This window comes from Qipengyuania qiaonensis (assembly GCF_019711515.1).
Lineage (GTDB): Bacteria > Pseudomonadota > Alphaproteobacteria > Sphingomonadales > Sphingomonadaceae > Qipengyuania > Qipengyuania qiaonensis.
The window spans coordinates 336,576-393,277 of the sequence record NZ_JAIGNO010000002.1; the positions used below are offsets into that span (position 1 = coordinate 336,576).

Genomic DNA, 56,702 nt, shown 5'->3' on the forward strand with positions numbered 1-56,702 from the left:
GGACGATCGAACAGCCGCCGTCGACCGGTCGCAGAACAACGGGGCCGGTCGTTAGCGCGGCAGCTCGGTCGCACCCATCAGCGCCAGATCCACCGCGCGCGCGCATTGGCGGCCTTCGCGGATCGCCCAGACGACGAGGCTCTGCCCGCGCCGCATATCGCCGCAGGCGAAGACGTTCGCCTCGCTGGTAAGGTACCATTCGGTATCCGCCGCGACATTTCCGCGCCCATCGAGATCGACGCCCGCGCGGTCGAGCAGGCCGCGCCGCTTCGGGCCGGTAAAGCCCATGGCCAGCAGGATGAGATCGGCCTTGAGTGTGAACTCGCTGCCTTCGACCTCTTGCATGCGGCCGTCCTGCCATTCGACGCGGACGCATTCCAGCCCGGCCACATCGCCGTTGTCCTCGGTCACGCGCTTGGTCAGCACCGCCCAGTCGCGGTCCACACCCTCTTCGTGGCTGGACGAAGTGCGCAGCTTCAGCGGCCAGTCGGGCCAGGTCAGCGCCTTGTCTTCCTTTTCGGGCGGCTTGGGCATGATCTCTAGCTGCGTGACGCTGGCCGCGCCCTGGCGGTTGCTGGTGCCGACGCAGTCGCTGCCCGTGTCGCCGCCACCGATCACGATCACATGCTTGCCGGTCGCGGTCAGGCTGCCGCGCGGGGCGGCCCGGACCTCGTCGTCGCCCGCATTGCGCTTGTTCTGCTGCGTCAGGAACTCCATCGCCAGCCGGACGCCGTTGAGTTCGGAGCCGGGGATGTCGAGCTGGCGCGCTTCTTCCGCCCCGCCGGCCAGAACTACCGCATCGAAATTCTCCTGCAGCGCCTGGAAGCTGACCTCCACGCCAACCTCGCTGCTGGTGCGGAACTGGACGCCCTCGGCCTCCATCTGCACGGCGCGGCGATTGATCAGGTGCTTTTCCATCTTGAAGTCGGGAATGCCGTAGCGCAGCAGACCGCCGATACGGTCGCTCCTCTCGAACACGGTCACGGCATGGCCCGCGCGGGCCAGTTGCTGGGCGCAGGCGAGGCCCGCCGGGCCGCTGCCGACCACTGCGACCGATTTGCCGGTGCGCTTGTCGGGCACCTGCGGCTTGACCCACCCTTCGTCGAACCCGCGGTCGATGATCGCGCATTCGATGCTTTTGATGGTGACGGGCGAATCCATGATGTTGAGCGTGCAGGCGGCCTCGCACGGAGCGGGACAGATGCGGCCGGTGAATTCCGGGAAATTGTTGGTCGAATGCAGCACTTCGAGCGCATTCTTCCAGTCGTCTTCATAGACGAGGTGGTTCCAGTCCGGGATGATATTGTTCACCGGGCATCCGTTGTGGCAATACGGAATGCCGCAATTCATGCAGCGCGCGGCCTGTTTGCGCAGCTGGCCCTCGCTCAGCGGGACCACGAATTCCTTGTAATGCGTCAGCCGCTCGTCGGGATCGCGATAGGTCCGATCCTCGCGCTCGTATTCGAGAAAGCCGGTTTCCTTGCCCATCAGTCGATATCCAAACAAAAGTCGTCATTGCGAGCGCAGCGAAGCAATCCATGGTCGGACGGTTCTGCTGGTTTCATCCTGAGCAGCTTAACGAATAGGGCGCCATGGATTGCAGCGTCGCCTGCGTTTCCTCGCAATGACTGGCGGAGGGAAATCATTCCGCAGCCTCCATTGCCGCTTCCTCGCGTTCGGTTTCAAGAGCTTTCAGCGCCCGCTGGTAGTCGCGCGGCATCACCTTGCGGAAATTCTTCAACTCGTTCGCCCAATCGTCGAGCAGCGCCTTCGCCTTGCCCGATCCCGTGTGCAGCAGATGCCGCTCGACCAGCACCTTCAGCCGTTCCGCGTCGTGGTAGAGCGGATCGCCCATGCCGAAATTCTCGACCGAGATCGGCCGTTGCTGTGGCTTGCCCCAGCTCTTTTCGGCTCCTTCGCCATCGCCCGGCTGGACGTCCAGCACATCGACCTGCGCTTGGTTGCACAGCTTTTCGAAGCGCCCGTCGGGATCGTAGACATAGGCGATGCCACCGCTCATCCCGGCGGCGAAATTACGCCCCGTAGGGCCGAGTACGCAGACGACGCCGCCGGTCATGTATTCGCAGCCATGGTCGCCCGTACCTTCGACGACTGCGACGGCACCCGAATTGCGCACGGCGAAGCGCTCACCGGCGACGCCCTGGAAATAGGCTTCGCCCGCGATGGCTCCGTACAGGACAGTGTTGCCGACGATAATGTTGTCGCCGGGCAGGCGCGGGGCTTCTTCGGGCTGACGCACGATGATGCGCCCTCCCGAGAGGCCCTTGCCGACATAGTCGTTGGCATCGCCGGTCAGGCTGATGGTGACGCCATGGGCGAGCCAGGCACCGAAGCTTTGCCCGGCAACGCCGGTGAAGTCGATGCGGATGGTATCGGGCTGCAGGCCCGAATGCCCATAGGCCTCGGCGATCCGGCCCGACAGCATCGCGCCGACGGTCCGGTTCACATTGCGGATCGTGCGGGTGAGCTGGACCGCCTGCCTGCTTTCGATCGCGGGTTGGCAGGCCTTGATCAGCTCGACATCCATCGCCGCGGCGAGGCCGTGATCCTGCGTTTCGGTGTGGTAGAGCGCCTGCCCCGGGTCCAGCGGGACGGCGTGGAGGATGCGCTTGAGGTCCACCCCATGCGCTTTCCAGTGGCGTTCCACCCTGCGCATGTCGAGCCGGTCAACGCGGCCGACCATTTCCTCGACCGTGCGGAAGCCCATTTCGGCCATGATCGCCCGCAATTCCTCGGCGACGAAGAAGAAGTAATTGATCACGTGCTCTGGCGTACCGGTGAAGCGTTTGCGCAGCACGGGATCCTGCGTGGCGACGCCGACCGGGCAGGTGTTGAGATGGCATTTGCGCATCATGATGCAGCCCGCCGCGATCAGCGGTGCGGTGGCGAAGCCAAATTCGTCCGCCCCCAGCAGAGCACCGATAGCAACGTCGCGCCCGGTGCGCAGGCCGCCGTCGACCTGTACGGCGATGCGGCTGCGCAGATCGTTGAGCAGCAGCGTCTGCTGCGTTTCGGCAAGGCCGATCTCCCACGGACTGCCGGCATGGGTCAGGCTGGTCAGCGGACTCGCACCCGTGCCGCCTTCATAGCCGGAGATGGTGACATGATCCGCCTTGCACTTGGATACGCCTGCAGCGACCGTGCCGACGCCGACCTCGGACACCAGCTTGACCGATATGCGCGCCTCGGGCTGGACGTTCTTCAGATCGTGGATCAGCTGGGCGAGATCCTCGATCGAATAGATGTCGTGATGCGGCGGGGGCGAGATCAGGCCCACGCCGGGCGTGGCATGGCGCACCGCGCCGATGCGCTTGTCGACCTTATGGCCCGGCAGTTGGCCACCTTCGCCGGGCTTGGCGCCTTGCGCCATCTTGATCTGGATATCGTCCGAATTGACAAGGTATTCGGTGGTCACGCCGAAGCGGCCGCTGGCGACCTGCTTGATCCGGCTGCGCATCGAATCGCCATTGTCGAGCGGGCGGAAGCGCTCTGGCTCCTCGCCGCCTTCGCCCGTATTCGACCGGCCGCCGAGACGGTTCATGGCGATCGCCAGCGTCGAATGCGCCTCGTGGCTGATCGAACCGAAGCTCATCGCGCCGGTGCTGAAGCGCTTGACGATCTCGACCGCCGGTTCGACCTCGTCGATATCGATCGGCTGTTCGGCCGGCTTCAATTCCATCAGGCCGCGAATCGTCAGCAGGCGCTCGGACTGTTCGTTAATGGAGCGGGCGAATTCATCGTAATTCTTCGGATCGTTGCCGCGCACCGCGTGCTGCAATTGCGCAACCGATTGCGGCGTCCAGGCATGCGCTTCGCCGCGCAGGCGGTACTGGTAGATGCCGCCGACATCGAGCATCCCGGCGTAAAGCGGGTTGTCGCCATAGGCTTGCGCGTGGCGCAGCACCGCCTCTTCGGCCACTTCCTTCAGGCCGATGCCCTCGATGGTGGTTGCGGTGCCGGCGAAATAGGCGTCGACGAACTCGGAATTGAGCCCGACCGCGTCGAAGATCTGCGCGCCGCAATAGGACTGGTAGGTCGAGATGCCCATCTTGGACATGACCTTGAGAATGCCCTTGCCCACGGCCTTGACGTAGTTCTTGGCGACGTCGCCCGGTTCCATTTCCGGGAAGCGCGTGGCGCGCAGGGTCTCGATCGTCTCGAGGGCTACATAGGGATTGATGCCTTCGGCGCCATAGCCCGCCAGCGCGCAGAAATGATGGACTTCGCGCGCCTCGCCCGTCTCGATGACGAGGCCGGTCTGCATGCGCAGGCCCTGCCGCACCAGCTGATGGTGGACGGCGCTGGTCGCCAGCAATGCGGGCATGGGGATGCGATCCGGTCCCTGATTGCGGTCCGACAGGATCAGGATGTTGGCATCGCCCAGCACCGCTTCGGTCGCGGCCCAGCACATTTCCTTCAGCGCCATGGCGAGGCCCTCGGCCCCGGTGCTGGCGTCCCAGGTGATGTCGATGGTCGCGGTGCGGAAAGCACCGTCCAGCGCCACTTCGACGGAGCGGATTTTCGCCAGATCCTCATTGGTGAGGATCGGCTGCGATACCTCCAACCGCTTGTGCGTACCGCCATCGCGGCCCAGCAGGTTGGGGCGTGGGCCGATCATCGACAGCAGGCTCATCACCAGTTCTTCGCGTATCGGGTCGATCGGAGGGTTGGTGACCTGCGCGAAATTCTGCTTGAAATAGTCGTAGAGCAACCGGCTGCGATCGCTCAGCACGGCGATGGGAGTGTCGGTCCCCATCGACCCGATCGGATCTTCGCCGCCCGCCGCCATCGGCTCGAGGAAACGCGAAATGTCTTCCTGCGTGTAACCGAAGGCCTGCTGGCGTTCGAGCAGGCTGGTGATCGGCTCCGGCGTGGCAGAAAGATCGGGCTCGATATGGTCGAGATCGGCGAGCTTGTATTGCGCCTTCTCGAGCCATGCCTCGTAAGGCTCGGCCGCAGCGAGGTTGGCCTTGAGCTCCTCGTCCTCGACGATGCGGCCTTCATCGAGGTCGATGAGCAGCATACGCCCTGGCTGGAGCCGCCATTTGCGGGTGATGTCTTCGTCGCTGAAGGGCAGCACGCCGCTTTCCGACGCCAGCACCACGAGATCGTCCTTGGTGGTGCACCACCGGGCCGGGCGCAGGCCGTTGCGATCGAGGCAGGCGCCGATCTGGCGGCCATCGGTGAAGCACACGGCGGCCGGCCCGTCCCACGGTTCCATCAGCGCGGCGTGATATTCGTAGAAAGCGCGGCGCGCGGGATCCATCAGCGGATTCTTCGCCCAGGCTTCCGGCATCAGCATCATCATCGCATGGGCGAGGCTGTAACCGCCGGTCAGCAGCAGTTCGAGCGCATTATCGAGGCAAGCCGTATCCGACTGGCCATGCGGGATCAGCGGCCACATCTTGTCGAGATCGGCGCCCAGCAACTCGCTTTCCATAGTCCGGCGCCGCGCTTCCATCCAGTTCACATTGCCGCGAACCGTGTTGATTTCCCCGTTATGCGCCATGAAGCGATAGGGGTGGGCGAGCCGCCAGCTGGGGAAGGTGTTGGTGCTGAAACGCTGGTGGACGAGGCCGAGCGCGGACACGCAATCGGGATCGCGCAAGTCGTCGTAAAAGCTGCCGACCTGATGGGCCAGCAGCAGGCCCTTATACACCACGGTGCGGCTGGAGAAGCTCGGGATATAGGCCTGGCTCAGGCCTTCGATACCGTGCTTGGCCTCGAGCGCCTTCAGCGGGTTGAGCGTCTGCTTGCGGATGACGACCAGCTTGCGCTCGAAGGCGTTCTGGTCGGCGCAATTGGTACCGCGGGCAATGACACATTGTCTGATGACAGGCATGGAGTCGACCACTGCCTTGCCGAGGCCATCGAGCGTTGTCGGCACATTGCGCCAGCCGATCACCCGCTGACCTTCCTTTTCGGCGAACCGTTCAAGCTGTTTGGTGACGAAATCAAGCGCCTCATCCGCACGCGGCAGGAAGCACATGGCGACCCCATAATCGCCCGGCGGCGGCAGGTCGTGCCCTTCCGCATCGGCCCATTTGCCGATCAGCGGGTCGGGGATCTGCAGCAGGATGCCCGCACCGTCGCCCAGCAGCGGGTCGGCGCCGACTGCACCGCGATGATCGAGATTGGCAAGAATCTCAAGTGCTTGCGTGACGATGGCATGGCTCTTCGCGCCCTTGATATGCGCGACCATGCCGACGCCGCAGGCATCGTGCTCGTTACGCGGATCGTAGAGACCCGTGGCGTGGGGCGGCATGCGTCCCATTGGCGAAGCGTCCTCCTTCGTGCCCGCCGACCGGCCTCGCTGGAAAAGCGGGGCGGCCGGGAACAGGATCAGTCGACACCGCGAGCGGTGTCTGCAAAATTGCGCGAATGGTCGTCATGCCGACAGGAACGGTATTTTGCAACTGCGAGGGGCGTAGCAAAATTTCGCGTTCGTCAAGATTTACGCTTTGCGGCGCGATTCCGTAGAGGAAATTCGTATGCTCGAACGCCGACCTATTTGGGCTTGCCGACGCGGTTGAGCTTGTCGAGCGCCTTGCGCAGTTCGGTTTGCGGATCGTCCGCGCCCGGGTTGTGCCGTTGCGCGTCATGGTCGGTTTCACGACGCAGGAAAGCGATGACCGGGTCGTTATCGTCGGATATCGCCGGTTGGGCCTTGAAGGCTTGGAGCGCCGATTCGAGCCGCTCGGTCAGCGCATCCAGCGACATGTCGCCAAGCGCTGACGTTGGCACGTCGGGGCGCGATTCCGTCGCATCTTTGGAGATTACTGCCTGGTCGGGGCTCGCAGGCAACATCTCGGCCTCCTCGAAAGGCTCGATCCGGAGCATCTCGCGCATTTGGGTCGAGCCCGAGGTCGTCTCGGGCCCCGCCCCATCCCGATCGCCTTCCGGCGTGGCTACGGCCTCTTCGCTCTCAATCTCCTCGAAAGCGGCATCTTCCGTTTCTACGCGATCCGCCTGCTGCCGCATGGGCTCTTCGAGAGGCTTGTCCGCGACCGCATGCTTGCCGATCGCCGCGATGCCTTCCTCTTCCAAATCCTCGCGCGGGTTGAAGGGGCGACGCGGTCCGTCTTCCGCCGCGCCGGATGGTTGGCCATTCTCCCTGTCGTCGAGCCAAAGCTCGCCCCCGGTTTCGGGTTCGTCATCGCTTACCGCTTCGTTTATCGCCGCCACGCGGGCAGCGACGACGAGGCCAATCAACAGGCCGAGCAGTGCCGCTACACCGGACAGGAGCGCGCGCCGGATCGCCGTATCCGGCAGAATTCCGTCGACTCCAAGCCGTTCCACTAGCGACTGGTGCACGGTCGCCGGCATCACGAACAGACCGACCCCCAGCAGCAATGCGAACCATACGCCCACCCCCCATTTGAAGGCTGGGTGATTGCTGATCGGTGCTATGCGCGTCGTGTCGCTCATCGGTTGATCGGATACTCTACACGGGCGACTCAGGCGGCCGCGGAAGATGCGCGCTCTAGCAGCTTTTGGTAAACGTCTCGATAACGATCGACATTCCGCGCCCAGTCATGCTTGGCCGCAACATGCCGGCGCCCCGCCTCGCGCATGGCAGGCCAAAGGTTCTGCGTATCGATGAAATCCGCCAGCGCCACGGCGATTGCGCGCGGGTCGTCCGGAGGGAAGAGAAGGCCCGTAACGCCATCCGCGATCAATTCCCGGTGGCCGCCAACATTGCTTGCGGCGACGATGCGCTTTTGCGCCATCGCTTCGAGCGGTTTCAAGGGCGTCACCAGATCGGTGAGGCGCGACTTCTTGCGCGGATAGGCCAGCACATCGACAAGCGAGTAGTATCGCTCGACCTCGGAATGCGGCACCCGGCCGGTAAAGACGATTGCCTCTTTCGCCGCCGAGGCGGCAGCCTGCGCGCGCAGGGCATTTTCCATCGGACCACCCCCCACGAGCAGCAATTGTGCGTCAGGGTGCCGCTCGCGCAACGGAGGCATGGCCGCAATCAGATCGTCGAGCCCCTCGTAATCGTAGAAGCTGCCGATAAAGCCGATCACCGGACCGTTCCCGATACCGATCGCGGTCGCGAGCGCATCGTCGCGCGCAGGAGGTTCGCCGAAGAGGGTGAGATCGACGCCATTGGGCGACAGACCGATCTTGCCGCCGTCATGGCCGCGCCCGATGAGATCGTCGCGCAGGCCTTCGCAGATGGTGAACACCGCATCTGCGCCGGCCACCACGCGGTTCTCCAGCGCACGGGTAAGGCGGTATTTCATCGAGCCTGCTGTGCCCGCGCCGTTGCCGACCGCCGCGTCTTCCCAGAAGGCGCGGATTTCGTAGACGAACGGGAGGCGAAGTCGGCGTGCAGCGCGCAGGCCGGCCATGCCGCACAGCGCGGGCGAATGAGCATGGAGGACATCCGGCTCCCACTCTGCAGCGACCTTCTCGACGACGCCGCGCAAGCTGTCGATTGCGCGCCATTCGCGCAGGCCCGATGGGCCGGAGACGGGGCCGGGGGTGCGGTGGAAAATCAGTCCGTCATGTTCGACCACGCCGCTTTCGCCCTCGTGATAGAGCGGTCCCGTCACGCCGCGCACTTCGACCCCTCCGGCCTGCAGGCTCTTGAGAATGGCACGTGTGCGAAATGCATAGCCGCTATGCAGCGGCAGGGAATGATCGAGTATGTGCAGGACACGGGTCATCGGCTCTGCCCTTTGACACATTACGCTTAACGGCGCGTCAACTGCCTTGCATTAGAGGAAGAATTGGAAAGAATCGCGCCGTGATCGACTACTTCGCCCTCGCGCTGACCCATGCGCTCATCGTCCTTGCGTTGGTGCGCATCGTTGCGCGCGACGAACTCGATCGCGAGAACCCTCTGGTCGACAACATTGCCGAACCCGACCAGCCCGCGAAACGCGAGGGCGCCCGACCAAAAAATCGACGCAAGGGTGCCGGCAATGCTTGATGCTGCGCTGTTCCTGACCGTGATGGGCATGTTTCTGCTCGGCCTCAGGCGCCCGTTCATATGGGTTCTGGCCTACCTTTATATCGACATACTCGCACCGCAGAAAATCGGCTGGACACTCACGCCGATGCTGCCGATCTCGTTGATCGCATTCCTGCTCGCCTTTGCCGGATGGGCGATCTCCGACCCCAAGGCAGAGACGAAGTTCACCCTTCGGCAGGGCATTTTGTGTGCGTTGCTGGTGTACTGTTTCATGACACTGCAATGGGCCGATTTCCCGGAAGACGCCGCGCGGAAGTGGGAATGGGTGTGGAAGGCGCTGGTCTTTGCGATCTTTCTGCCGGTAACGCTGATTACCCGCCTTCGCATCGAAGCGGCGGCTCTGATACTGGTGCTGACCGCGGGCGCCATCATCATCTCGGCGGGGATGAAAACCGCGCTTGGCGGTGGCGGTTACGAGAACCTCTATCTCTTCGTGAACGACAATTCCAACATCTACGAAAGTTCGACCCTGGCCACGGTATCGATCGCGCTCATCCCGATAATTCTGTGGTTTACCCGGCACGGCACGATCTTCCGGCCGGACTGGCGCGTAAAGACCTTTGCCGGGCTGCTGATCTTTTCCTGTTTGTTGATTCCGATCGGGACCGAGGCACGCACCGGACTGTTGTGCATTGGCGTCCTCGGCGTCCTGATGCTGCGCGATGTCAAGAACCGGCTCATGTATTTGCTGGCTGCCGGCGCCCTCGGCCTGATGGCCCTGCCGTTCCTCCCGGCCAGTTACTACGAGCGCATGGCGACGCTGGGGGCAGTGGATTCCGACCAGTCTGCTTCCACCCGCATGCAGGTCTGGATGTGGACGCTGGATTATGCCGCGGAAAATCCGCTTGGCGGCGGGTTCGACGCCTATCGGTCGAATAGCTTCACCTATCAGATGCCAGTGACGCGTGAAGAAGGCGGAGCGCTGGTCACCGAGATTCAGGAGGTGACCGATTCGGGCCGCGCCTTCCACTCGTCCTTCTTCGAGATGCTGGGCGAGCAGGGTTGGCCGGGGCTGATCCTCTGGCTCAGCCTGCATGCGCTCGGTCTGGTGCAAATGGAAGCCATCCGCAGACGATGGCGCGACCGAGAGAATCTTGCCGAGCAATGGCAGGCCCCTCTGGCGAGTGCGTTGCAGTTTTCGAATATCATCTATCTGGTCGGTGCAGCCTTTCAGGGTATCGCTTACCAGCCGGTATTTCTGATGCTGATCGGGTTTCAGATCGGGCTGTCGACCTATTGCCGCAAGCGTGATTCGGCGAGGGTCGAAGCCGAGCGGAAGGCATTGCGCGAGGCCCGCCGCATGGCAGCCTCGGCCAAGCCCGCCATGCCGTAACGGGACAACTCGCGCGGTTGCGCACCGTTTCTCCATGCGCCATGACTCGCGCCGCTAGCGCGGCCGGAGTCGCGCGAATCCGCAAGTTTTCAAGAGAGGAGAGGCGCGCATGAGCCCGCAGGAACTGGCAGAGAAGGTCGGCGAGAACATCGGCACGAGCGAATGGGTCGAGATGAGCCAGGAACGCATCAACCAGTTCGCCGATGCTACCGGCGACCACCAGTTCATCCATATCAATGAAGAAGCCGCAAAGATGACGCCGTTCGGCGGAACCATCGCACACGGCTTCCTCACGCTGTCGATGATCCCTTATCTGGGCGCCAATTCGGATACGCCCAAACTCGACGGCGTGAAGATGGGCGTGAACTACGGCGGCAACAAGACGCGCTTCATTTCGCCGGTCCGTAGCGGCAAGCGTATCCGCGGCCATTGGAAGCTGCTCGAAATGATCGAGAAGCGCCCCGGCCAGTGGCAACAGACCTGCGAGATTACCATGGAGATCGAAGACGAGGAAAAGCCCGCCCTGATCTGCGAATGGATCACCCAGATTTTCGTCTGATTTCCCCCTCCTCCCCGGCGAGGATCAGGCATTCTAGCAACCAAGGAAATACCCATGCGTGACGCAGTCATCGTCTCCACCGCCCGCACCGCCATCGGTCGCGCCTACAAGGGCGGGTTCAACGACACCAAGGGCCCGACGCTCGGCGCCTATTCGCTCAAGCCCGCGATCGAGCGCGCCGGCATCGACGCCGGCGAGATCGACGATGTTCTGTGGGGGAGCGCACTCCAGCAGGGCACGCAGGCCGGCAATCTCGCCCGCCAGGTCGCGCTGCGCGCCGGTTGCCCCGTCTCGGTAAGCGGCATGACCATCGACCGGCAGTGCTCGTCGGGCCTGATGAGCATCGCTACAGCTGCCAAGCAGATCACAACCGACCGCATGGATGTTGTAGCGGCAGGGGGTCAGGAATCGATCAGCCTTGTGCAAACCAAGGACATGCGTGTGATGCCCGATCCCGAGCTGATCGCCATGCACGGCGCGATCTACATGCCGATGCTGCAGACCGCGGAAACGGTCGCGCAGCGCTACGGCATCAGCCGCGAGGCGCAGGACGAATACGCCTTGTCGAGCCAGCAGCGCACCGCCGCTGCGCAGGAAGCGGGCAAGTTCGATGACGAGATCGTCCCTGTGAGCACCACGCACAAGGTGCAGAACAAGGAAACCGGCGAGATCTCCGACGTCGAGATCACCATCGCCAAGGACGAAGGAAATCGTCCCTCGACCACGCTCGAAGGCCTGACCGCGCTCCAGCCGGTGATGGGCCCGGGCACCACGATCACCGCGGGCAATGCCTCGCAGCTTTCGGACGGCTCTTCTGCCGCGGTCCTGATGGAAGCCAAAGTCGCCGAAAAGAAGGGCCTCGAGCCGCTCGGCCGTTATGTCGGCATGGCGGTCGCCGGCACCGAACCCGACGAAATGGGCATCGGTCCCGTCTTCGCCATCCCCAAGCTGCTCGAACGCTTCGATCTCAAGATCGACGACATCGGCCTGTGGGAGCTGAACGAGGCTTTTGCCGTGCAGGTGCTCTACTGCCGCGACAAGCTTGGCATTCCGGGCGATCTGCTCAACGTCAATGGCGGCTCGATCTCGATCGGCCATCCCTACGGCATGACCGGCGCTCGCTGCGTCGGCCATGCGCTGATCGAAGGCAAGCGTCGCGGCGCGAAATACGGCGTCGTGACCATGTGCGTCGGCGGCGGCATGGGCGCAGCGGGACTGTTCGAGATTTTCTAGGCACAGGAGTTTTTGCGATGACCGAGCGATGGCCCGAACTCGATTACGAGGCCGATCGCCCGGTCATCGAAAGCCTGCATGCCTATCTTCAGGTCGTGGGCAAGCTGCCGACGCGTCGCTTGCCCTGGTGCAATCACAGTTGGCACCTCGCCCTGCGCGTGGTGCCGCGCGGTTTTCGCAGCTATCCCGTGTTCGTCCGCGGCGGCGAGGCGGAGATCATGGTCGATTGCCTCAGTTCGGCGGTCGCGGTCGAAACCTCCACCGGATTTGCCGACGGGTTCGAGATCGCCGGCCAGACCGTCGCGCGTTTTCACGAGCAGCTCGCCGAACTGCTGCAGCTCGCGGGCGTGGAAACCGATGTTTCCGGGGCGCCGAACGAGGTGGAAGATGCCGTTCCGTTCGCGCAGGACATGCGTGAACGGGCCTGGGACGAGGCAGTGCTATCTCGAACGCACCGGGCCTTTTCGGACGCCAATCGCGTGTTCGAGAAGTTCAGGACCGGCTTTGTCGGCAAATCCAGCCCGAGCCATTTGTTCTGGGGCAGCTTCGATCTTGCCGTCACCCGGTTTTCCGGACGGGAAGCGCCCCTGCACCCCGGCGGTTTCCCCAACCTTCCGGACGACGTGACCAGGGAAGCATATAGTCACGCCGTGGCGAGTGCCGGCTTTTGGCCGGGCGGAGGCGGTGTCGATGAAGCGGCATTCTATGCCTATGGCTATCCATCGCCCGACGGTTTGGGCGCAGCGCAGGTCGGCCCGACAGCGGCTTACTGGCATGACCGGCTTGGCGAATGGGTCCTGCCCTATGCGAACGTGCGCGATGCCGACGATCCGGATGCCGTGCTGATGCAGTTTCTCGAAACGAGCTATGCTGCCGTGGCCGATCTGTCCGGATGGGATCGCAAGGCCCTGGAGATTCCGTTCGGTGTCCATGGCAAGCCCTACGATGTGGAAGGTCTTCGCGACGGCTGACTTGCCTGCCGGGGCATCCCCGAACTAATCTCCCGTCCATGGGTGTCATGGAGATCATCGGGATAGCCGGAAGCGTGAGCCTGCTGGCAGGCTGGCGGCTCTATCTGTGCATTTTCGCCACCGGTCTGGCGATGCGGATGAACGTACTTCCGCTGCCCGAACATCTCGCCGCGCTGGACGTGCTCGCCAATCCGTGGGTGATGGGCATCGCTGCGCTGGCCGCAGTGATCGAGTTCTTCGCCGACAAGGTGATGTGGCTCGATTCGATCTGGGACGCGGTGCATACTCTGGTACGCCCGGTGGGTGGGGCATTGCTGGCGCTGGCAATCGTCGATCCCTCCGATCCGGCGACGCAGGTCGTCGCGTTTCTCCTGGGTGGCGGCGCGAGCCTTGCGGCGCATGCCGGCAAGGCGGGTGCACGCGGGGTCGTCAATGCGAGCCCCGAGCCGGTGAGCAATGTCGCGGTGTCGACTGCGGAGGACGTTGCGACCATCGGCCTGCTCTATCTGGCTTACGAGTTTCCGTTCATTGCAGCCGGAATCGCGCTGGTGCTGCTTGCCCTGACGATCTGGCTGCTGGTGCTGGCGCGCAAGGCAATCCGCGGGCTTCTCGGCAAGAGAAAGGCGCCACCGGCCTAAAACATGCCGTTATCGTGCAGGGCCGTGTCGGGCACCACCTGCAGAACGTCCCAGTGCTCCACGATTTTGCCGTCTGCATCGAAGCGGAAGATATCGATCCCGGCATAGGTCGCATCGCCCGGCCAGGTCTGGCGGCAATGCAGGATGGCAAAATCCCCATCCGCGAAAGAGCGCACGATCTCCACGCGCTTGCCCGGATATTCGCGCGCCATCCGCTCGAAATATTCGATGAAGGCTTCCTTGCCGTCGCCGACGTCGGGATTGTGCTGGATGTATTGGCCGCCGACGAACGCCTCGATCGCCGCAGCGGGGCGGCAATCGTTGAACATCATCTCGTAAAAGGCGATGGCGTTCAGGCGATTGGTTTCTTCGCGCCCGCTCATCCGTGAATGCCGATGAATTCCTCGACCACGGGTGCGATCTTGCCGCGCCACTTGCTGCCGTTGAAGATGCCGTAATGGCCGGCGCCTTCGGCCATGTAGTAGCGCTTCTTCCTTTCGGGCAGTCCTGGGGTCAGATCGAGCGCCGCCTTCGTCTGGCCGAGGCCCGAGATATCGTCGCGTTCACCTTCGATCGCCAGCAGCGCAGTTTCCGTAATGTCGCCGAGGTCGACACGTTTGCCGCGATGGACGAAGGTGCCGTTGGGCAGCGAGTGTGCCTGGAAGACTTCCTCGACCGTCTGGAGATAGAATTCCGCGGTCATGTCGCAGACACTGCGGTATTCGTCGTAGAAGTCCTTGGTCGCTTGAGCGCTTTCATCGTCGCCCACGGTGAGGTGTTTGAACATCTCGTAATGGCTCATCATGTGATTGCCGAGGTTCATGCTCATGAACCCGGCGAGCTGCATGAAGCCGGGATAGACCCGCCGCCCGGCGCCGCGATACTGCATCGGCACCGTTGCGATGACATTGTGGCGGAACCATTCGATCGGGCGTTCCATCGCCAGATCGTTGACGCTGGTCGGCGAACAGCGGGTGTCGATCGGCCCGCCCATCATCGTCAGCGTCTTCGGGGTGCAGGGATGCTTGTCGCGGTTCATGATCGCGATGGCCGCGAAGACCGGGACCGAGGGCTGGCACACGGCCATGACGTTCGCGCCCGGCCCGATATGTTCGAGATAGGCGATGACGTAATCCACGTAATCGTCCAGGTCGAAATCGCCTTCGTGCATCGGCACCGTTTTGGCATCGGCCCAGTCGGTCACGAACACGCGGTAGTTCTGCAGCATCCGCTCGACCGTGCCGCGCAGCAGCGTGGCATAGTGGCCGCTCATCGGCGCGACCACCAGCAGGCTGGGCGCATCTTCGGGCAGATTCTCGCGGTAGAACTCCTTGAGATCGCCGAATGGCTTGTTGACGACCGTGGCTTCGATCACCGGATACGGTTTGCCAGCCACTTCCACGTCTTCGATGCCCCAGGCGGGCTTGCCGTAAGTGGCGGTGGCATGGGCGAAGACTTCCAGCGCGCTGGCCGCAATCGGCCCGATGTTCATGTAGCCCATCGGGCCGACATAATTGATCGGATTGGCCGGGTTGTTCAGCATCTCCACCCCGATCGAGGCGAAGGTGCTGGCGGAATTGAGCCAGCTGCGCTGGAGTTCGTAGGCATGGTAAAGCAATGCGTATCCCCTGCTGACCCGGCCTGTTGTCGGTTATAGTACCGGGCGGAAGATGGTTATCCTGCCTCTCCTGCGTTTCTTGTGCAATGCACAAATTGCCAAATTGTGCCTTCATGTATGCGGGAGTGTGGATTTTCGGCGCCGGTCCAACTAACTGCATGCCCATGCCAGCCAAGGATGAGACCGAAATCGAAGGGCGCGGACGCCCGACGGGCACGCTCGCGGTCGAGAATGCCCAGCGCGAACGGTCGCTGCGACCGCTCGGAATGGTGTATCGCGCCGGAGCGAGCTACCCCGGTCATGTCGCGCTGGCGCTGGTGGCGCTGTTGATCACTGCCGCGGCAACCCTCGCAATCCCGGCCGGCTTCAAACTGGTGATCGACCGCGGCTTTGCGGCAGGGGCCGATCCCACGGATATGGGGCGGTGGTTTCGGTACCTGCTGATGATCGTCGGGGTGCTGGCCTTGGGCACGGCCATGCGGTTCTATTTCGTCAGTTGGCTGGGCGAGCGCGTCGTCGCCGATATCCGGCTGCGCGTGCAGGACAATCTGCTGCGGCTGGCACCCGGTTTCTACGAGGAAAACAGCCCCAAGGAAATCTCCAGCCGCATGACCAGCGATACCGCCCTGATAGAGCAGGTCGTCGGAACGACCGTGTCGGTGGCGCTGCGCAACGCGCTGATGGCGATCGGCGGCACGCTCTACCTGTTCTGGCTTGTGCCCGGCCTGACCATGGGACTGCTGCTCATCATTCCGGCCATCGTTATCCCGATCACCCTGTTCGGGCGGCGGTTGCGCAAGGTATCGCGCACCAGTCAGGACCGGGTCGCCGATATCGGGGCGATGGTCACGGAAGTCCTCTCCGCAATGAAGATCGTCCAGGGGTTCAATCAGGAAGACCGGGAGCACAACCGCTTTCGCGAGGCGGTCGAACGGACCTTTTCGGTCGCCAAGAGGCGCATCGTTATTCGCGCCGCCATGACGGCGGTGGTCATCCTGCTCGTCTTCGGGGGTATTACATTGCTGGTCTGGCGCGGTGCGCAGGCTGTCAGCGAGGGGTCCATTTCGGGCGGAACCATCGCTGCCTTCGTGCTGACTGCCGGCCTTGTCGCAGGCGCTATCGGCGCCTTGACGGAGGTGTATGGCGATCTGCTGCGCGGTGCAGGCGCGGCCAGTCGCCTGTCCGAATTGCTGGATGAAAAGCCGACTATCGTGGCTCCCGACCGCCCGCAGGAATTGCCCGTTCCGCCACGCGGCGGCCTGTCGTTCCGCAATGTGACGTTCCGCTATCCCACGCGGCTCGAAGCCCCGGCCATCACCGATTTCAGCCTCGAGGTCGAACCCGGCGAAACCGTGGCCATCGTAGGGCCTTCGGGTGCGGGTAAATCGACCATCTTCCAGCTTGCGGAGCGCTTCTACGATCCGCAAGCCGGCTCGATCCGACTCGATGGCATCCCGCTGACCAGCGCCGATCCCGCCGATGTCCGTCGCCGCATCGCCTATGTTCCGCAGGAAGGTGTGCTGTTCAGCGCCAATGCGCGGGACAATCTGCGCTACGGCAACTGGGACGCGAGCGAAGAGGACATCTGGGCGGCGGCCCGCGCCGCCAATGCCGCGGAGTTCATCGAAAAGCTGCCGCGGGGGCTCGATACATATCTCGGCGAAAGCGGCACCCAGCTGTCGGGCGGGCAACGCCAGCGCATCGCGATCGCACGCGCGCTCCTGCGGGACGCGCCGATCCTGCTGCTGGACGAGGCGACCAGCGCATTGGATGCCGGGAGCGAGCGGCTGGTGCAGGAAGCGCTCGAACATCTCATGGCAGAGCGCACCACGCTGGTGATCGCGCATCGCCTGTCGACCGTCCGCGCGGCGGACCGGATCGTGGTTATGGAAGACGGGCGCATCGTCGAACAGGGCGCGCACGACCAGCTTGCCGCGAATGGCGGCCTTTATGCGCATCTCGCCTCGCTGCAATTCGGGCTCGAAACCGCCTGATCCTTCGGCGGACGGTGCGTGTGCTCCGATCAACGACTTCGCCACTGCGACGAAACGTGTTAGGCCGCAGGCCTAGGGCCCGTCCGGGCCGGTCGCATTGATCTCGGGAGATTGCGAAGATGATCCGTACCATGCTTGCCGCGGGGGCGAGTGCGCTCGCCTTGACGCTTGCCGCGCCTGTTGCCGCACAAAGCGAAACCGATGCCGAAACGCCGACGATGAGCTTCGGCGAGTGGGGCTTCGACACGCGCTATCTGTCGGAGGAAATCGATCCGGGCGACGACTTCTTCGCTTATGCCAACCAGAAATGGATCGATGAAAACCCGCTGCCGGCCGACAAGGCGCGCTTCGGTGCCTTCGATCTCCTGGCCGAAAAATCGACCTTCGATGTCAAGGCAGTGGTCGACGAACTGACCGGCAAGCCGGTTGCCGAGCTGACCGCCGATGAAAAGCGGATCGTCGACGCCTATAATGCGTTTCTCGATACCGACGCGATCGAAGCGGCGGGTCTTGCTCCGGCCCAGCCCTATCTCGATGCGATCCGCGGTGCCGGCACGCTGTCCGAGCTGGTCACGCTATGGGGCACGCCGGGTTATCCCTCGCCCATCGGTGGATTTGTGAACGTCGATGCCAAGGAGCCGAGCCGCTACTCCGTTTATATCGGCAGCGGTGGCCTCGGCATGCCGGACCGCGAATACTATCTGGACGAGACGGAAAAGGGCCTGTCGATCCGCAAGGCTTATCAGGAATACCTGACTTTCCTGATGGGCGAAGCGGGATACAGCGATGCCGCCGCCATGGCGCAGAAGGTGTACGACCTCGAGGACAGCTTCGCGCGCGAGATCGCCTGGGATCGCACGGTGCGCCGCAATCGCGACCTCACCTACACGGCTCTGACGCCCGAGGAACTGCAGGGCCTTTCGGAAACCTTCCCGGTCGCAGCGATGCTCGCTTCGGCCGGATTCGACAGCACCGACCGTTACGTCGTGGGCGACATGCCACCCTCTGCGGAACTGATTACAGAGCTGGGCCTGTCCGAGGATGTCACCGCCAAGATCGGGGGCGGCACGCCCGCGATGTTCGAACTGCTGGCCAACACCGACATGGAGGTGTTGCGCGCCTGGACGATCAAGAACTTCCTGTCGAACAACGCTGCGGTCCTGCCGTCACGCTTCGACAAGGCCAGCTTCGCATTCTACAGCACTGCGCTGCGCGGCGTTCCCGAACAGCGCGATCGCTGGAAGCGCGCCGTCGATGCGACCGAGGGCATGCTGGGCGAGCTCCTCGGCGCTTCCTATGTCGAGCGCTATTTCCCGCCGGACAGCAAGGCCGCAATGGACGAACTGGTGGCGAATCTGCGCGTCTCGCTGGCCGAATCGCTGGCGGAAATCGACTGGATGACCGAGGCGACCAAGGCCGAAGCCATGGCCAAGCTCGACAGTTTCGATCCGAAGATCGGCTATCGCGATAACCTGGAAACCTATCAGGGCCTCTCCATCACCGCCAGCAGCCCGCTCGCCAACAGCATGGCCTCGGCCAAATGGGCGCAGGAAGACAATATCGCCAAGCTTGGCGGCCCGATCGACCGGACCGAGTGGTTCATGCTGCCCCAGACGGTCAATGCATATTACAACCCGACCAAGAACGAGATCGTGTTCCCCGCCGGGATCCTGCAGCAGCCCTTCTTCGGCAAGGATGCAGACCTGGCGGTCAATTACGGCGCCATAGGCGGCGTGATCGGCCACGAGATAGGTCACGGCTTCGACGATCAGGGATCCAAGTCGGATGCCTCGGGCGCGCTGCGCAACTGGTGGACCGATGAAGATCGCACGAACTTCGACAAGCTCGGCGATCGTCTTGTGGCTCAATACAACCAGTTCTGCCCGCTCGATGACGGCGAGACCTGCGTCAACGGGCGCTTGGCCCTCGGCGAAAACATCGGTGACCTCGGCGGTCTTTCGATGGCCTACCGCGCATATAAGCTGGCCACGGAAGGCAAGGAGCTACCGGTGATCGACGGCCTTACCGGCGACCAGCGGTTCTTCCTCGCATGGGCTCAGGTGTGGCGCAGCGAGTATCGCGAAGATGCACTGCGCAGCCAGCTCCGCAATGGCCCGCACAGCCCGGCAAAATATCGCACCAATGGCATCGTGCGCAATTTCGACGAATGGTACGAAGCCTTCGGCATCACCGAGGACGACGAACTCTACCTGCCGCCGGAAGAGCGCATTCGCATTTGGTAACGGTAATTCGCCGCTAATCCGCTTTCGGGCGGAGCAGGTCGCTTGACTTGCTCCGCCCTTGCTTCATGGACGCGGTCGCATGAACGACTATCTCACCGCGATCTTCCTCGGCATCGTCGAGGGGCTGACCGAATTCATTCCCGTTTCGTCGACCGGGCATCTCATTCTCGCCACGGAACTGTCGGGCGCGGACCCGGCCGAATGGGCGATGTTCAACGTCGTCATCCAGTTGGGCGCGATCCTCGCGGTGGTCTACCAGTATTGGGGCACGTTCTGGTCGGCCGGGATGGGGGTGCTGAAAGGCGAACGCGAGGGGCTGATGTTCGCGCGCAACATCCTGCTGGGTTTCCTGCCGAGCGCGGTGATCGGCTTTGCCCTCTACGAGAGCTTCGAGGCCATGCTCGGCAATCCGGGCATCGTGCCGTGGGCGCTGATCGCCGGCGGCATCGCGATCATCGTTATCGAACGCCTCGCCACGCCGAGCGACGAAGGCCAGGGGGTCGCCGAGCTTCCGATGTCCAAGGTCCTGGGCGTCGGATTTGCGCAGTGTCTTGCCATGATACCGGGAGTCAGCCGTTCCGGTGCAACGATCATGGGCGCCCTGGCCATGGGCATAAACCGCAAAACGGCGGCGGAGTTTTCCTTTTTCCTCGCCGTGCCGACCATGATCGGTGCGAGTACTCTGGAAATGGCGACCAAATACAACGAGCTGATGGCGGGCGCCACGCGCGTTGGCTGGGACGAGATTGCTATCGGCTTCGTCGTCAGCTTCATCGTCGCGCTGTTCGTGATCCGCGCCTTCGTTGCCTTTGTCAGCCGCAGCGGCTTCACGCCTTTTGCCTGGTATCGCATTGTCGCGGGTTCGGCTGCTCTCGCCTGGCTGTCCTTCGCGTGATCCATGTTGCAGAATTGCGCCACACTGCGGCCATTATTCTTTAACCGCGCTGGAACCTTTGTTTGCGCTCGGACTTATTTTTCCAAGAGTGAACGCAAAGGTGGCAACCAAATGGGCTTGTTGATCCTGATTGTCGTGGGTGGTCTGCTGGGGTGGCTGGCAACCATTATCCTGCGCATCGAAGACAGTAGGGGCATCCTGGCCAATGCACTGATCGGCGTGCTCGGCTCGCTCGTGACCGGGTTGGTCGCCGGTAGCGGCCCGATCTTCGGTACCGTAAGCGGCATGGCGCTCTTGTCGTCTGTACTGGGTGCGACGATCCTGATCGGGGTTTTCAACCTCGTTCGACCGCGCGCATATCGCTGAAACCGCCGATATTATAAACCTTGCGCTCTTTGACGCCCGGGCGGCATTTCCTGTGTCGGTTGTAACGGTGGCGAACTGCAAGATTCGAACCATAAGATTCGAAATATCGGTGATCCCTGCTGAAAGCATGGAAGATGCGGACGCCGGCGCGCAAGCTACGATTATCTAACGTTTTCCGGCGGATTATCGACACTGTGTGGGGCAGATTCACGTCGTTTTGCGCGAATGGACAGGAAAAACGGGAACTCCCCCCCTACCCGCCCGTTCATCACATTCTTGCCGCATTTCGAACAGGCGGCATTCAGAATGCGCCGCGTCGTGGCGCAACCACAAGGCCCAAGGGGACATAGAAATGAAGTTCAACAAAGCTACGCTCGTTGTTTCGGCTGCCGCACTCAGCCTCGGTCTCGCTGCTTGCGATGGCGCCAATGAAAACGCCATGGAAGATGCCGGCGAAGAACAGGCAGAAGCCATCAACGAAGAAGTCGACACGATGGAAGATGCTGGTGCCATGACCGATGCCGAATCGGATGCCATCACCGATGCTGCCGAAGACCAGGCCGACGCCATGGAAGAGCAGGGCGAAGCCATGGATGAAGGCACGGCGGAAACCACCGACTCCATGTAAGTCCTTACTGGACGATAATTCGGAAACGGCCCGGAAGCGATTCCGGGCCGTTTTGTTTGGCCTAGACCGGCTGGGCGCCCGAGCCACGCCCGCCGCGCAGCGTGTATTCGAGCGTGCCGCGGTTCACCACGTAATCTACATCGATCACCGCGGTATTGGCGTAAGTGAAGCCCGGGCCGAGATTGGTGTAAAGCTTGTCGAAATCGCGCTCCACCGTCTGGCGAAACAGATCCTCGAAGCTCTCGATCACGAAATAGGTCGGTTGCAGATCGCTGATCACGTAATCGGTGCGCATAACCCGATCGACATTGAGCATGATGCGGTTGGGGCTTTCGGCTTCGGTGGCATAGACCACCTCCGTCGGGCCCGAAAGGATGCCGGCGCCATAGGCCTTGATCCCGTCCGCTTCCTCGATCAGGCCGAATTCGACGGTGTACCAATAGAGCGAGCCGAGCGCCTTCAAACGGTTGTAGCGCATGGCTTTCCACCCGGCACGGCCATATTCCTGCATATAGTCGGCATAGACCGGATCGGTCAGCATCGGCACATGGCCGAAGACGTCGTGAAAAACGTCCGGTTCCTGGATATAGTCGAAGGTTTCGCGCGTGCGGATGAAATTCCCCGCGGGAAAGCGCCGGTTGGCGAGATGCCAGAAGAACACATGATCCGGGATCAGCATGGGTACGGGCACGACGCTCCAGCCCGTCAGCGCGCCGAGGTCTTCCGACAGTCTGCCGAATTCCGGTACGCCGCTCCCGCCTAGATCGAGCTTGTCGAGCCCGGCCATGAAGGCGCTGGCCGCACGGCCCGGCAATACGCCCATCTGGCGCTCGAACAGGTCGTGCCAGATCGCGTCGTCCTCGCTCGAATACACTGTCTGTTCGGGCTCGAGCCAATCCTCGCCCAAGTGGGAGGGGCGTTTCAGCGGAGCGGTGAAAACGCCCGCCGGCAGGTCCGGCAAGCGGCTGAAGTCCTGCTCGGCCTCTGCTTGTGGGGTGTGTGTAAGTGTAGCCATACTGCGCGTGCTGATACTATCATTGGCGCGGGCATACAAATGGCGGGAGCGGAAGCGTAATGAAAGGCAAGCAATACGAAGCGGCCATGGCGCCGATGCGTGCACAACTCGTCGCGATGGCGCGTTGGGCGCGAACCACGGGTCAGCGTATCGTCGTGCTGTTCGAAGGGCGCGATACGGCGGGCAAGGGCGGGGCGATTCGCGCGGTTTCCGAAAAGCTGAATCCACGCCAGTGTCATATCGTGGCGCTGGCCAAGCCGACCGAGGCGGAACAGACCCAGTGGTATTTCCAGCGCTATATCCAGCATCTGCCCAGCGCGGGCGAGATAATGCTGTTCGACCGCAGCTGGTACAATCGCGCCGGTGTGGAGAAGGTCATGGGCTATGCCGATCCGGCGCAGGTCGCGCGCTTTCTCGACCAGGTGCCGACCTTCGAGAAGATGCTGGTCGATGACGGCATCCTGCTGTTCAAATACTGGCTCACTACCGATCAGGCGCAACAGGAAGAGCGACTGCGCGAACGTCTGGACGACCCGCTCAAGCGTTGGAAGCTGTCGCCGATCGATCTCGCCGCCAGAGACAAATACGACTCCTACACCGACGCGCGCGAGGCGATGCTGGCGGCGACGCATAGCGAATGGGCGCCATGGACGCTGGTCGATTTCAACGATCAGAAGCGTGGCCGTCTCACCCTGGTGAGGAACCTGCTCGAGCGTCTGCCCGAAACCCATGTCGCGCCGCCAGAGATTCATTTTCCCGAGCTGGGACGAGAGCCGAGGGCGGAACGCTATTCAGTGCTCCAGCCGATCGAATCGTATCCCGTCTGACCGTCATTGCGAGGTGACACAGGCGCCGTGGCAATCCATGGTGCCCCGCGTGCCGAAAATTCCCGGGAGATGGATTGCCGCGCGGCTTCGCCGCTCGCAATGATTAGACTAGCGCGGCCGACGCCTTCGTCACCTGCCGCCCGTCGCGGGCGAAAGCGCCCAGTTCGATCTTCTCGCCGTCGCCGCGCAGCACCAGGTGCAGCGGCTCGCCCGCAATTGCGGGGCTGGTGCCGCGAAAGGCAAAGTTCTTCAGGCGGTTCTCGCCGAAGTGCTGCCCGGCCAGTTGAAGCAGCAGGCTGGCGGTCAGCGGGCCGTGCACGACCAGCCCGCGATAGCGCTCGACCTCGCGGGCGTAGGGAGCGTCGTAGTGGATGCGATGGGTGTTGAAGGTCAGCGCCGAATAGCGGAACAGCAACCGCTCTTCGGGCAGAATTTCGCGATGCGCGGTCCATTCCGACGGGTCGAAGGCGCCGTCGCCGGGCTCGGGCGGGGACAGCGATGCATCTTTCGCCAGCTCCTCGAGGTAAACCGCCGTCTGCCGCTCGGTAACCGCCAGCGCCCCGTCGGTGCTGGTTTCGTGGTCGATCTCGACGAAGACCATTTCGCCGCGATTGCCGGATTTGGGCGTGATCGAGGCGATCCTGCTCACGCGTTCGACGGTCGCTCCTACCGCGATCGGAGCATGGAAGGCGATGGTGCTCGAAGCCCACATCCGGCGCGGCAAGGGTATCGGCGGCAGAAAGCTGGCCGGATCGTCTTCTCGGACTGGATGGCCGTCGGCGCCCAATTGGCCGGTCGGTGCTTCGGGCGTGCAGAGGCAGAAATGTATGCCCTGGGGCATTGCCGTGGATGGCGGCGCGGCGCGGTCGAACGTCGCGTACCAGCGCGCAGCGAGCGCCGGGTCGAGCCGGTCGGCGGAGCGCATCTCGCGCCCGATCCACGAATCGAGATCGCCCGACCAGTCGGCCATCAGGCGGCGCGTTCGAAAATGGCGGCCATGCCCTGCCCACCGCCGATGCACATGGTCTCGAGGCCATAGCGGACTTCGCGCCGATGCATCTCATGCGCCATATCGGCGAGGATGCGGATGCCGGTCGCGCCGATGGGGTGGCCGAGCGAAATGCCCGAGCCGTTGACGTTCACGATCTCGCGGCGGCTGTCGTCGTCCGAGAAGCCCCAGCCTTTCATCACCGCCAGCGCCTGCGGGGCGAAGGCTTCGTTGAGTTCGATCAGGCCGATATCGTCCCAGCTCATCCCGGTTCGCGCGAACAGGCGGTCGACCGCAGGGACGGGGCCGATGCCCATGCGGCTGGGATCGCAGCCCGCCGCGCTCCATGAATGGAACCACAGGATCGGGTCGAGACCCAGTTCCTCGACCTTTTCTTCCGCCACGACGAGGCAGGCCGCCGCGGCGTCGTTCTGCTGGCTGGCATTTCCTGCCGTAACGATGGCATCGGGGTCGCGCTTCAGGTCGATGGCGCGCAGGGCTCCGAGCGTTTCCATGCTGGCGTCGGCACGGAATCCCTCGTCCTTGGCGAACACGACCGGATCGCCTTTACGATGTGGTATTTCGACGGGAACGAGCTGTTCGTCGAACTTGCCTTCTTCCCAGGCTCGCGCGGCGTTCCGGTGGCTGCGGACGGCGAAAGCGTCGGCGTCCTCGCGGCTGATGCCGTAATCCCTGGCCAGGTTCTCGGCGGTTTCGATCATGCCGGTGATGATCCCGTAGCGTTCGATCGGCTGGCTCATCAGGCGGCCCCGGGTCAGGCGATCCCAAAGCTGGATATCGCCCAGGCGCGAGCCATGGCGCGCCTTGGTCGTGTAATGCTCGACATTGGACATGCTCTCGACGCCGCCCGCCAGCACGCAATCGGCGACGCCGGTCTGAACCATCATGGCCGCCGTCGCCACGGCTTGCAGGCCGGAACCGCAGCGGCGATCGAGCTGGAAGCCGGGCACCTCCTCAGGATAGCCCGCGGCGAGCCAGCTCCAGTGGCCGATGGCAGGGGCCTCGCCGCTACCATAGCCCTGGCTGAAAACGACATCGTCGACGCGCGACGGATCTATGCCGCTACGCTCGACCAACGCCTTGATGATGATGGCGCCAAGCTGGCCTGCCTCGATCGGGGCGAGGCTGCCGAGATAGCGCCCGACCGGTGTCCTCAAGGGTTTGCAGATGGCTACGCGGCGGTGTGACGTCATGGATCAATCCTTGTCCGAAAGGCGGGCAATTCCGCGATCGACGAGATCGCCGATGGCACCCGGAGCGAGGCCAAGGCGCTCGGCGAGAATTTCTTCGGTATGCTGGCCGAGATAGGGGGCGGCAGCGGGATCTCCCGCATCGCGACCGGGAATGTTCGCGAAGCTGCGGGTGGCGGGATATTCGAAGCCGCTGGGGTTGGCGGGCGAGGGGCCGAAAAGGGGGTTGTCCGCGACCAGCTCGGCATCGTTCGCGGCTTCGTGCATGGTGCGATAGCGCTCGAAGGTGGTGCCGTTTTCGGCGAGGCGCGTGGATAAATCGTGCCAATCAAGCGCTTGAGCGCGCGCGCCGAACAGTTCGAACAGGCGGTGTCGGTGCTCGAAACGCGGGCGGTCGCCATCGGCAAAGCGCACGTCGAGTTCGCTTTCCAGCGTCGCGATCTCGCCGGCGAGGTCGAAAGCCGCCACAAGGCCATTCCATTGCTTTGCCGTCAGCGCGGCGACCATGAAGCGGACACCGTCGCGGCTGCGGAAGTCGCGCCCGAATGCGCCCCAGATGGCATTGCCGAGCCGTTCGCGGTCGGCTCCGCGATACAGCATCTCCGCCATCGCGCCGCTATTGGCCATGGTGCCGATGGCGACGTCGCCCAGCGGCACGCGGATTTCGCTGCCTTCGCCGGTGGCGTCACGGCGGCGCAAGCCTGCGAGCAGGGCGAAGGCGCAATAGGCACCCGTGATGAAATCCCAAGCGGGCAGAACCTGGTTGACCGGCGGCGCAGTCGCCTCGTCCCAGTCTTCCGGCCCGCACATCAGCGGATAGCCGCTGGCAGCGTTGACGGTGAAATCCATCGCCTGCCTGCCGTCGTGCCAGCCCATGATGCGCACGCTGACGAGATCGGGCCGCTTCGCCGCAATGGCGTCATGCGACAGGAAACTCTTTTCGGGCAGATTGGTGATGAGGTTGCCAGTCTTCGCGGCCAGTTCCACCAGCAGTTCGCGCCCCTCGCCGCTGCGCAGGTCGAGCGCGACCGATTTCTTCGCCCGGTTGAGGTTTTCCCAACTCAGTGAGCGGCCTTCCTTTGTCAGCATGTAGCGGTCGTAATCAAGCCCGCCCGCCTTGTGATCGACGCGGATGACTTCCGCACCCATCTGCGCGCAATAGAGGCCCGCGGTCGGCGAGGCGACGAAGCTCGACGCTTCGATAATGCTGAGGCCCTGGAGGAGGTTATACATCGGGATTCTTTGTCGCGTGCGGGTTGGACCTCCGTCCAACCCTTACTGTGCCATCCCACGCCCCCTCCCGGCCACCCATAGAATACCGTGCCGTGGGTGGCCGGGAGGGGGCGTGGGATGGCACAGCCGAGCCGTCAGGCGAGAAATTCACAGACCAGCAGCGTAATCGCGCAGCATGTGCTTGGCGATCTGCAACTGGAGGATCTGCGTCGTGCCTTCGTAGATGCGATAGATGCGCGCATCGCGGAAGAAACGCTCGGCATCGTATTCGGCGAGATAGCCAGCGCCGCCGTAGATCTGCACCACGCGGTCGACCACGCGACCGCACATTTCGGAGGCGAAGACCTTGAAGGCGGCGGCATGCTTGACGGTGTTTTCGCCGCGATCGACCCGCGCGGTGACATCGGCCATCATGCTTTCCGCGGCGTAGATTTCGGTCCAGCTTTCGGACAGCATCTGCTGGATCAGCTGGAAATTGGCGATGGGTTCGCCGAAGGCCTGCCGTTCGTTGGCATATTTGATCGCGCTGTCGAGCGCGCGGCGGGCATAGCCTGTGCTGGCGGCCCCGACGGAAATGCGCCCGTTGTCGAGGCTCATCATGGCGAAGCGGAAGCCCTGGCCGGTCTCGCCGCCCAACAGAGCTTCACCCGGCACATGGACATCGTCGAGCATGACGTCGGAGATATGGCTGCCCGATTGGCCCATCTTGTGATCGGGGCTGCCGGTGGAAACGCCGGGCGTGTCCATCGGCACGATGAAGGCGGACACATGCGCGTTCTTGGGCAGGGCATCCTTTTCCGTCCGCGCCATGATCAGGCCGACATCGGCGTGCGGGGCATTGGTGATGTAGCGCTTGGTGCCGTTGAGGATCCAGCCATTGCCATCGGGATCGGGCCTGGCGGTGGTCGCCATGGCCGCGCTGTCGCTGCCCGAACCCGGCTCGGTCAGACCGAAGCAGGCGATCGCGCCATTGGCGATCTTCGGCCACCATTCGGCCTTCTGCGCGTCGGTGCCGCCATTCTTGATCGCCGAATTGAACATGCCGACATTGATCGAGAAGATCGACCGATAGGCCGGCGCGGCATAGGCCATGGTTTTCACGACCTTGGCATATTGCGTGCAGTTGAGACCCGCGCCGCCATAATCTTCGGGCACGGTGAGGCCGAACAGGCCCATATCCTTCATCTCGGCGACGATTTCTTCCGGAATCCGGTCATCGGCGATGACCTGCCTTTCCGCCGGGATCAGCCGTTCGCGGACATAGCGATCGAGCTGTTCGAGGAACTGGTCGAAAATGTCGGCATCCATGCCGGGATTGACGGCGTCACTCATCGGGCAGCTCCATCGGCTGCGGCCCGCCCGTTTCGCGCGGAGTATCGTCCGCAGGCATGGCCGGATCGGCGGATGCGTCATCGCCTTCGGCGTCAAACACGCCCTCGGGCAAACGCCGCTCCTCGATCATTGCGGCAGCATCGTCGAGCGCTTCGGCTTCGCTCTGCGAGACAGCCTCTACGGGCTCGTCGTCGTCATATCCGGAACAGGCGGACAGGGCGGCAAGCGCTGCGAGAATGGAAGCGAGTCGGATCATGGGACGAAAGCTAGGCGCAGTTGCGCGGCGGGCAAAGGACGCTACGGCGCGGCGGGGCGTGGGCGAGCCGTCGGCCCGCCCAGCCTGTTGCCTAATTGCCGGCGTCTTCGGCCATGGCGTCCATGGCAGCGGCGGCGGTGTCGGCGGCACTGTCGCCGGCTTCCTGGATCTGGGTTTCTTCGCTCGGCCCGGTCTCTTCGGTCGCGGGCGGCTCGACATTGGCTGCCGGATCCTCGACCGGCATTTCCTCGACGCCGCTCAAGGCTTCGTCAGCGGGAATTTCGACGGTGTCCGCTTCGGCTTCGGTCGAGGCATCTTCCGTGCTGCCGCACGCGGCGAGAGTAAGGGCCGCGGCAGCCGTCAGGGCGATACGAAATTTCATCTTCAATCTCTCCTGTTTGGAATCTCGTGACCGATAAAGCGCAAGCGCGGCATGCGGGGCAAGGGGAAAATCGCCGGGAAGCGGTTGCACTCGTGTTCGCGTCTGCCATCAGGCTGGCATGAACGGGATCGCGAGCGCATATCAATCCCTGAAAGACGTCTTCGGTTTCGAGGGCTTTCGGGGGCGACAGGAAGATGTCCTGACGCGCGTTCTCGCCGGCGATTCGACGCTGGCGGTCATGCCGACCGGCGCGGGCAAGTCGCTGACCTACCAGTTGCCCGCCGTCATGCTGGCCGGTACCTGCGTGGTCATCAGCCCGCTGATCGCCCTGATGCACGACCAGCTAAGGAGTGCGCGCGCCAATGGCATTCGCGCCGCCACGCTGACCAGCGCCGACGCAGACTGGCGCGAGACACAGGACGCATTCCGTGCGGGCGAACTGGACCTGCTCTATGTCGCGCCGGAACGTGCGAGCCAGCCCGCCTTTCGCGACTTCCTGAGCGCTGCGCCGCTATGCCTTTTCGCCATCGACGAAGCGCATTGCGTATCCGAATGGGGGCACGATTTCCGCCCGGACTACCGGATGCTGCGCGGCTTGATGGATGCCTTCCCGCAGGTTCCGCGGCTCGCCCTCACCGCCACCGCCGACCGGCAGACGCGTGCCGACGTGATGGCGCAGCTCCGCATTCCGGAAGACGGTCTGGTACTGGCCGGGTTCGACCGCCCCAATATCCACTATGCCATCCGTCATCGCGACAATCCCGTGCGGCAGCTGACCAATCTGATGGCGGGCGAATCGGGGCCGGGCATCGTTTACGCCCAGACGCGCCGCAAGGTCGAAGATCTCGCGGAAAAGCTGGCCGCGGCGACCGGACGGCCGGTGCGGCCCTATCACGCGGGTCTCGACCCGGCGACGAGAGCGGCCAACCAGGCTGCCTTCGTGGCATCGGAGGACATGGTCATCGTCGCCACGGTCGCTTTCGGCATGGGGATCGACAAGCCCGATGTCCGTTTCGTGGCGCATGTCGGCGTGCCCAAATCGATCGAGGCTTATTATCAGGAGACCGGTCGTGCGGGCCGGGACGGCGATCCTTCGCAGGCGGTCATGTTCTGGGGCGCGGGCGATTTCGCGACCGCCCGCCAGCGGCTGGCCGAGGTCGAAGAGCCGCGGCGCAATGCCGAACGGGCGCGGCTCGATGCGCTGGCGGGTCTGGTCGAGACCGCCGAATGTCGCCGGGCGGTGCTGCTGCGCCATTTCGGCGAGGAGCCGCCCGGCCACTGCGGTAACTGCGACAACTGCCTCGAACCGGCAGGTGTTACCGATGCGACCGAACTGGCGCGCAAGCTGCTGTCGGCGGTCTACCGCACGGGCCAGAGCTTCGGCATGGGGCATTTGCAGAAGGTTCTGACCGGCAGCGAGGACGAGCGCGTGCGCCAGCGCGGGCACGACCGGTTGAGCGTGTTCGGCATCGTGGAGCCGGACGAGGCGCGCCTGCTCCAGCCGCTCTCGAGGGCATTGCAGGCGCGCGGCGATCTGGTGGCTACCGAGCATGGCGGACTGGCTCTGGGAGGGTCGGCCCGCGCGATCCTCAAGGGCGAAAGCGCGGTGCAGATCGTCGTCCCGCCCAGGCGCCAGCGCACCCGGCGCGGCGATGCGACGCCGAATCCCGTGGGCGATCCGCTGTTCGACGCGCTGCGCGCTCTGCGCAAGGAATTGGCCGAGGAAGCTCAGGTTCCGCCCTATGTCATCTTCCATGATTCGACCCTGCGCGAAATGGCCCTCGCGCGACCGACGACGCTGGCACAGCTGGGGCTACTGCCCGGCATCGGCGCCAAGAAACTGGAAGCCTACGGAGAGCGATTCCTCCGCGCTATCGACCAGCATTGACCTCGACCTCTCGCTGATATAAATATGATATCATAATTATATCGGAGGAATGATTCGTCATGTCTGTTGAACTCAAGGGGATGAAAACGAGCGCCGAACAAGCAGGGTCCAGTTTCAGTGGCTATCCGATGCTGCTGCTGATCCTGGCGTTGCTGGTGCTGATGATCTGGAACGTCGCGGGCAATATTCCGCCCGATGGAGCGACCAAGGCGATGAAGCTCACTTTCGTCGGCCTGATCATATTGCCACTTCTGGTGCTCGGTTTCCTGTCGGCCGGCTTTTTCATGATCCAGCCCAATCAGGCCGTTGTGATTACCCTGTTCGGCGAATATCGCGGGACCGAGCGGCGCGAGGGGCTGCGCTGGGTCTGGCCGTGGATGGGCAAGAACAAGATCTCGGTCCGCGCGCACAACATCCATTCCGAACGGGTGAAGATCAACGATCTGCGCGGCAATCCGATCGAGATCGCGTGCAACGTCGTATGGCGGGTCGCCGATACGGCGCAGGCGAGCTTCGATGTCGACGATTACAAGGAGTTCGTGAACATCCAGATCGAGGCGGGATTGCGCACGGTCGGCTCGCGCCACCCCTATGACGATTTCGAAAACGAAGAGGTGACGCTGCGCGGCAGCGCCGATGTGATCAACCGCGAACTGCTCGAAGAGCTGAACGACCGGCTCAAGGTCGCCGGCATACTGGTCGACGAGGCGGGTCTTACGCATCTTGCCTATGCCAGCGAGATCGCCAGCGCGATGCTCAAGCGCCAGCAAGCCGATGCCATTATCGCGGCACGGGCCAAAATCGTTCTCGGCGCGGTCGGCATGGTCGAGGATGCGCTGATCAAGCTCGCGCAGGACGGCATCGTGGAGATGGACGACGAACGCCGCGCGGCGATGGTCAGCAACCTCATGGTGGTGCTTTGCGGCGAGAAGGAAGCGCATCCCGTGGTGAATGCGGGAACGCTGTACCAGTAGGTCAGCGCGTGGACACGGCCCGATGACCAAGAAAGCCTTTGCCCTGCGGCTCGATCCGGCGGTCCACGCCGCGGTCGAGCGGCTGGCCGCGGCCGAACTGCGCAGTGCGAATGCCCAGATCGAGATGCTGGTGCGCGAGGCATTGTCCCGGCGCGGCATCGATGTGCCTGTAACCAAGGGCCCCAAGCGCGGGCGACCCCGGAAGGATACGGAATGACGGACGACAAAGCCTGGTTCGAACCGAAGCGCCGCGGCTATGGAGCCGGTCGGCCGATCGCCTGGCAGGGCTGGGCCAGCATCGCGGCATGGGCGCTCGTATTGCTGCTCGGCGGTCTGCTGGTGATGTGGGACAGGGAGATCGGCGCGATCGCCGCCCTCGCATTGGTCGTTCCCGCGACGGCCGTGCTGGTCTATATCGCCGCTATCAAGACGCGCGGCGGATGGCGCTGGCGGTGGGGCGGCGACGATTAGCACGCTTGGGAAGGGTAGACTTATCGCGATGTTAACCGTCAGAGCCTATGCGGCAGCCATGATCTCGCCATATGTCCCGCCCGCCTCACGGCTCCCGCGTTGGCTCCTCGGCCTGGTTGGCGTGGTTGCGGTGGGCGCGATCCCTCTCGCTGCGCTGCTGGCCCAGTCCAACGGCGAGGCAAGTTTTACCGTGGCCGAGACCGGACGCGGATACGGCTCTTTGCAGGCAGCCGTCGACGCAATCGGCGATCGCGAAGGGACGATCGTCATCGCATCTGGCAACTGGCAGGATTGCGCCGTCCAGAGCGAAGGGGTGATCCATTTCCGGGCGGCGAAGGCCGGCACCGCCCTGCTTGGCGGCAAGGCGTGCGAAGGCAAGGCGGCGCTGGTCCTGCGTGGCCGCGGGGCGACGGTCGAGGGGCTCGTGTTGGCCGATATATCGGTTCCCGACGGCAACGGCGCCGGCATCCGGCTGGAACAGGGGCCGCTGCGCGTATCGCAAACATGGTTTCGCGACAGCCAGCAGGGCATTCTCACCGCCAATGGCGTGAACAGCGAGCTGGTGATCGACAAGTCGACGTTTACCCGGCTCGGCACCTGCGAGAATTCGGCCGGCTGCGCGCATTCGATCTATGTCGGCGATTACGGCAGCCTCACGGTCACGCGGAGCCGGTTCGAGCAGGGGACGGGCGGACATTACCTGAAGTCGCGCACGGCGCGCACGGTGATAGAGGATTGCAGCTTCGACGATTCCAACGGCCGCGCCACCAACTACCTGATCGACCTGCCCAATGGCGGAACCGGCGCGATCCGGCGCAACTGGTTCGTCCAGGGGCGCGACAAGGAAAACTGGTCGACCATGATCGCCATCGGGGCGGAGAGCGCCAACTACAGTTCGGACGGACTCGTGATCGCCGATAACGAAGCGCGCCTCGCCCCCGGCCTGTCGCGCAACCCCGCCTTCGTCGCCGACTGGACGGGAGATAGTCTGGTCATGGACAATAACCGGCTAGGGACCGGTATCAGGGCGTTCGAGACGCGGTAAAGGCGGGCGCATAGCGCACTTCGCCGGCAGGCGCGTCGCCACTCAGAACGAGCCGCTGGAAATACTCCGCCGGTGGGCCGGGATATCGCAACGCCGGGTCGTGTTCGAAACCGAAGCGCCCGTAATATTCGGGACTGCCCAGCAGCACGATACCCTTCCCGTCCCGTTCGCGGATATCGGCAATGCCTCGCTTGACCAGCGCCGATCCGATCTCCTGCCCGTGAAGATCGGGCCACACGCTCACCGGACCCAGGCCGTACCATCCGCTGCTGCCGTCGGAAATCGTCACGGGCGAGATGGCGATATGGCCGACGATCCGTGCGGCGTCCTCCGCCACCAGCGAGAGCGACAGGTCGCCATCCGCACGCAGACGGTCGACCAGATGCTGTTCGTCGCCGTCGCTGAAAGGCATGTCGCGGAAAGCTGCTTCGGTCAGCCCGAAGATTGTTGGCGCATCACCAGCCGCTTCGGGACGGATCGAGATGGCGCTCACAGCAGATGGCCCGAACGGTCGCGCTTTGTGGCAAGATAGCGGGTATTGTGCGGATTGTCGGGCAGCGCATGCGGCACTCGTTCCGCAACCGCGATGCCCTCGGCTTCCAGCGCGCGAACCTTGGCCGGATTGTTCGTCATCAGCCGGATCGCCCTGACACCAAGCAGGTCGAGCATCCGGGCCGCGGTCGGGAAATCGCGCGCCTCGTCGGGCAGGCCCAGCCGGGTATTCGCGTCGACAGTATCGAATCCCTGATCCTGCAGGCGATAGGCGCGCAGCTTGTTGACGATGCCGATCCCGCGCCCTTCCTGCCGCATATAGAGCAGCACACCCCAGCCGCCCTGGCCGGCTTCCTCCGCCATGGCCTGCAGCGCCGCATCGAGCTGCGGCCCGCAATCGCATTTGAGGCTGCCGAGAACATCGCCAGTCAGGCATTCCGAATGCAGTCGCACCAGTGGCGCACGATCGGCCGTCTGTTCGCCGATGACCAGCGCGACATGTTCGCGCGTATCGTCGGGGCTCCGGAAGGCGACGATCCGCGCTTCGGCGGCGGCCGAAACCGGCAGTCTGGCACGCGTGGCGATCTGGAGGCGGGATGCGTCGGCGAAGGCGGCGACATCGTCCGCCGACAGCGCCACGGCTTCCCCCGCCCCTTGCGGATCGACCAGGAAGGCGGGCAGCACGCCCGCCATTCGCGCCAGCTCCAGCGCGGCGCGGGCCTGTTCCTCCCATGCCAGCGGAAGAGCTTTGAAAGGCCCCTTGAGCGGGTTCTGCATGTCGAGTGCAGGATCCGCAACCGCCAGCGCCGCCGACAGGTCGAATGGCTCTGCACCCCGCATCAGCACCGGCTGGCGCGGAACGGCAGCTTCGCGCTGGTTGGCGAGCTTCAGCGTGGCCGCGCGCGTGGCGGAAACCAGCATTGCCTCTCCCGCCAATTCGCCGAATGCGGTCTCGACCGGCTGGAGCAGCGGCGCACCTTCGATGGCAAGCGGCCAGCCATGGCGCAGCGCATCCACCGCCTGCGCCGCACGGCGGGAAGGCGAAGCCGTGGTCAGAGCGTGAACTCCGTCACCAAGGGCACGTGGTCCGACGGTTTTTCCCAGTCGCGCGCATATTCATGGACCGAATGCGCGGTCGCCTGTCTCGCCAGTTCCGGGCTCGCCCACATATGGTCGAGCCGGCGGCCGCGATCGTTCGCCTTCCAGTCCTTAGAGCGATAGCTCCACCAGCTGTAATAGCGTTCGGGTGCCTCGATGTGTTCGCGCCCGATATCGCTCCAGCCATGGGCATCCATGAACCGCTGCAGGCTCTCGACCTCGATTGGCGTGTGGCTGACGACCTTTAGCAACTGCTTGTGGCTCCACACATCGCTTTCGAGCGGTGCGATGTTGAAATCGCCCACGATCAGCGTCGGCCGGTCGACGGCATCGGCCCAGCGCGTCATGCGCTCGAGAAAGTCGAGCTTCTGGCCGAACTTGTGATTTATCTCGCGGTCGGGCTCGTCTCCTCCGGCGGGGACATAGACGTTCTCGACGATCATGCCCTGATGTTCGGGCAGTTCGACGCCGACATGCCGCGCTTCGCCATTGTCCTGCCAGTCGTGGCGCGAAAATTCCCTCAGCGGCGTTTTCGAAACGGTCGCGACTCCGTGATAGCCTTTCTGGCCGTGGATCGCGAAATGCTCGTAGCCCAGCGCGCGAAAGGCGTCGTAGGGGAACTGGTGTTCCTGGCATTTGATTTCCTGCAGGCACAGGACATCGGGCGCCTGCTCCGCGATGAAGCGCTCGACGATCGGCATGCGCAGGCGAACCGAATTGATGTTCCAGGTAGCAATGGTGACCATGCGCAGCGAGGTAGGCGAGCGCCCCTTTTCCCGCAAGCGTAACGCTTTCGTCTTTTGGCGCCCCGATATACGGCTCCACCAGTTTCCACCGGGAGATACCGCATGACTTTCCGCTCGCTCTGTCTTGCCACCTGTGCCGCAACGCTGGCTCTCGCCGGTTGCACCACCACCGGGGCGCAGGACACCCCGATGGCAGCCGCGCCTGCCGTCAGCGCGACACGGGCGAAGAACGTCATCCTCTTCATCGGAGATGGCATGGGTGTTTCCACCGTGACCGCCGCGCGCATCTATGCCGGTCAGAAGCTGGGTCAGACCGGCGAGGAATATGTCCTGCCGTTCGAAACGTTCGAGCATCTGGCGCTGGTTAAGACCTACAATACCAATGCGCAGGTGCCCGACAGCGCAGGCACGGCAAGCGCGATGAATACCGGCGTGAAGACCAATATCGGCATGCTGGGATACGGTCCGGAGGCGACCAACGGGGATTGCCGGTCGGGACAGGGGCATGAACTGCCGCTGGTAAGCGAAGAGGCGCAAAAGCACGGCAAGGCACTTGGCATCGTCAGCACGGCGCGGATCACCCATGCGACGCCGGCGGCGGTCTATGGGCGCAGCGTAAATCGCGATTGGGAAGGCGATGCGGCGATCCCCGAAGACCAGCGCGGCCTTGGCTGTGCCGACATTGCACGGCAATTGGTGGACACGCCCTTCGCCGTTGCGCTGGGCGGCGGCAGCGCGGCTTTCTTCGGCAAGGCAAAAGGCGGTGGCAGGCTCGACGATGCGGCGGACCTTCCGGGCGACTGGACAGCGGCAACGGGCGGCACCTTCGTCGCCAGTCTCGCGGAAATGAACGCTGCTCCTGCCGGAAAGCCGCTTTTCGGGCTCTTCTCACCCAGCCACATGACCTACATGGTCGACCGTGCTGCGGACAGTAGCGAGCCCACGCTGACCGACATGACGGCTACGGCGATCGGTCGATTGGGCAGCGACCCGGAAGGCTATTATCTGATGGTCGAAAGCGGTCGGATCGATCACGGCCATCATGCCGGGCAGGCAGGCTATGCGCTGGAAGAAGCAGTCGAGTTCGCCCGCGCGATCCAGTGGGCTATCGACAACACCGATCCGGAAGAGACGCTGATCCTCGTCACTGCGGACCATAGCCACGTGTTCACCATGGCGGGCTATCCGCGCCGAGGGAACGATATCCTTGGTCTGGTCGTACCGCCGGATGGCGGCGGCGAGGATGGCGATACGGGAGAAAGCCCCACACTGGCGGCCGATGGCAAGCCTTATACCACGCTCGGCTACGGCAACGGCCCAGGAGCAGTGAAGCCCGACGCGCAAGGCGGGCGCCCGACGCCCGAAACCGGTGTCACGGCGCATCAGCAGGCAGCGATCCCGACGGGTTCGGAAACCCACGGTGGCGAGGATGTCGCGCTCTATGCCAACGGCCCCGGCGCGGAGAATGTGCGCGGGGTGATGGAGCAGAACCTGATCTACAATGTGATCCGCAAAGCCTTTGGCTGGGAGGAATAGCGCCGACGATACTTACGTGGGGGCACCAGCGAAAAGCTGACAAAAAAACCCTCGTGCCGGGGGCATTGGCACGAGGGTTTCCTGTGAGCGTTCGTCACGCTTGGAACGAGATGAACCAGGTCGAGGGGGTCAACAGGGGGGAAACCCTCCTCGTGTCGTCTCGTGAACCAATAATTAGGGAATGCTCGATTGCTGTTCAATGAACATTGCGCAGCGGGATATCGCATGCATCCCACTGCTCGACGCCAAAGCGTTTACCCCGGACGACGGGACGAACGGCGCGGGTCGCGGAAGGTGAAGGCACTGTCCGCAACCGACACGCCGTAACGCTGATTGGCAAGCCGGACCGTGGTGCGGTGATTCTGCGAATCCAGCGCGACCCAGTGGGTCAGGCGCAGGCCACCCGGCGCGGATCCATCGCGGGCGAAGATCAGCGTGATCACGCCGAATTCGGGGCGCTTTGTATCGCGGACCTCGACGCTCACCACATCGGGATGGCTGGTCGGGATCAGCTTGCCGTATTGCTTTACGTCGCGGCTGGGGTCGAGCAGAGCGCCGAGCGGCGAATTGCTGATCGGCCAGCGCTGAACCTGGTTGACCTCATAATCGACCATATACATCGACTTGCCGTTCGATACGACGAGCATGGGGACGCCCTTCTCGTATTCGAAGCGGATCTTGCCGGGGCGCTTCAGCGTCATTACGCCGCGCACGGTCTGGCCGGCCCGGTCGGTCTGGACGAAATCGGCCTTCATCGTGGAAATGCCGCGCAGCGCGGCGACCGCCTTGTCGAGATCCCCCGCGGCGGCCTCTGCCGGTGCCGGCGTCAGGATGGCGGATGCCGGAAGCGCCGCAGCCAGCGACAAAGCCAGCGCGGCGCCGATCGATGGGTTCTTTTTCAAAGACAAGATGCTCATGCTCCTGCTGTTAGGTGTGGAGCATTGAACCATCACTGAACCCGGCACGTTCCCGCGGTTCAGGCTGGCGGTGCATTACTTGATCTTGGCTTCCTTGAACTCGACATGCTTGCGCGCGACGGGATCGTACTTGCGGAAGGTGAACTTTTCCGTGTGGTTACGCGGATTCTTCTTGGTCACGTAATAGAAGCCCGTGTCGGCGGTCGAGACGAGCTTGATCTTGACGGTTGCGGGCTTCGCCATGGCGTGTTCCTAAAGATCTGAAAGGGGCCGCGGAGGCCCGAAAAAACAAGGGCGGCGCGTCCAGCACCGCCGTTCCGGCGCGCCCATTGGGCGATTCACGTGGAAAAGTCAAGCATTCCTACCAGTCGACCTTGCCGCGATTGGCCTTGACCTCGCCGCGCACTTTCTTGGCCTTCAGGCGCTTGACCTTGCCGACGCGGTTGACGCGGCTCTTGGCGCGTTTGCGCGGTGGGGTCAGCGCGTCTGTCAGGAGGGCAAGGAGCCGTTCGCGCGCCGCCTCGCGGTTCTGATCCTGCGTGCGGTATTCGTTGGCGGTGAGGACGATCTCGCCGCCCTTGGTCAGCTTGCTGCCGGCGATTTCCTTCAGCCGCTCGAACGCCTCGGGCGGCAGGCCCAGCTGGAACACGTCGACGCGCAGCTGGACGGCGGTGGCGACCTTGTTGACGTTCTGCCCGCCGGGGCCGGAGGAGGCAATGAACTTCTCCTCCGCGATTTCGAGAGCCCTGTCGGCGATTCTAACCATCGACGAAGCCGAGGGCGGCGAAATCCTGTGGCAGCGGGGCGGTGGCGGCAATCGGCGACTTACCTTCGCGCGGGATGGTGATGGCGGCGGCGTGGAGCATGGTGCGCGGAGCACCCTTGCCATCGCCATAGACCGGGTCGCCGAGCAGCGGCATGCCGAGCCCGGCCTCGCAATGCACGCGGATCTGGTGTGTGCGCCCGGTCTCGGGCCGGAACTCGAGCAGGGCGTGACCGTCTTTTTCGTTCAGCATGCGCCAGTGTGTCACCGACGGCTTGCCCTTTTTCGCCGCAATCATGCGCCAGCCATTCTCGGCGCTGCTGATCTTGGACAGCGACAGCTCGATCGTGCCTTCGCTTTCCGCTGGCACGCCGGCCAGCGCGCCGAGATAGCGCTTCTCGACCAGCCGTTCCTCGAAGCTCTTGGCGAACCGTTTCAGCGCCTTGGGGTTGCGCGCCAGCAGCAGGCAGCCGCTGGTGTCGGTATCGATCCGGTGGACCGGCACGGGCGCGCGCTGGAAGCCGAGCTTCAGTTCCTCGAAATGGTCCTCGAGGCTCGGCCCGCCGCGGCGCGGGCGCTCGATCGGCAGGCCGGCAGGCTTGTCGATCACCAGCGCTTCGCCGTCTTCGAACAGGATCGGAATACGGGTCATGTCTTGAGCTTCGCGTCCATAATCAGGCGCAGCGCATTGCCGAGGTAGAAGCCGTTTTCCAAGTCCCCGATGCGCAATTCCGCTTCGCGCGCCCGGCCTTCGTCGAGCAGGGTCTGACGGAAGACTCCGGGCAGCAGGCCGAGATTGGCCGGCGGGGTCAGTAATACATCGTCCGCGCCGCGCACGAAGATGCTGGTCACGCAGCCTTCGGTCAGCAGCCCGTCCTCGCGCACGAACAGCGCCTCCTGCGCGCCATGCTCACGGGCGACACGCTGCCCGTCGTCATAGAAACCGCGATCGCTGGTCTTGTGCCTCAGGCGCCAGTCGCCCGGATCGACCGGCAATGGCAGGACGATGCACTGCGCCGGTTCGCGCCATGCGTCGGGCAAGTCATGCGCCTCGAGCGCGATCGCGCCGGATCGCGAAGCGAGCAACCGCACGCGGCTTTCTTTTTCAAGCACGAAACAGAGGGCGTGAAGCTGGTTGCGTGCGTCGTGGCGGTCGAAGGAAAAGCCGAGTTCCGCCGCGCTCGTCTTCATCCGCATGAGATGCGTCTCAAGATGGGGGATACCCGTCTCCGGCGTAAAGCGCATGGTCTCGATCAGGTCGAACTGCGCGGCGCGATGGTCGGGCGAGGACGCCCGTGCGAAGGCTCCCTTCAGCAAGGCCTCGCGCCATTCGGCGCGCGGCTCGCTATCGGCAACGATGGCTCCACCGACGCCGAGCACGGCCTTGCCGCGCGCGTTTTCGATCTCGGTCAGGCGCAATGTGCGGATGGCCACGTTGAAAGCCGCATCGCCATCCGCCCCGATCCGCCCGATCGCACCGCAATAGGGGCCGCGCGGATCGCGTTCGACGGCGCCGATCAGTTCCATCGCGCGGATCTTGGGGGCGCCGGTAATCGAACCGCAGGGAAACAGCGCTTTCACAAGATCGAGCGCAGTTCGACCTTCGGTCAGACGTGCACGCACCGCGCTGACCATCGTGTGGACCGTCGGATAGCTTTCGATGGCAAAGGGTTCGTCCACCCGCACGCTGCCCGCCTCGGCCACCCGGCTGAGGTCGTTGCGCATGAGGTCGACGATCATCAGGTTCTCGGCCTTGTCCTTGACCGATCCGGCCAGTTCCTCGGCCAGCGCCCGATCCGATGCCGCATCGACCCCGCGCGGGCGCGTCCCTTTCATCGGCTTGGCCTTGGCTTCGCGGCCCTTGAGCGACACGAACAGTTCGGGACTGAGGCTCAGTAGCCAGTGCGAGCCATCGAAGATTACCCCGCCATAGCCGGCCTGCGCCGCCGGGCGCAGCGCGGCATAAAGGCCGAGCGGATCGCCGGTGAAACTGCCCGCCAGCGGGAAAGTGAGGTTTGCCTGATAGATGTCGCCCGCGCGGATTGCCTCCTGCAATGTGGCGAAGGCTAGCTCGTACCCGCCCGGCGAGATCTGGGGGTCGAGCGGCCCGACGCTGCCCGGCCCTTGCACCCTCTCGGTCAGCCACCCGGGCATGTCGGCAGCGGCAATCCGCTCCGGCGGATCGAACAGGCCGAGCCAGACGAGCGGTCCGGCACCGCCGCTGCGTGTGTCGGCTAGCGGGCGCAGCTTGGCTTCCAGAGCGAGCCCTGCTTCGTAGGCGATATAGCCGGCAAGCTCGCCGCCCGCCTTGCGCGCCGTCTCGGCCGCAGCAAGCGCATCTTCGACCTGATCGGGGCGATGGGCGACAAAGACTTCGCGCGGGTTCTCGAACAGCAAGGCGTCTGCCGCACCGCGTTCGCGCGCATCGTCCAGCAGAACAAAAGGGTGCCTCTCCGCCATTGGTGCCAGCCTTTACCCTATGCGCTGCGCCTGTCGAGGGATTGCTTGACCGTGCCTACCAGGCTGCGCCACACCGAGACGGCGGCGAATTAATCGGGAGTGGCAGCGCAATGGGCGAAATTTTCCTGGGCCTGGGAGGTAAGGGTGAGAAGCAGCACTTGCGGCTGGATCAGGCCAATCGGCACGGCTTGATTGCCGGTGCGACGGGTACCGGCAAGACGGTGACCCTGCAGGGCCTGGCCGAAAGCTTTTCCGCCGCGGGCGTTCCCGTATTTCTCGCCGACGTGAAGGGTGACCTTGCGGGCATTTCGATGGCCGGATCGCCGCAGTTCAAACATGCCGACAAGCTCGAGGGGCGGGCAAGGGAGCTCGGCATGGACGATTACACCTATGCCGACAATGCGGCGGTGTTCTGGGATCTCTATGGCGAGCAGGGCTTTCCCATCCGCACTACGATTTCGGAAATGGGGCCGTTGCTGCTCGCGCGCCTGCTCGATCTGAACGAAACGCAGGAGGGCGTGCTCAACATCGTTTTTCGCTTTGCCGACGAACAGGGGCTGCTGCTGCTCGACCTGGGTGATTTGCAGGCGATGCTCGCGCATACGGCCGAAAACGCGTCGGAGTTGTCGGCGAAATACGGCAATGTCACGAAGGCCAGCGTTGGCGCGATCCAGCGACAGCTCCTCAGTTTCGAGAGTCAGGGAGCGGATCTGTTCTTCGGCGAGCCCGCACTCGAGATCGACGATTTCCTTGCAGTGGACGAACAGGGCCGCGGCGTGATCAACGTGCTGGCGGCCGACAAGCTCATGCGCGGCCCCAAGCTATATGCGACCTTTCTGCTCTGGCTGCTCGCCGAACTGTTCGAAAGCTTGCCCGAAGTGGGCGATCCCGAAAAGCCGAAGCTCGTCTTCTTCTTCGATGAGGCGCATCTGCTGTTCGACGATGCTCCCGACGCGCTGGAGGACAAGGTCGAGCAGGTCGTGCGCCTGATCCGTTCGAAGGGGGTGGGCGTTTATTTCGTGACTCAGAACCCGATCGACATTCCGGAAAAGATCGCCGGCCAATTGGGCAATCGCGTGCAGCACGCGCTGCGTGCCTTCACCCCGCGCGACAAGCGGGCGATCAAGGCGGCGGCGGAAACCTTCCGCATCAATCCCGAACTCGAGGTCGAACAGGCAATTACCGAACTGAAGGTAGGCGAGGCATTGGTCTCGACGCTCGACGAGGACGGCGCACCTACCGTGGTACAGCGCGCGCTGATCAAACCACCGCATTCGCGTCTTGGCCCGGTGACGGCAAAGGAACGCAAGATCGTCAATTCCGTGAGCGAGATCGATGGGAAGTACGACGAAGCGGTCGACCGCGAGAGTGCGGAAGAAGTGCTCGCCGCCAAGGCAGCCGACGCAGCCGAGACCGCCAAGGAGGTCGAGGAGAAGGGGCGCGAGGAAGTGAGCAAGCGCGAACGCAAGACGACTTCGATGTGGAGCAGGGCCGGCAAGGCTGCCGCGACCGCCGCTGCCGGCTCGCTGAGTTCGATCGCGGTAGCGACGGTGCTGGGCAAGAAGTCGAGTGCCGACCCGCTCCGCACCGGTGCGACCGCATTCGTCCGCAATATCATCGGCGGGCTGATGCGGTGATACGCTAGAGCGGAATCCTGATCTCTGCCCTGAGGCCGCCTTCGGGGCGGTTGGTTAGGACGAGCATGCCGTCATGCTGTTCGGCCACCGCGCGGGCCAGCGTTAGGCCGAGACCTGCTCCACCCGTCTCGCGGTTGCGGCTCGCTTCGCCGCGAGTGAAGGGTTCGAGCATTTCCGCTATGCGGTCCTCGGGTATGCCCGGCCCATCGTCGTCCACGCGCAAGATCGCATGTCCGTTCTCGCGCAGGATTTCGACCCGCGCGGTGCCGGCATAACGGAGCGCGTTGTTTATCAGGTTGCGCAGGCCCCGCTTCAGCCATGTCAGATGGATCGAAGCGGCAATACGCCCTGACGTTTCGAGCGTTACCGGGCTGCCCATGTCTTCGAATTCCTCGACCACGGATGCAGCCAGAGCACCGAGTTCGGTCATTTCCGGGGGGGCATCGCTACGCCCGATGCGTGCAAGCGAGAGAATCTCGTCGAGTGTCCTGGTGATGTCCTCGATGGTCGCGGCCATCTTGTCTCGTGCCGCCTCGTCCTCGACACTCTCGATTCGCACGCGGAGGGCCGCAAGCGGCGTTTTGAGGTCGTGACCGATAGCACCCAGCATCACGTCTTTCTCCCCCAGCATCGAGCCGATCCGCGCCTGCATGGCGTTATGCGCCTCGATCAGTCGGCGGACGTCCTGCGGGCCCGATACGGCGAGCGGTTCCTCGGGCGTGCCGGCCCCGCCGAAACGCCTGGTGCGCAGTGCCAGCGTGTCTAGGGGACGGGTGATCCGGCGCAGGACGAAATACAGCAGGCCGACAAGAACGAGGAACAGAATCAGCGTCTGCATGGCCAATGTACGCACTATGGCTCGATCCCGTGGCGGGATCGGCAGACGCGCTACCTGCCAGGTGTTGCTCCCGGCCTGCCTCATTCCGACAACCAGGAGATTATCGGGAACCTTACCCATCTGCGCGCGCATCCGTGGATAGCGTTCGCTGGCAGCCCGGGTGAGTTCGTCGTCCAGCAAAGACCTTTCGACTATCACGAGCTCTTCGGCATCGACGCCCTGCGTGCTCAACAGATTCGCGAGCGCGGCCTCCCGGTCGATGTCGCGCCGTTCGCCCGGCGAAAGTGGTGACTGCGCCGCTTCGCGATAACGGATGTCGCGGGGCAGGCGGAATCTCAGCTCGCCTTCGGAGGAGGGATCCAGTGCTCTGGCCAATGCTCGCCGGTCGCGCCGCTCCCCACCGCGGGGCCCGTCGCGATCTCCCCGCCGAGCCCCTGCCAACAACTGAAAAGCGGCCGCATGCGTGATGGCGAGTTCGCGCCTTTCGGAAGCGGCGCGATAGAGCATCACTGCCGATATTCCCTGTGCGATCAGCAAGGCGGCCGTCAGTGCCAGCATGACCTGGCCCAGCAAGCTTCGCGGCAACAGACGCATCAGCTTTCGCCAGGACGGTGGGTGCGGGTCACATCGGCCGCGAACCGGTATCCGCCGCCCCGCACAGTCTGGATGAAGTGCGGATCGCGGCTGTCCGTTTCGATCTTGCGACGCAGGCGACTGATCTGGTTGTCGACCGCCCGATCGAACAGATGTGCCTCGCGGCCTTGCACCATATCGAGGAGACGATCCCGGTCGAGCACCTGCCGGGGATGGTCGCAAAAGGCACGCAGCATTCTGAACTCGGCGGTCGAGAGCGGAACAAGCGCGCCTTCGGGATCGGTCAGCCGGTGTTTTAGGGGATCGAGCTCCCAGCCTTCGAACTGATAGAGCAGCTCTTCTTCCTGCGGGACGGCGGGGCGCTCGGCCCGGCGCAGTACTGAGCGGATGCGGGCGACCAGCTCGCGCGGTTCGAAGGGCTTGGTCACATAATCGTCGGCACCGATCTCGAGCCCGACTATGCGATCCATCGCTTCACCCTTGGCGGTGAGGAGGATGGTGGGCAGGCTGCGGCTTTCGATGAGGTGGCGGCAGAGAGAGAGGCCATCCTCGCCCGGCATCATGATGTCGAGCAGGACGAGATCCGGCGTCGATTGCGCCAGCCTGCTGCGGGCCGCCGCCGCATTTGCGGCCTCGTGCACGACGAACCCCTGGCGAGTAAGGTACTCGGCCAGGGGCTCGCGCAAGGACGGTTCGTCGTCGACGAGTAGCAGGGTGGTGGGCGCGGGTTCGGTCATGATCTGTCCTTGCCCGCGCCTAGCTCTGTAGGGGGCCTGCAATCAAGCGGCCTACTGGCCGCGGCGTTCGGCCCGCTTGGCCTGGCGAGCGGCCTTGGCGGCTTCGCGCTCTTCGGCCGAGATCGCTCCGTTGCTGTCGGTGTCGACCTTGGCGAAGCGGGCCTGAGCGGCAGCATCGAATTCGGCGCGGCTGATCGCCTGATCGCCATTGGTGTCGACGCGTTCCATCATACGCATGCCGCGTTTGCCACGCTTGCCGTTTTCGCCGCGCGCTTCGCGCATGGCCTGCAATTCGGCTGGCGAGAGGCCGCCCGAATTGTCGGTGTCGGCCTGGGCGAAGCGTTCCGCCAAATTCGTCGCCCGGTCGCCGCCGCGCTTGCCGCGCCGTTCGGCCCGCTCGCCACCACGCTTGCCGCGACGCTCGGCGTGCTCTTCCCGTTCCGGCCGGTCGGCCTTGCGTGCTTCGCGAGCGGCTTCCATCTCGGCGGCGGTCAGTTCACCATCGCCGTTGGTGTCGGCCTTGGCGAACATCTCCGCGCCGCGGGCAGCCCGGTCGGTGCTGTCGAGCACACCATCGCCATTGGCATCCATATTGCCGAAGCGCTTGGCGCTTTGAGCCTGCATTTCAGCCATGGTCACTACGCCATCGCCGTTTGTATCGGGATTGTGCTTGCCCGCGTTCTGGGCGAGCGCAGCTGTGCCGGTCAGCGCCAGTACAGCAACTGAAAGGCCTAGGAAGGTCTTGTTCATTGCATATCTCCAAGTTTCTGAAGAGCTGCGACGGACCGGGGGGTCTGAGGGGAGGAACGTTCAGTCCGCCACAGCTCACATCCCCTATCTAGGCTCGCATTGTCGCAACACTATCCCGGATCCGGCTCAAATTGTATCGGTTTGTCGCGCTCCGCTCGGGCCGTTCACGCAGCAGACAGCTAGCGCGGGCGGTGCTGCGTGCCTTCGCCCGCGGTGATGAAAATGGCCGTCGCTTCGTCCTTGACATCGGCGATGTGCCATACGCCCGGCGGATTGATGGCATATTCGCCGGCACGCAGCTTCATCGTTTCTTGCCGACCATCGGGAAATTCCTGCGTCAGGACCATTTCGCCCGACGTGCAGATCACCACCTCATCGCCCAGCGGGTGCATTTCCCAGCTCGGCCAGCCTTCGGTGAAACGGTACTGGCTGACCAGCCGCCCTTCGCGGCCATCCGCTCCGTGCCGCTCGCCATAAGCCTCGTACCATTCCATCCCGTCGAAGGGCGGCTGCGGCACGGCCGTCGCGCCGAGACCCAGATGGACGAAATTCTTGGCAAGACGGCGCGGGTCGGGCATATTAGTTCACCTTGTCCATGAGGAATGCGTTGAGCTTATTGCCGTCGGGGTCGCGGAAATAGGCGGCGTAGAACACCATTCCGTTTTCGTCCGGTTCACCGCGCGGTCCGGGTTTGCCTTCGCAGGTGCCACCATTCGCTAAGGCGATGTCGTAGAGCCGCTGGACCTGATCCCGATCCTTCGCCTCGATCGCCACCATGGTACCGTTGCCGACACTTGCCTCCCTGCCGTCGAACGGCTTGGTCGCGGCGATGCCGGGCGCACCGTCCGGCTGGCCCCAGGCAATGAACGTTCCGAAATCCATCATCCTCCCGACGCCCATTTCGGCGGCGAGCGGGTCATAGAACCTGGCGGCCCGCTCGAGATCATTGGTCCCGAGAGTAACATATCCGATCATAGCAGTGTTCCTTGAAAACGACTCGCGACCAAGAGAACATTATAGGAACATTTCCTACATCACAAGGGCGCGCATTCGGTTTCGAGCCATGCGAGATCCTCGCCCTCAAGCTGCGGAGAAAGGATATTCCAGACCTTGGCGTGATAGTCGTTCCACCAGCCGATTTCGGCGGGCGAAAGCAGGTCTTTGTCCACCAGTTTGCGGTCGAGCGGGACGAAGGTGAGCGTCTCGAAGCCGAGATAATCGCCCTCGCTCTCGATCCCCGCCGGAACGACGAGCACGAGATTTTCGATCCGGATGCCATAATGTCCGGCCTTGTAGTAACCCGGTTCGTTGGAAAGAATCATGCCTTCGCGCAGCTCGGTTTCGGTGCCGGGAAAAGCACCGCCAGGTTTCGAAATCCGCTGGGGACCTTCATGGACCGACAGATAGCTGCCGACGCCATGGCCGGTGCCGTGGCCGTAATCGACCCCGCCATTCCACAGATGCATCCGGGCCAGCGCGTCGAGCGCGCCGCCGGTGGTGCGCTCGGGGAATTTCTGCATGTCGAGCTGGATGTGGCCCTTGAGCACGCGCGTATTGCGCTCGATCATTTCCGCGCTCGGTTCTCCGGGGCCGACCCAAACCGTGCGGGTGATGTCGGTGGTCCCGTCGAGGTACTGGCCGCCCGAATCGACGAGATAGATCGAAGAAGGGGGGATCGGGATATTGCTGTCCTCATCCACCTTGTAATGCGGCAGCGCGGCGTGCGGGCCGGCGGCGCTGATCGTATCGAAGCTGGCATCCTTCAATACGCCGCCCGCCTCGCGGAACTCGCGCAATTTGGCCGCGGCGGCGAGCTCGTCCACGCCGCCTTTCGGCGCTTCGATCGATAGCCAGCGCAGAAAGCGCGACACCGCCGCGCCGTCGCGCGCCTGCGCATCGCGCTGGCCTTGTTGTTCGGCGGGGTTCTTGATCGCCTTGGGCAGCACGGTCGGGTCGGCTTCGCGGACGATTGTCGCACCGCCCGCTTCGAGCGCGTGGAAGATGCCGGCGACGGCGTGCTTCGGATCGACTGCCACCGACGTGCCCTTGAGGTTCGCCAGCGCGGGTTCGAACGCACTGCGTTCGCGCACCGTCACGGCATTGCCGAGATGCTTGGTCAGTTCTGGCGTGACCTTGTCGGGCGCGATGAACAGCTCGGCAGTCCCGTCGGAATGGGCGAGGACGTAAGACAGGGCAACCGGCGTATTGTCGACATCGGTGCCGCGCATATTCAGCAGCCAAGCCACCGAATCTAGCGCGCTGATGACGGTTGCGTCATAGCCTTCGTTCTTGAGCCAGTCGGCGATTTCGGCGCGCTTGTCGGCACTTGACCGGCCGGCATGTTCGTCGGCATGCGGGACCGCCGCGGCCAGCGAGGCTTCGGGCCGATCGTCCCAGATCGCATCGATCGGGTTGCCATCCACGGGGACCAGCGCGATGCCCTTCTTGGCGAACAGCTTTTCAGCCTCTTCGGTCCAACCGATGCCGTGCAACCATGCGTCGTAGCCGATTGTCGCGCCAGCGGGCGCATTCGCGGCGATCCATCTGGCGGGCGAGGTGGCAGGCACGTCCTCGTAATCGTACAGCTTGCCGTCCACCTGCTCGCGTACCTGAACGGTGTAACGCCCGTCGGTGAACATGGCTGCCTTATCCTTCAGTACCGCAGCACTTCCCGCACTGCCGCCGAAGCCGGTCAGCCATTTGAGGCGTTGGGCGTAGGAGCCGACATATTCGCTCATATGTTCATCGGAAATCGGAATGACGAAACCGTCGAGGCCACGCTTGCCCAATTCCTTGCGCAATCCGTCGAGCCGGGCTTCATAGGTCTGCATCAGCATGGAGAAATCCTTTCATCGGGACCGGTCGCCCGTGCGGCGACTCGGTGCTTGCCGGCCGCGATGGGGCCGCATAATCACTCCCCCGTCATAGTCATCCGCGGCGCCGCTTTCCAGCTTTGCGCCGCCAGGGGGAGGGTCGATCATGCCTTTCATGCGATACGCCGCGTGCCTATCTGCCGCATCGCTGGCGCTGGCCGCGCCGCTTCACGCCCGAAATTTCGAAGGGACCATAGTGACCGAACCGAAATCGCCGCCCACTGCCGAGAAGCGCGACCACAGCTATTCGCATCATGGGATCACCATTGCCGATCCCTATTCATGGCTGAAAGACCCATCCTATCCGACGGTGGACGATGCGGACGTGCTCGCTCACCTGAAGGCAGAGAACGCCTGGTTCGAAGCGCGGATGAAGCCGCAGCAGGCGCTGGTCGACGAGTTGTTCGCGGAAATGAAGGCACGGATCAAGGAAGACGATTCCACCGTTCCCCAGAAGGATGGCGACTGGCTCTACTGGTCCGAGTTCGAAGAGGGTGCGGAGTACCGCAAATATTACCGCAAGCCGGTGGCAGGCGGCGATGCCGTGCTGATTCTCGACGAGAACCAGCTGGCCGAAGGGCACGAATATTTCCGGCTCGGCGCCTTCTCCGTGTCGAAGAACGGGCGCTATCTCGCCTATTCGGCGGACATCAACGGGTCGGAACGCTTCACCGCGCGGATCAAGGATTTGCAGACCGGCGAATTGCTGCCGGACGAAATACCCGGAACCCTGTCGGGCCTGGTCTGGGTCAAGAACGATACCGCGCTGGTCTATGGCCTCGCGGACGACAACTGGCGCGTCCACGACGCGACTATGCATGTCCTCGGCACCCCGTTGGACGAGGATGTCGAACTCTACCGCGAAACCGCGGATGAAGGGTTCCGCGTCGGGGCCGGTCTGTCGGCGCAGGACGACTGGCTGGTCATCGCCACCGGTGACAACGAAACGAGCGAAGTGCGGCTCGTGCCTGCCGACGATCCGACCGCGGAGCCGATCCTCGTCAAGGCACGCCAGAAGGGCGTCGAATACGATGTCGATATCCGCGACGGCACCTTGTGGGTTCACACCAATGACGATCATGTCAATTTCCGGCTGGCGAAAGCCACGCTCGATGCGCCCGGCGAATGGACGACGCTGATCGAAGGATCGGACGAATTCTACCTGACCGGGTTCGACCTGTTCAAGGATTACTACGTCACCGAAGGGCGGCTGCGCGGGCTCGACCAGATCCAGCTACGTTCCTATGTCGATCCCAACCTCGTCAAGCCGGTAGCCTTTGCCGAAGCGAGCTTCGATGCCGGGCTCGGCAACAATCCCGAATACGATCAGGACCGGCTGCGGATCGCCTATGAAAGCATGGTCACGCCGGATTCGGTTTACGACTATCATGTCGATAGCGGCGAGCTGGAACTGCTCAAGCAGCAGGAAATCCCCAGCGGCTACGACCCCTCGCTCTACACGACGGAACGCGTCGAGGTTGCCGCGCGCGACGGCACGATGATCCCCGTCAGCATCGTCATGCGCAAGGATCGGCCCGAAGGTCCCGGCCCGCTCCATCTCTATGCCTATGGCGCCTATGGTTACGCCGTTCCGCCGGGTTTTTCGACCACGCGGCTGAGCCTGGTCGATCGCGGTTTTGCCTATGCCATCGCGCATATCCGGGGCGGCGACGATCTCGGGCGCAAATGGTACCTGCAGGGCAAGCTCAACGAGCGGGTGAACACTTTTACCGATTTCGTCGATGTGGCGCAGGGGCTGGTTGCGAAGGGGTACACCGAAAGGGGCCGGATCAGCATTTCGGGCGGCTCGGCCGGGGGCGAACTGATGGGCGTCGTCGTCAATACCGATCCCGATCTGTGGGGCGCGGTAGTGGCGCATGTGCCCTTTGTCGACGTGCTCAATACCATGCTCGACGAGGATCTGCCGCTGACCCCGGGCGAATGGCCCGAATGGGGCAATCCGATCCTGTCGAAGCAGGCCTTCGCCTATATCCTCAGCTATTCGCCCTACGATCAGGTGGTGGCGCAGGATTACCCGCCCATGCTGGTGACCGCGGGTCTCAACGATCCGCGCGTGACCTATTGGGAACCCGCCAAATGGGTAGCCAAGCTGCGCAAGCTGAAGACGAACGATAACGAATTGCTGCTCAAGACCAATATGGGCGCGGGCCATGGCGGCAAGTCGGGCCGGTTCGAATCTATCCGCGAAACGGCGGAAGAAGTCGCGTTCGTCCTGTGGCAGCTGAACAAGGGCGAGTAAGCGTGACGATCCGCAATGTCGTGTTCGACGTCGGCAACGTCATAGTGCCCTGGGACCCAAGGGGCATCGAGCTCGATGCCTTCGGGCCCGACCGTGTGGCTGAAGCCGACTACATGCCCGCCCTCTCAGGAAACCCATTGTGGTTGGCCCTCAATCGCGGAGAATACACGCTCGCCCAGGCGCGGGCGATATATATCGCCGAGCATGGTTTTTCGGAAGACGAAGTCGATCGTCTGTTCGAATCATTGTTCGCAAGCTTCGTACTGATCGACGGGACCGTCGAACTGATGCACGAGTTACGCGGCCTTGGCGCCCGCCTCTTCGCGATTACCGACAATGTTCACGAAATCGTCGCCCATTTGCAGCGGGAGCATGATTTCTGGCCGCTGTTCGAACAGGCCGCAGTGTCCGCCGAACTGGGCGTGCTGAAGCCCGATCCGCGCATGTACCGCCATGTTCTCGAACTCGGCGCAATCGATCCGACGGAGACGCTATTCTTCGACGATGTTGCGAGAAACGTTGCAGGCGCCGAGGCTGTTGGCATGCATGCGCGGGTGTTCACCGATGCCGCCAAAGCGAGGGTCGACCTGCGCGAACTCGGCGTCGATATAGCGGAACGGCCATGACCACCCGCTTTCCCCGCAGCTTCACGGCCCGCCCCGAGCACATCGACGAGCTCGGTCACGTCAATAACGCCGTCTGGGTCCAGTGGATTCAAGATATTGCTACGGCCCATTGGGACGCGGTGGCGCGTCCGAAGGATCATGAAGCATTCTTCTGGGTCGTGACTCGTCATGAGATCGATTATCGCGGCAACATCGATGCGGGTGAAAGCGTGGCGGGCGAAACCTGGATCGAGGGCGCAGCGCGCGGGGCTACCTCGCTGCGTCGGGTCGATTTCCGGAATGAGTTGGGCAGGATTATCGTGAGCGCGGCAACCACCTGGGCGATGCTCGATCGAGCGAGCGGGCGGCCAGCGCGGGTCCGTCGCGAGCTGCTCGCCCCCTTTGTCGACTAGGCGGCGGCGCTTGCTTCGTCGGCCACCTGTGGCACGAACCAGTCGAGGGTGTCGCGGCGCGTGCGGTTGCGGCCGGCGCATTTGGCGTCGTAAAGTAGCTGATCGGCACGCGTATAAAGGCTCCAGAAGTCGAGCTCGGGATCGTCGGCGACCGCCGAGAAATCGAGCAATCCCATGCTGGCGGTAACCGGGCGGTCGAGCCCGTCGATATCTGCAAGCGTACGTACCGTGATCGCCCGGCGACGCGCTTCGGCGCGCTCGGCTGCATCCTTGCCGCGCAGCATCAAGAGGAATTCCTCGCCGCCGATGCGGAAAGCCACGAGGTCCTGGTCGTCGCTGGCCCTCAAAGCCGCGGCCACGCAGGTCAGGACGCCATCGCCATAAGGGTGGCCGAAAAGGTCGTTGATGGGTTTGAAATGGTCGATATCGATCACTGCAATGGTGTGGAAACCTTCGGCGACGAGCTGTCCGAAGCGCGTGTCGAGCGAGCGGCGATTGCGCAGCCCCGTCAGCTCGTCGTGTTCGCTGAGTTTTTCCAGCGAACGGGCCTCGTCGAGTGCCTGATCGCGCTCGCGCTTGATCGAGATGAAACGGTCGGCGACGGCCAGCGCAGTGGCAATGACCTCGAACAGCAAAGCCAAATTCTGCGGCCATGTTTCGTCGAAGGCATAAACCTCCGGAGCCGACACCACCGCCAGGAACTGGACAACCACAACCAAACTGAATGGAGCGAAACCGAGGATGAGATAGGATGCCATCCGGCTCCCGGCACGTCTTGCGCGCCACAGGATGGCGAAATACGCACCGAGCATCAGGATGTATGCTCCGAAATAGAGATGATCGACCCAGTAACCGAAAAGCTGCGGATACAGTGCCGTGGCCGCCCCGTTCAAAACCGCAAGGGGCGCGATTGCAAGTAGGATGCGGCGCTGCCTGCTGGAAGTGCTTGCGCGTTCGATGAAGCTGCTCGCGAACAGCATCGTCGCGGCCACCATGAGATCGAGGCTGAGATAGGTAATGTAGAGCTCGTTCTCGAAGCTGATGGACGTCATGAGCGGGACGAGGCCCGAGACCGCCGCAGTCTGTACGCAGGCCATGACACAGAAGAGTGCGTGCCACAGGGGGAACGGCTTGCGCAAAGCGCGGAAGTAACCGAAGTCGAACAGGACCGGGGCGAGCAGCAGGCCGCAGATAAGCGCGGCGACGAGATGCACGAACCCCGAAGTCGGTGGAGCGGAAGGCTCGGCAACCAGGTCTGCGGCGGCCAAGGCGTCGGGCCATTTCCCTCCGTCGAGAGTGAATACGAGCGCTGTGGGCTGTCCCGCGAATTCGGGTAGCTCGACCATGGAGCGCAGGCTGGATGCGCCGAGCCAGGTGTCGCGAAAGCCGTAGGCGCGGCTGCTGGTTGCACCATCCTCGCCGATCAGGGTGACCGTCAGCTTGTCGAATTCGTGACGGGCGAATTCGGCATGGCGAATGGTTGCGGAATCGAAGTTACGCCCCCGCAGATCGACGCGCACAAAGTTGCGGTCGGCGCTCCAATCGTGTTCGTCGCCGGCACAGGTCCAATCGTCTGGACGCGTGACCAGTTCCTCGAACTGCTGCGTGCGCGTGCCGGAAATCCAGCACGTCGATCCCTCTTCGAAGGCTGGTGCGGCAAGCGCGGAGACGGGCATGAGGAACTGGCCTGCGCCGATGGCAAGCAGAAGTAGCCGCACGAGGTGCAGCAGATCGACTGATCGAGCCCGTCCCACAGGGGCGCGCTAGGGGGAATGGCTTAAAGGGCGATTAAGGAGTCAGCCCCGTAAGAAAACCTAGTCCAGCAGCTCCGCTACGGGGCGATAGTCGTAGCCCAGCTCGCTGGCTACGGCCCGATAGGTTATCTCGCCCTTGTGGACGTTGAGCCCTTCGGCGAGGTGCGGGTCTGCCGCCAGTGCGCCCTTCCAGCCCATTCGCGCGATCCGCAAGGCATGCGGCAAGGTGACATTGTTGAGCGCATAGGTACTCGTGCGGGCCACCGCGCCCGGCATGTTGGCCACGCAGTAATGGACAATGTCGTCGACGACATAAGTCGGCTCGGCATGTGTGGTCGCCCGGCTGGTTTCGAAGCAGCCGCCCTGATCGATGGCGACATCGACGAGTACCGCGCCTTTCTGCATATCCTTGAGCATCTCGCGCGTGACCAGCTTCGGCGCTGCAGCACCGGGGATGAGAACCGCGCCGACGACAAGATCGGCGGTCGTGACTGCGTCGTAGAGATTGGCGGCATTCGAGAAGCGCGTGCTGGCACGGGCCTCGAAATGTGTGCCGACCTTCTCCAGTACTTCGGGATCGCGATCGAGGATGGTGACATCCGCACCGAGGCCGACCGCCATCTGCGCCGCGTTGAAGCCGACTACGCCGCCACCGATAACAACGACCTTGCCCGGCATCACGCCCGGTACGCCGCCCAGCAGCACACCGCGTCCGCCATGCGCTTTCTCCAGTGCGGTCGCACCGGCCTGCACGCTCATGCGACCCGCTACCTGGCTCATCGGCTTCAGCAGCGGCAACTGGCCCCTCGGGCCGGTCACCGTTTCATAGGCGATGGCGGTCACGCCGCTCTCGACAAGATCCTTCGTCTGTTCCGGATCGGGGGCGAGGTGCAGATAGGTGTAAAGGATCTGGCCCTCGCGCAGTTTCTTGCGCTCGACCGCTTGCGGCTCCTTCACCTTCACCACCATCTCGCATTCGGCGAAGATCGCATCCGGCCCGTCGACGATCTTCGCGCCTGCGGCCACGTACTGCTCGTCGGTCGCGTCGATACCGCGCCCTGCGCCTGTCTCGATCCACACGTCGTTGCCCTGCATGACGAGCTCTTTCGCGCTCTCGGGCGTCAGGCCGACGCGATATTCGTGGTTCTTGATTTCCTTGGGGCTGCCGATGAGCATGGGGGACTCCTTGTCTGCGGCAGCCCGTTACAACTGCAACCATGTCGGGGCAAGCCTGTCACCCGTCTGTCACCCGGCAGTTCTACCGGTTTGACGTAGAACAGAGGGAGACAGACATGGCCTTCACCCGCACACTGCTTGCCACCCTGGCAGCCACCAGCCTTCTCACCGCATGCGGCACCGGCGCCGAGGATAACGCCGAAACCGGCTTCAAGATCGTCGGCTCGTCGACAGTCTATCCGTTCGCCGAGCGCGTCGCCCAGCTTTACGGCCAGGCCAACCCGGACTTGCCGACACCGGTGATCCGGGCCAACGGGACGGAGGCCGGGATCGAAGAATTCTGCACGGGCGATGGAGCGGAGACGCCCTCCGTGCTCAACGCATCTGCGCGGATGACGGCGGAACAGCTGCAAGCCTGCGAAGCCAACGGCGTTACCGACATTGCGGAAATCCCGATCGGTCTCGACGGGATCGTCTTTGCGGTTTCTGCGACTGACGGCCTCGACCTCGCGCTGACGCCGGGGATCATCTACCGCGCACTGGCAGCACGGCCGTTCGACAACGATCAGGACGCGGAAAACTGGTCGCAGGTCGACGAATCGCTGCCTGACGAACCCATCATCGTCTATGGCCCGCCCGAAACGTCCGGTACCCGTTCAAGCCTGGCATCGCTGGTGCTCGAGAGTGGCTGTGCGACCAACAACCGCATCGCTACTCTGAAGGGCACCCAGGACGCGAAATTCACCGAGATCTGCGATACGCTGCGCGAAGATGCGGGCTATATCTCTCAGGGCGAGAAGGACGACGTGATCGTGCGGAAGGTCGCCCAGAACCCGCGGGCGGTCGGCATTTTCGGCTATTCCTACCTCGAGGAGTCGGATGGATCGATCAAACCGCTGGCGATCAACGGGGTCGAACCCAATGCGGAAACCATCGCGGACGGCAGCTATCCGGCATCGCGACCGCTGTTCCTCTATATCAAGAAGTCGCACATAGCGGCACAGCCTGGGCTCAAAGAGTACCTCGAGACCTGGCGGCAAAACTGGGGTCGCGGCGGCGAACTGACCCGGATCGGCCTGGTTGCCCATACAACGCCCTTCAGCGGCGATTTCGCGTCGGCTTCGACGCTGACCGCGGCAGCGCTTGATGGCGGCTCCGACCAGTCCGGTGCGGAATAGGAAAGGCCCGGCCTAGTCCTGGGCGGTGGCTGCAGTCGACCAGCTGGCGGTCACCGTATTTTCATTTCCAGATTGCCGCGTATCGACACGGCTTGAGGTCGTGCCGAGAGCTTGGGTGACCGTCGCCAAAGCGCTTTCGCTGCCGGTCAGCGTGACGCGCACTCCGGTGCGCTCTGCAGCCCAGCCTACAAGAGCGACCTGTGCCGCATTGCGTGTATCGAGCCCTTCTTCGCCGACGATTATCTCGGGCAGGGACACAAGCGGAGGACGAAGTTCGACCGTCCACCCCGGCGTCGTGCGTTCGAGCCGACGCTCCAGTTCTCGGTAGCCCGAAAGGCCCAGGCCGTCGAGCGGCCGGGCAACGGCCTGCGCTCGCTGGTTCTCTCGGTCGAGCAGTACGTCCTTGCGCTCCACCCCGGCAATCAGAGCCAGATTCTGACCTAGCGCGGCGATCTGCCTTTCACTCGCTTCGGCGGCTTCGCGCGCCCGCGCCTGTGCAAGGGCTGCCTGCTCGGCCGCGCCGGGATCGGTGCCGACCTGGAACTGGTCGATGGTTGCAATGACGGCCCGACCAAGCCGCTGTTCCAGCCGTCTGGCGACTTCGGTATCGGCATTCGGATTGAACTCGGGCGTGAATACGCTAGCGGAAACGGCTACGGGCTCGGTGTCCCAATTGACGATCGGCTGGTCGACCCGGGCACGGTCGGTGAATGCGGCGGCGACCTCCTGGTTGACGATACGCTGGCCGTTCGCCTCCCACGCAATGGTCCG

The 56,702-nt window shown here is 63.6% G+C and carries 53 protein-coding genes (1 of these 53 only partly in view); 23 read left to right on the plus strand and 30 right to left on the minus strand.

The window, feature by feature from the left end:
* Positions 1-51: 51 nt before the first annotated feature.
* The 4 genes from K3174_RS04585 to K3174_RS04600 form a co-directional block, all read right to left on the minus strand.
* Complete coding sequence (locus K3174_RS04585; protein ID WP_221556080.1) at positions 52-1,488, minus strand: glutamate synthase subunit beta; 1,437 nt, start codon at positions 1,486-1,488, stop codon at positions 52-54.
* A gap of 154 nt (positions 1,489-1,642) precedes the next feature.
* The gene (gene gltB / locus K3174_RS04590; RefSeq protein ID WP_486659983.1) at positions 1,643-6,295 is read right to left on the minus strand and encodes a glutamate synthase large subunit; all 4,653 of its coding nucleotides are present in this window, start codon (positions 6,293-6,295) and stop codon (positions 1,643-1,645) included.
* A 233-nt stretch (positions 6,296-6,528) separates the two neighbouring features.
* A complete protein-coding gene (locus K3174_RS04595) occupies positions 6,529-7,449 on the minus strand; it encodes a hypothetical protein (RefSeq protein ID WP_221556082.1) in 921 nt (306 codons plus the stop codon).
* A 29-nt stretch (positions 7,450-7,478) separates the two neighbouring features.
* Entirely contained in the window at positions 7,479-8,696 is a 1,218-nt protein-coding gene (locus K3174_RS04600; RefSeq protein ID WP_221556084.1) for a TIGR04063 family PEP-CTERM/XrtA system glycosyltransferase, read from the minus strand.
* An 80-nt stretch (positions 8,697-8,776) separates the two neighbouring features.
* Between K3174_RS04600 and K3174_RS04605 the strand changes: the two genes are divergently transcribed.
* The 6 genes from K3174_RS04605 (at position 8,777) to K3174_RS04630 (ending at position 13,738) form a co-directional block, all read left to right on the plus strand.
* Positions 8,777-8,962, plus strand: a complete 186-nt coding sequence (locus tag K3174_RS04605) for a hypothetical protein (protein ID WP_221556086.1) — start codon at positions 8,777-8,779, stop codon at positions 8,960-8,962.
* Positions 8,955-10,337 carry a DUF5935 domain-containing protein gene (locus K3174_RS04610; RefSeq protein WP_221556088.1) on the plus strand — a complete coding sequence of 461 codons (1,383 nt, stop codon included), beginning with the start codon at positions 8,955-8,957 and terminating at the stop codon, positions 10,335-10,337. The genes K3174_RS04605 and K3174_RS04610 overlap by 8 nt, the downstream gene beginning before the upstream one ends.
* 109 nt (positions 10,338-10,446) lie before the next feature.
* Complete coding sequence (locus K3174_RS04615; RefSeq protein WP_221556090.1) at positions 10,447-10,896, plus strand: MaoC family dehydratase; 450 nt, start codon at positions 10,447-10,449, stop codon at positions 10,894-10,896.
* 54 nt (positions 10,897-10,950) lie between these two features.
* Positions 10,951-12,129, plus strand: a complete 1,179-nt coding sequence (locus tag K3174_RS04620) for an acetyl-CoA C-acyltransferase (RefSeq protein WP_221556092.1) — start codon at positions 10,951-10,953, stop codon at positions 12,127-12,129.
* Between the two features lie 17 nt (positions 12,130-12,146).
* The gene (locus K3174_RS04625) at positions 12,147-13,100 is read left to right on the plus strand and encodes a DUF5996 family protein (RefSeq protein WP_221556094.1); all 954 of its coding nucleotides are present in this window, start codon (positions 12,147-12,149) and stop codon (positions 13,098-13,100) included.
* A gap of 38 nt (positions 13,101-13,138) precedes the next feature.
* The gene (locus K3174_RS04630) at positions 13,139-13,738 is read left to right on the plus strand and encodes a DUF4126 domain-containing protein (RefSeq protein WP_221556096.1); all 600 of its coding nucleotides are present in this window, start codon (positions 13,139-13,141) and stop codon (positions 13,736-13,738) included.
* Here K3174_RS04630 and K3174_RS04635 read toward each other — a convergent pair.
* Both K3174_RS04635 and K3174_RS04640 read right to left on the minus strand, forming a co-directional pair.
* The gene (locus tag K3174_RS04635) at positions 13,735-14,121 is read right to left on the minus strand and encodes a nuclear transport factor 2 family protein (RefSeq protein ID WP_221556098.1); all 387 of its coding nucleotides are present in this window, start codon (positions 14,119-14,121) and stop codon (positions 13,735-13,737) included. The genes K3174_RS04630 and K3174_RS04635 overlap by 4 nt on opposite strands.
* Entirely contained in the window at positions 14,118-15,356 is a 1,239-nt protein-coding gene (locus K3174_RS04640; RefSeq protein ID WP_221556100.1) for a polyhydroxyalkanoate depolymerase, read from the minus strand. The genes K3174_RS04635 and K3174_RS04640 overlap by 4 nt, the downstream gene beginning before the upstream one ends.
* A 158-nt stretch (positions 15,357-15,514) precedes the next feature.
* On the opposite strand from K3174_RS04640, the gene K3174_RS04645 reads away from it, so the two are divergent.
* The 5 genes from K3174_RS04645 to K3174_RS04665 all read left to right on the plus strand — a co-directional run bounded on the left by K3174_RS04645 (position 15,515) and on the right by K3174_RS04665 (position 21,482).
* Positions 15,515-17,350 (plus strand): ABC transporter transmembrane domain-containing protein, encoded by a 1,836-nt coding sequence (locus K3174_RS04645; RefSeq protein WP_425594419.1) that lies wholly within the window; start codon positions 15,515-15,517, stop codon positions 17,348-17,350.
* Positions 17,351-17,469: 119 nt separating this feature from the next.
* A complete protein-coding gene (locus K3174_RS04650; protein WP_221556102.1) occupies positions 17,470-19,593 on the plus strand; it encodes a M13 family metallopeptidase in 2,124 nt (707 codons plus the stop codon).
* Between the two features lie 79 nt (positions 19,594-19,672).
* Positions 19,673-20,488, plus strand: a complete 816-nt coding sequence (locus tag K3174_RS04655; protein ID WP_221556104.1) for an undecaprenyl-diphosphate phosphatase — start codon at positions 19,673-19,675, stop codon at positions 20,486-20,488.
* Between the two features lie 111 nt (positions 20,489-20,599).
* Complete coding sequence (locus tag K3174_RS04660) at positions 20,600-20,854, plus strand: GlsB/YeaQ/YmgE family stress response membrane protein (protein ID WP_221556106.1); 255 nt, start codon at positions 20,600-20,602, stop codon at positions 20,852-20,854.
* A gap of 352 nt (positions 20,855-21,206) precedes the next feature.
* Entirely contained in the window at positions 21,207-21,482 is a 276-nt protein-coding gene (locus tag K3174_RS04665; RefSeq protein ID WP_221556108.1) for a hypothetical protein, read from the plus strand.
* 61 nt (positions 21,483-21,543) lie between these two features.
* On the opposite strand, the gene phhA is transcribed toward K3174_RS04665, so the two are convergent.
* On the minus strand, positions 21,544-22,497 hold the full coding sequence (phhA, locus tag K3174_RS04670; RefSeq protein WP_221556117.1) for a phenylalanine 4-monooxygenase: 954 nt from the start codon (positions 22,495-22,497) through the stop codon (positions 21,544-21,546).
* A gap of 59 nt (positions 22,498-22,556) precedes the next feature.
* Between phhA and ppk2 the strand changes: the two genes are divergently transcribed.
* A complete protein-coding gene (gene ppk2, locus K3174_RS04675; RefSeq protein ID WP_221556119.1) occupies positions 22,557-23,324 on the plus strand; it encodes a polyphosphate kinase 2 in 768 nt (255 codons plus the stop codon).
* A 103-nt stretch (positions 23,325-23,427) separates the two neighbouring features.
* On the opposite strand, the gene K3174_RS04680 is transcribed toward ppk2, so the two are convergent.
* The 6 genes from K3174_RS04680 to K3174_RS04705 form a co-directional block, all read right to left on the minus strand.
* Positions 23,428-24,294 carry an HTD2 family dehydratase gene (locus tag K3174_RS04680; protein ID WP_221556120.1) on the minus strand — a complete coding sequence of 289 codons (867 nt, stop codon included), beginning with the start codon at positions 24,292-24,294 and terminating at the stop codon, positions 23,428-23,430.
* Positions 24,294-25,526, minus strand: coding sequence for an acetyl-CoA C-acetyltransferase (locus K3174_RS04685; protein ID WP_221556121.1), 1,233 nt, complete (start codon positions 25,524-25,526; stop codon positions 24,294-24,296). Before K3174_RS04685 ends, K3174_RS04680 begins: the two co-directional genes overlap by 1 nt.
* A 3-nt stretch (positions 25,527-25,529) precedes the next feature.
* Positions 25,530-26,756, minus strand: a complete 1,227-nt coding sequence (locus tag K3174_RS04690; RefSeq protein WP_221556129.1) for a CoA transferase — start codon at positions 26,754-26,756, stop codon at positions 25,530-25,532.
* Between the two features lie 147 nt (positions 26,757-26,903).
* A complete protein-coding gene (locus K3174_RS04695) occupies positions 26,904-28,088 on the minus strand; it encodes an acyl-CoA dehydrogenase family protein (RefSeq protein WP_247711874.1) in 1,185 nt (394 codons plus the stop codon).
* A complete protein-coding gene (locus tag K3174_RS04700) occupies positions 28,081-28,344 on the minus strand; it encodes a hypothetical protein (RefSeq protein WP_221556131.1) in 264 nt (87 codons plus the stop codon). The genes K3174_RS04695 and K3174_RS04700 overlap by 8 nt, the downstream gene beginning before the upstream one ends.
* Positions 28,345-28,435: 91 nt before the next feature.
* Positions 28,436-28,726: a hypothetical protein gene (locus tag K3174_RS04705; RefSeq protein ID WP_221556133.1), complete on the minus strand. Its 291-nt coding sequence runs from the start codon at positions 28,724-28,726 to the stop codon at positions 28,436-28,438.
* A gap of 118 nt (positions 28,727-28,844) precedes the next feature.
* On the opposite strand from K3174_RS04705, the gene recQ reads away from it, so the two are divergent.
* The 5 genes from recQ to K3174_RS04730 are packed head-to-tail and all read left to right on the plus strand — an operon-like array spanning position 28,845 to position 33,104.
* Positions 28,845-30,614 (plus strand): DNA helicase RecQ, encoded by a 1,770-nt coding sequence (gene recQ, locus K3174_RS04710; RefSeq protein WP_221556135.1) that lies wholly within the window; start codon positions 28,845-28,847, stop codon positions 30,612-30,614.
* 59 nt (positions 30,615-30,673) lie between these two features.
* A complete protein-coding gene (locus K3174_RS04715; protein ID WP_247711875.1) occupies positions 30,674-31,588 on the plus strand; it encodes an SPFH domain-containing protein in 915 nt (304 codons plus the stop codon).
* A gap of 22 nt (positions 31,589-31,610) precedes the next feature.
* On the plus strand, positions 31,611-31,805 hold the full coding sequence (locus K3174_RS04720; protein WP_221556137.1) for a type II toxin-antitoxin system antitoxin: 195 nt from the start codon (positions 31,611-31,613) through the stop codon (positions 31,803-31,805).
* A complete protein-coding gene (locus K3174_RS04725) occupies positions 31,802-32,059 on the plus strand; it encodes a hypothetical protein (RefSeq protein WP_221556138.1) in 258 nt (85 codons plus the stop codon). Before K3174_RS04720 ends, K3174_RS04725 begins: the two co-directional genes overlap by 4 nt.
* Positions 32,060-32,087: 28 nt before the next feature.
* On the plus strand, positions 32,088-33,104 hold the full coding sequence (locus K3174_RS04730) for a right-handed parallel beta-helix repeat-containing protein (RefSeq protein ID WP_247711876.1): 1,017 nt from the start codon (positions 32,088-32,090) through the stop codon (positions 33,102-33,104).
* Here the strand turns inward: K3174_RS04730 and K3174_RS04735 are convergent.
* From K3174_RS04735 to xth, 3 genes are read right to left on the minus strand one after another with little or no spacing between them, the layout of a single operon-like run.
* Positions 33,082-33,597 carry a GNAT family N-acetyltransferase gene (locus K3174_RS04735; RefSeq protein ID WP_221556140.1) on the minus strand — a complete coding sequence of 172 codons (516 nt, stop codon included), beginning with the start codon at positions 33,595-33,597 and terminating at the stop codon, positions 33,082-33,084. The two genes, K3174_RS04730 and K3174_RS04735, sit on opposite strands and share 23 nt — an antisense overlap.
* Positions 33,594-34,613, minus strand: coding sequence for a GTP cyclohydrolase II (gene ribA / locus K3174_RS04740; protein WP_221556143.1), 1,020 nt, complete (start codon positions 34,611-34,613; stop codon positions 33,594-33,596). The genes K3174_RS04735 and ribA overlap by 4 nt, the downstream gene beginning before the upstream one ends.
* Before the next feature lie 35 nt (positions 34,614-34,648).
* Positions 34,649-35,440: an exodeoxyribonuclease III gene (gene xth, locus K3174_RS04745; protein ID WP_221556145.1), complete on the minus strand. Its 792-nt coding sequence runs from the start codon at positions 35,438-35,440 to the stop codon at positions 34,649-34,651.
* A 102-nt stretch (positions 35,441-35,542) separates the two neighbouring features.
* Between xth and K3174_RS04750 the strand changes: the two genes are divergently transcribed.
* The gene (locus K3174_RS04750; protein ID WP_221556147.1) at positions 35,543-36,976 is read left to right on the plus strand and encodes an alkaline phosphatase; all 1,434 of its coding nucleotides are present in this window, start codon (positions 35,543-35,545) and stop codon (positions 36,974-36,976) included.
* Positions 36,977-37,230: 254 nt separating this feature from the next.
* Here the strand turns inward: K3174_RS04750 and K3174_RS04755 are convergent, their stop codons facing one another.
* From K3174_RS04755 to pabB, 5 genes are all read right to left on the minus strand, one after another.
* Complete coding sequence (locus K3174_RS04755; protein WP_221556149.1) at positions 37,231-37,893, minus strand: LolA family protein; 663 nt, start codon at positions 37,891-37,893, stop codon at positions 37,231-37,233.
* Positions 37,894-37,968: 75 nt separating this feature from the next.
* Positions 37,969-38,136, minus strand: a complete 168-nt coding sequence (gene rpmG / locus K3174_RS04760) for a 50S ribosomal protein L33 (protein WP_050601641.1) — start codon at positions 38,134-38,136, stop codon at positions 37,969-37,971.
* Between the two features lie 118 nt (positions 38,137-38,254).
* Complete coding sequence (arfB, locus tag K3174_RS04765; RefSeq protein ID WP_221556151.1) at positions 38,255-38,659, minus strand: alternative ribosome rescue aminoacyl-tRNA hydrolase ArfB; 405 nt, start codon at positions 38,657-38,659, stop codon at positions 38,255-38,257.
* Entirely contained in the window at positions 38,652-39,308 is a 657-nt protein-coding gene (locus K3174_RS04770; protein ID WP_221556153.1) for an RluA family pseudouridine synthase, read from the minus strand. Before K3174_RS04770 ends, arfB begins: the two co-directional genes overlap by 8 nt.
* Positions 39,305-41,116, minus strand: coding sequence for an aminodeoxychorismate synthase component I (gene pabB / locus K3174_RS04775; RefSeq protein WP_221556156.1), 1,812 nt, complete (start codon positions 41,114-41,116; stop codon positions 39,305-39,307). Before pabB ends, K3174_RS04770 begins: the two co-directional genes overlap by 4 nt.
* Before the next feature lie 110 nt (positions 41,117-41,226).
* Between pabB and K3174_RS04780 the strand changes: the two genes are divergently transcribed.
* Complete coding sequence (locus K3174_RS04780; RefSeq protein WP_221556158.1) at positions 41,227-42,753, plus strand: helicase HerA-like domain-containing protein; 1,527 nt, start codon at positions 41,227-41,229, stop codon at positions 42,751-42,753.
* A 4-nt stretch (positions 42,754-42,757) separates the two neighbouring features.
* Here K3174_RS04780 and K3174_RS04785 read toward each other — a convergent pair whose 3' ends face one another.
* The 6 genes from K3174_RS04785 to K3174_RS04810 form a co-directional block, all read right to left on the minus strand.
* Entirely contained in the window at positions 42,758-44,185 is a 1,428-nt protein-coding gene (locus tag K3174_RS04785; protein WP_221556160.1) for an ATP-binding protein, read from the minus strand.
* Positions 44,185-44,922, minus strand: a complete 738-nt coding sequence (locus K3174_RS04790) for a response regulator (protein WP_221556162.1) — start codon at positions 44,920-44,922, stop codon at positions 44,185-44,187. The genes K3174_RS04785 and K3174_RS04790 overlap by 1 nt, the downstream gene beginning before the upstream one ends.
* Positions 44,923-44,973: 51 nt before the next feature.
* Entirely contained in the window at positions 44,974-45,672 is a 699-nt protein-coding gene (locus K3174_RS04795; RefSeq protein WP_221556164.1) for an EF-hand domain-containing protein, read from the minus strand.
* 179 nt (positions 45,673-45,851) lie between these two features.
* Entirely contained in the window at positions 45,852-46,250 is a 399-nt protein-coding gene (locus K3174_RS04800; protein ID WP_221556166.1) for a cupin domain-containing protein, read from the minus strand.
* A gap of 1 nt (position 46,251) precedes the next feature.
* Positions 46,252-46,647: a VOC family protein gene (locus K3174_RS04805; protein ID WP_221556168.1), complete on the minus strand. Its 396-nt coding sequence runs from the start codon at positions 46,645-46,647 to the stop codon at positions 46,252-46,254.
* A 59-nt stretch (positions 46,648-46,706) separates the two neighbouring features.
* Positions 46,707-48,509, minus strand: coding sequence for an aminopeptidase P family protein (locus K3174_RS04810; protein ID WP_221556170.1), 1,803 nt, complete (start codon positions 48,507-48,509; stop codon positions 46,707-46,709).
* A 142-nt stretch (positions 48,510-48,651) separates the two neighbouring features.
* Here K3174_RS04810 and K3174_RS04815 point away from each other — a divergent pair, with 142 nt between their 5' ends.
* Genes K3174_RS04815 through K3174_RS04825 form a run of 3 tightly spaced genes read left to right on the plus strand, consistent with a single transcriptional unit; the run spans position 48,652 to position 51,823 of the window.
* On the plus strand, positions 48,652-50,805 hold the full coding sequence (locus tag K3174_RS04815) for a S9 family peptidase (protein ID WP_247711877.1): 2,154 nt from the start codon (positions 48,652-48,654) through the stop codon (positions 50,803-50,805).
* 2 nt (positions 50,806-50,807) lie between these two features.
* A complete protein-coding gene (locus K3174_RS16790; RefSeq protein ID WP_221556172.1) occupies positions 50,808-51,431 on the plus strand; it encodes an HAD family hydrolase in 624 nt (207 codons plus the stop codon).
* Positions 51,428-51,823, plus strand: a complete 396-nt coding sequence (locus K3174_RS04825; RefSeq protein ID WP_221556174.1) for an acyl-CoA thioesterase — start codon at positions 51,428-51,430, stop codon at positions 51,821-51,823. Before K3174_RS16790 ends, K3174_RS04825 begins: the two co-directional genes overlap by 4 nt.
* On the opposite strand, the gene K3174_RS04830 is transcribed toward K3174_RS04825, so the two are convergent.
* Positions 51,820-53,499 carry a sensor domain-containing diguanylate cyclase gene (locus K3174_RS04830; RefSeq protein ID WP_221556175.1) on the minus strand — a complete coding sequence of 560 codons (1,680 nt, stop codon included), beginning with the start codon at positions 53,497-53,499 and terminating at the stop codon, positions 51,820-51,822. The genes K3174_RS04825 and K3174_RS04830 overlap by 4 nt on opposite strands.
* Positions 53,500-53,637: 138 nt before the next feature.
* Positions 53,638-54,753, minus strand: a complete 1,116-nt coding sequence (ald, locus tag K3174_RS04835; protein WP_221556177.1) for an alanine dehydrogenase — start codon at positions 54,751-54,753, stop codon at positions 53,638-53,640.
* Between the two features lie 116 nt (positions 54,754-54,869).
* On the opposite strand from ald, the gene K3174_RS04840 reads away from it, so the two are divergent.
* On the plus strand, positions 54,870-55,931 hold the full coding sequence (locus K3174_RS04840) for a substrate-binding domain-containing protein (RefSeq protein ID WP_221556179.1): 1,062 nt from the start codon (positions 54,870-54,872) through the stop codon (positions 55,929-55,931).
* A 12-nt stretch (positions 55,932-55,943) separates the two neighbouring features.
* Here the strand turns inward: K3174_RS04840 and K3174_RS04845 are convergent, their stop codons facing one another.
* Positions 55,944-56,702, minus strand: partial view of a DUF389 domain-containing protein gene (locus K3174_RS04845; RefSeq protein ID WP_221556181.1) — the end only. The gene runs 825 nt beyond the window's last position; 759 of the gene's 1,584 nt are visible here — the last part of the coding sequence; its start codon lies beyond the right edge, outside the window; it ends in the stop codon at positions 55,944-55,946.

Bases quoted from the DNA above. Each gene is read 5' to 3' on its own strand.
- K3174_RS04705 (WP_221556133.1), bottom strand. From the start codon at position 28,726: ATGAAATTTCGTATCGCCCTGACGGCTGCCGCGGCCCTTACTCTCGCC.
- K3174_RS04620 (WP_221556092.1), top strand. From the start codon at position 10,951: ATGCGTGACGCAGTCATCGTCTCCACCGCCCGCACCGCCATCGGTCGC.
- K3174_RS04610 (WP_221556088.1), top strand. From the start codon at position 8,955: ATGCTTGATGCTGCGCTGTTCCTGACCGTGATGGGCATGTTTCTGCTC.
- pabB (WP_221556156.1), bottom strand. From the start codon at position 41,116: ATGGCGGAGAGGCACCCTTTTGTTCTGCTGGACGATGCGCGCGAACGC.
- K3174_RS04685 (WP_221556121.1), bottom strand. From the start codon at position 25,526: ATGACGTCACACCGCCGCGTAGCCATCTGCAAACCCTTGAGGACACCG.
- K3174_RS04725 (WP_221556138.1), top strand. From the start codon at position 31,802: ATGACGGACGACAAAGCCTGGTTCGAACCGAAGCGCCGCGGCTATGGA.
- K3174_RS04655 (WP_221556104.1), top strand. From the start codon at position 19,673: ATGAACGACTATCTCACCGCGATCTTCCTCGGCATCGTCGAGGGGCTG.
- K3174_RS04715 (WP_247711875.1), top strand. From the start codon at position 30,674: ATGTCTGTTGAACTCAAGGGGATGAAAACGAGCGCCGAACAAGCAGGG.
- arfB (WP_221556151.1), bottom strand. From the start codon at position 38,659: ATGGTTAGAATCGCCGACAGGGCTCTCGAAATCGCGGAGGAGAAGTTC.
- K3174_RS04695 (WP_247711874.1), bottom strand. From the start codon at position 28,088: ATGAGTGACGCCGTCAATCCCGGCATGGATGCCGACATTTTCGACCAG.
- K3174_RS04630 (WP_221556096.1), top strand. From the start codon at position 13,139: ATGGGTGTCATGGAGATCATCGGGATAGCCGGAAGCGTGAGCCTGCTG.
- K3174_RS04830 (WP_221556175.1), bottom strand. From the start codon at position 53,499: ATGCCCGTCTCCGCGCTTGCCGCACCAGCCTTCGAAGAGGGATCGACG.
- K3174_RS04780 (WP_221556158.1), top strand. From the start codon at position 41,227: ATGGGCGAAATTTTCCTGGGCCTGGGAGGTAAGGGTGAGAAGCAGCAC.
- ald (WP_221556177.1), bottom strand. From the start codon at position 54,753: ATGCTCATCGGCAGCCCCAAGGAAATCAAGAACCACGAATATCGCGTC.
- K3174_RS04750 (WP_221556147.1), top strand. From the start codon at position 35,543: ATGACTTTCCGCTCGCTCTGTCTTGCCACCTGTGCCGCAACGCTGGCT.
- K3174_RS04840 (WP_221556179.1), top strand. From the start codon at position 54,870: ATGGCCTTCACCCGCACACTGCTTGCCACCCTGGCAGCCACCAGCCTT.
- K3174_RS04755 (WP_221556149.1), bottom strand. From the start codon at position 37,893: ATGAGCATCTTGTCTTTGAAAAAGAACCCATCGATCGGCGCCGCGCTG.
- K3174_RS04815 (WP_247711877.1), top strand. From the start codon at position 48,652: ATGCCTTTCATGCGATACGCCGCGTGCCTATCTGCCGCATCGCTGGCG.
- K3174_RS04805 (WP_221556168.1), bottom strand. From the start codon at position 46,647: ATGATCGGATATGTTACTCTCGGGACCAATGATCTCGAGCGGGCCGCC.
- gltB (WP_486659983.1), bottom strand. From the start codon at position 6,295: ATGGGACGCATGCCGCCCCACGCCACGGGTCTCTACGATCCGCGTAAC.
- K3174_RS04625 (WP_221556094.1), top strand. From the start codon at position 12,147: ATGACCGAGCGATGGCCCGAACTCGATTACGAGGCCGATCGCCCGGTC.
- K3174_RS04615 (WP_221556090.1), top strand. From the start codon at position 10,447: ATGAGCCCGCAGGAACTGGCAGAGAAGGTCGGCGAGAACATCGGCACG.
- rpmG (WP_050601641.1), bottom strand. From the start codon at position 38,136: ATGGCGAAGCCCGCAACCGTCAAGATCAAGCTCGTCTCGACCGCCGAC.
- K3174_RS04635 (WP_221556098.1), bottom strand. From the start codon at position 14,121: ATGAGCGGGCGCGAAGAAACCAATCGCCTGAACGCCATCGCCTTTTAC.
- K3174_RS04720 (WP_221556137.1), top strand. From the start codon at position 31,611: ATGACCAAGAAAGCCTTTGCCCTGCGGCTCGATCCGGCGGTCCACGCC.
- phhA (WP_221556117.1), bottom strand. From the start codon at position 22,497: ATGGCTACACTTACACACACCCCACAAGCAGAGGCCGAGCAGGACTTC.
- K3174_RS04785 (WP_221556160.1), bottom strand. From the start codon at position 44,185: ATGCGTCTGTTGCCGCGAAGCTTGCTGGGCCAGGTCATGCTGGCACTG.
- K3174_RS04680 (WP_221556120.1), bottom strand. From the start codon at position 24,294: ATGGCCGACTGGTCGGGCGATCTCGATTCGTGGATCGGGCGCGAGATG.
- K3174_RS04825 (WP_221556174.1), top strand. From the start codon at position 51,428: ATGACCACCCGCTTTCCCCGCAGCTTCACGGCCCGCCCCGAGCACATC.
- K3174_RS04730 (WP_247711876.1), top strand. From the start codon at position 32,088: ATGTTAACCGTCAGAGCCTATGCGGCAGCCATGATCTCGCCATATGTC.
- K3174_RS04810 (WP_221556170.1), bottom strand. From the start codon at position 48,509: ATGCTGATGCAGACCTATGAAGCCCGGCTCGACGGATTGCGCAAGGAA.
- K3174_RS04700 (WP_221556131.1), bottom strand. From the start codon at position 28,344: ATGATCCGACTCGCTTCCATTCTCGCAGCGCTTGCCGCCCTGTCCGCC.
- K3174_RS04595 (WP_221556082.1), bottom strand. From the start codon at position 7,449: ATGAGCGACACGACGCGCATAGCACCGATCAGCAATCACCCAGCCTTC.
- xth (WP_221556145.1), bottom strand. From the start codon at position 35,440: ATGGTCACCATTGCTACCTGGAACATCAATTCGGTTCGCCTGCGCATG.
- K3174_RS04585 (WP_221556080.1), bottom strand. From the start codon at position 1,488: ATGGGCAAGGAAACCGGCTTTCTCGAATACGAGCGCGAGGATCGGACC.
- ppk2 (WP_221556119.1), top strand. From the start codon at position 22,557: ATGAAAGGCAAGCAATACGAAGCGGCCATGGCGCCGATGCGTGCACAA.
- K3174_RS04770 (WP_221556153.1), bottom strand. From the start codon at position 39,308: ATGACCCGTATTCCGATCCTGTTCGAAGACGGCGAAGCGCTGGTGATC.
- K3174_RS04665 (WP_221556108.1), top strand. From the start codon at position 21,207: ATGAAGTTCAACAAAGCTACGCTCGTTGTTTCGGCTGCCGCACTCAGC.
- K3174_RS04790 (WP_221556162.1), bottom strand. From the start codon at position 44,922: ATGACCGAACCCGCGCCCACCACCCTGCTACTCGTCGACGACGAACCG.
- K3174_RS04800 (WP_221556166.1), bottom strand. From the start codon at position 46,250: ATGCCCGACCCGCGCCGTCTTGCCAAGAATTTCGTCCATCTGGGTCTC.
- K3174_RS04690 (WP_221556129.1), bottom strand. From the start codon at position 26,756: ATGTATAACCTCCTCCAGGGCCTCAGCATTATCGAAGCGTCGAGCTTC.
- recQ (WP_221556135.1), top strand. From the start codon at position 28,845: ATGAACGGGATCGCGAGCGCATATCAATCCCTGAAAGACGTCTTCGGT.
- K3174_RS04645 (WP_425594419.1), top strand. From the start codon at position 15,515: ATGCCCATGCCAGCCAAGGATGAGACCGAAATCGAAGGGCGCGGACGC.
- K3174_RS04795 (WP_221556164.1), bottom strand. From the start codon at position 45,672: ATGAACAAGACCTTCCTAGGCCTTTCAGTTGCTGTACTGGCGCTGACC.
- K3174_RS04600 (WP_221556084.1), bottom strand. From the start codon at position 8,696: ATGACCCGTGTCCTGCACATACTCGATCATTCCCTGCCGCTGCATAGC.
- K3174_RS04650 (WP_221556102.1), top strand. From the start codon at position 17,470: ATGATCCGTACCATGCTTGCCGCGGGGGCGAGTGCGCTCGCCTTGACG.
- K3174_RS04660 (WP_221556106.1), top strand. From the start codon at position 20,600: ATGGGCTTGTTGATCCTGATTGTCGTGGGTGGTCTGCTGGGGTGGCTG.